This is a genomic window from Massilia sp. (genome assembly GCF_031995545.1).
In the GTDB taxonomy this organism is placed as follows: Bacteria; Pseudomonadota; Gammaproteobacteria; order Burkholderiales; family Burkholderiaceae_D; genus Telluria.
In genome coordinates this window covers 222,298-279,607 of record NZ_DAMAGA010000001.1, presented here as the reverse complement: position 1 = coordinate 279,607, position 57,310 = coordinate 222,298, and the positions used below count along the sequence as shown (strand labels likewise).

Below are 57,310 nucleotides of genomic sequence, written 5' to 3'. Positions count from 1 at the left end.
GCTGCTCCCGCCGCGTCCGGATCGCTGCGCATCCTGGTGGTCGACGACAACGTCGACGCCGCCGAGATCCTGCAGGCGCTGCTCGAGATGAATGGCCATGCGGTTATGCTGGCCGCCGACGGCGCCTCGGCGCTGCGCCAGGCCGCGGCCCACCTGCCGCAGGTGGTGTTCCTCGACATCGGCCTGCCCGACATGAGCGGCTACGAAGCGGCGGCCGAGATGCGCCTGATCGACGGCATGGCGCATGCCACCCTGGTGGCGCTGACCGGCTGGGGCGCCGAGCAGGACCGCCAGCGCTCGCGCCGCGCCGGGTTCAATCATCACCTGACCAAGCCGGCCGACTTCGATACCGTCGAGCGTTTGATTGCCGACGTGGCGGCGAAGTAGAGCTCTTCAGCAGAGCACGATGGGTCACACGATGGGGTCAGATCCGAAAGTGAGACACGGGCTCGACGCTGGTGGCGAGATCTTTGCAGCTATCTGGCCATACGTTCGGGTGCTGACCCGTGTTCTTGCTGAGGCCGTGTCCGCTTTTCGGACCTGACCCCGGCTAGGCTTGAGTAATTCCGGATTGCAAACGATTTTCCACAGCTAGCGGCCAAGGCCTGGCAGCTTCAGCAAGTGGAAAGCAGGGCATGTTCAATCACGCGGCTCTACGGAAACTGAATGCAAGCAGGGTCACTCATGGGCGCCAATGAACGGTGGCGACGTGCGAGCGAAGGGAAAGACAAGAGGGGAAATAACGACGACAGGTGGCAGGCCTGGAGGGAAGTGCGGCCCGACGCGATGCGCCGGGCGCGCTGTTTGCCCCCGAACGTGCCTGCAGGCAGGCGGCGTCGGGTGATGCTGGCAACCGATTAGCGGCCGGTGGTGCCGGTGCCGGTGGTGCCGGTGGTGCTTTGCGGGTCGGTGCTCTGGGTGCCGGTGGCGCCTTCTGCAGTGCCGGCGCCGGTGGTGCCGGTGGTGCCGGTGGTGCCCGAAGTGCCGGTGCCGGTGCCGGTCGCGCCGGTGCCCATGTCGCCGGTGGTGCCGGTTGCGCCGGTGTTGGTGCCGCCGGTTGCGCCGCCCATGTCGCTGGTGGTGCCGGTGGTGCCGGTGCCGGTCATGCCGGTGCCGGTGTCACCGGTGGTGCCGGTGGCGCCCGAAGTGCTGCTCGGGGTCGTCGCCGAGGTGTCGGCCGGGACGGTGGTCTCGGTGGTTTCGTTCTTCTTGCAGGCGCCGAGCAGCGAAGCCATGAAGGCGGCGGTCAGCAGGATTTTTGGTGCCTTGGTCAGTGCTTTCATTTTTAACTCCTCGTTTACGTCACGTCTATCTTGTGCCGAAGTCTCCAGGTGAGGCGCTGGAGGGTCAACGGCGCCAGTGCGGTTCCCCGATCGACCTGACTCCAGGCCGGCGGTGGAACTTCCAGGGTACCGACGCAACGCGCGGTCCCGTTTGGTGCATCGATCCAACGGTGCTGATTAGACCGCAACTAAAATCAGCGGTTCGTTAGTTGGCGCACCTCTAACTACTATTTCACGAAAAAACTTAGTGAAATTGCTACATGTAAAGCACGCTGCGCCGGACGCGAACGCCCGGTTATTGCTCCCCCGGCACGGGCCGGATGGTCGTTGCCTCGCCGCCGTCCGGGCCGGCGAGCTGTTCGAGTAGAGCGGGAATCTCCCCCGGGAGTTCCCGCGCCAGGTAACCAAGTGTTCCCATGCGTGCGGCCAGGCGGTCGCCGGCGCGCGCATGCAATGCCACGCCCCAGCACGCGGCCTGGGCCGGCGGTGCGCCGCGCGCAGCCAGGCCGGCGATGATGCCGGCCAGGACGTCGCCCGAGCCGGATGCCGCCAGGCCGACGTTGCCGGCGCCCTGGTGCTGCCACAGCATGCCGTCCGGCGCCGCGATCACGGTGCGGCGGCCCTTGAGCGCCACCACCGCGTTCCACGCCTGCGCCGCCTCCTGCGCCGGGCCGTCGGGCGCATCGACCAGCGTGTCCTTCTCGCGCCCGGTCAGGTGCGCCATCTCGCCGCAGTGCGGGGTCAGGATCACGGGACGCTCGAAGCGCAGCGGCCGGCCTTCGGGCCAGTCGTGCGGCGGATGCAGCAGTGCGTCCATGCCGCAGGCGTCCAGCACCAGGTTGACTTCGGCTTCGTAGATGCCCGGCAGCAGCGCATGCACCAGGCGCGCGGTGGAGGCCGGGTCGCGCATGCCGGGACCGACCAGCATGGCGTTGACGCGGTCGGTGAGCGGATCGAGCGCGGACAGCGCATCGAGCTTGAAGCCGTCGGTTTCATGTTCTTCGAGGCCGATCACGCGCGCTTCGGGAATCGCCATCGCCACCAGCTGCGCCACGCTGGCGCCGGTGGCGATCGTCAGCTTGCCGGCGCCAGCGCGCATGGCGGCGGTGGCGGCCAGGATCACGGCGCCCGGCATCTCGCGCGAGCCGCCCAGGATCAGGACGTGGCCGCGCAATTCCTTGTCGCCGCCGGCGTTCGGTTGCGGCAGCGGCCAGCCGGCCAGGAACGCGGCGTCGATATCGTGCAGGCCGGCGGACATGCCGTCTTGCACGCGGGATTGCACCTGAGCGGTGCGCTGGTTGGCATCCATGGATGGTGGGCCTCAGGCGTTGGGCGCGACGGGCAGGTCCTTGGCGGCGGTGACCGGGGTGCCGCTCGCTTCCAGCGGCGCCACGAAGTTGACCAGGCGCAGCGCCAGGTCGCCGTGCTTGCCCAGGTCGGGATCGTATTCGTAGGACGTGACCGAGCAGTTCGGCACGTCGCCGGCGCGGTCGAAATCGAGGATCTGGGCTTCGGTCAGGTGCTCAAACAGGTAGCGGAAGCAATTGACGGTGACCTGATGCGCCACGATCAGCACGCGCTCGTGGCAGAACTCGCGCTCGAGCGTGTCCATCACGCTGCGCAGGCGCAGGATGACGTCGCACCAGCTCTCGCCGCCGGGTGGGCGGAAGTAGAACTTGCCCACGTGGTGGCGCTGTTCGTACAGGTCGGGGAACAGATGCGCGATGCCGTGCGTGGTGAGGCGGTCGAGCACACCGAATTCCTTTTCGCGCAGGCGCTCGTCGACCCGCACCGTGAGCTGCTCGCGGTCGAGCTGCCGCATCAGGATGTTGGCGGTCTCGGCAGCGCGGACGTAGGGCGAGTGCAGCACCACGGTCGGGCGCTGCTCGGGGGACAGGGCGGCGAACCAGGCGCCGAGCGCCTCGGACTGGCGCATGCCGAGCTCGGACAGCGGCACGTCGACGTCGCGTTCGGCGATATCGATGCGGTGACCGTTGGCGGCCTCCGCCAGGTCGCGCGCGACATTGCCCGCGCTTTGCCCATGCCGGACCACCCAGATTTCATGCGGCCACTTCTGTTCCGTTGTCATCGCCGAGTTTGTCAAATTTGTTAACTTGGCGACATCATAGACGGATTTGCCACAGCGTCAGCGCACGATTGCAGCTCGGCGCTAATGCCCGCTGCTGCCCGCTGGCGCCGTCGCAAACGGCTTACGGCATGCTTTATACCGCCTGTTCTTCGCTGTCCAGATTGACTTCGGCATCGCTGTCGAACACGCGCATATCGGTCTCGCCCAGCACCCGGCTGGTGACCGAACCGGCGGCGATCGAGCCGCTCACATTCAGTGCGGTGCGGCCCATGTCGATCAGCGGTTCGACCGAGATCAAGAGGCCGGCCAGCGCCACCGGCAAGTCCAGCGCCGACAGCACGATCAGCGCCGCGAAGGTGGCGCCGCCGCCCACGCCGGCCACGCCGATCGAGCCGAAGGCGACGATCGCCAACAGGGGCAACAGGAAACTGGCCGTGAACGGATCGATGCCGACCGTGGGCGCGATCATCACCGCCAGCATGGCCGGGTAGATACCGGCGCAGCCGTTCTGGCCGATGGTGGCGCCGAACGAGGCGGCGAAGTTGGCGATGCCTTCCGGCGTGCCCAGGCGCGAGGTTTGCGTCGCCACGCTCATCGGGATCGAGCCGGCGCTGGTGCGCGAGGTGAAGGCGAAGGCCAGCACCGGGAAGATCTTCTTCACGTAGCGCCATGGATTCAGGCCGGCGCCGCTGACCATCGCCAGGTGCACGCAGAACATCAGGGCCAGCGCGCAGTACGAAGCCACCACAAAGCTCAGCAGCGACAGGATGTCGTGGATGCTCGAACCGGCCACCACCTTGGCCATCAGCGCGAACACGCCGAACGGGGTCAGGCGCAGCACCAGGGTCACCATGCGCATCACGATCACGTGCGCCACGTGCACGAAGCTGCTGAACTGCTGGAACACGTCCGGCTTCTTGGCGGCGATGCCGACCGCCGAAATGCCGATGAAGATCGCGAACACCACCACCGCGATGGTCGAGGTCTTGCGCGCGCCGGTCATGTCGAGGAAGGGGTTGGCCGGGATGAACGAGAGCAGCATCGACGGCAGCGTGATTTCCTGCGCCGTCGCCTGGTTGCCCTGCAGGTAGACGCCGCGCGCCGCTTCGGCCGCGTCCGGCACCAGGCCGACCGCGGACAGGCCGAACAGCTTGGCCATGGCGATGCCGATCGTGGCCGCGACGATGGTGGTGGCGATCAGGATGCCGATGGTCAGGGTGCTGATCTTGCCGAGCGAGGCGGCGTCGCGCAGTTTGAGGATGGCCTGCACGATCGAGACCATGATCAGGGGGATCACGATCATCTGCAGCAGCTTGACGTAGCCGCTGCCGACCACGTCCAGCCAGGCGTTGGTGGCCGCGACTTCGGGCGAGGTGGCGCCGTACATTGCCTGCAGGCCGGCGCCCAGCACCACGCCCAGGCCGAGGCCGGCGAACACGCGCTTGGTGAACGACATGTGGCTGGCCTGCATGCGGTACAGCAGGATGCAGACGGCCAGCGCGATGGCCAGATTAACGATTACGGGAAAGGTCATAGGGTCTGTGGTGGCGGCAGGGCCTTGGCAGCATTGCGACACACTATTGGGCAAACAAGGGATCACGCCATTCTATAGGCAATGTGACATTGCCGCTGAGCCATCATTAGATTTTAAAGTTGTCTAGATATATTGTTGGCTTCATAAAAAGCTGTTGCTTCACGGCGACGGAATGGCCGGATAGCGCAAAGGGCTTGTCCAATATTTCCCACACAGCGAGTATTGTTTCTATAATCCAATAAAACCTCCTTCATTACTTCGGCCTTCGGCCAGCGGACCATGTTCAAACACCTCAGCATCAAGTCACGCCTCGTCTTCGTCATCGCCTTCCTCGCCGTCGAACTGGTCGCCGGCGCGGTCATCGGCATCTACAACCTCGGTGTCGCCAACGCCGAACTCAAGCAAATGTACGACCACCGCCTGGTGGGCCTGAACCAGGTGGGCCAGGTGACCCAGCTGATCACGGCCAACCAGCTGGCCGTGGCCAAGGCGGTGAGCTTGGAAGATGCGGGCCAGCGCGGTGCCGCGATGATGGCGATCGACACCAATATCGCGGCCATCGACAAGCTGTGGGCCGACTACAAGGCGATGGACCTGAACGACAACGAGCGCGCGCTGGTGGAACAGTTCACCGCCGCCCGCAAGGCCTTCCTCGATCAGGGCCTGGCGCCGGCCGTGGCCGCGATCCGCGCCAACGACAATGCCGCCGCGGTGGTGCTGCTGAACGGTCCGATGACGCGCCTGTATGCGCCGCTCAACGACCTGGGCGGTAAGCTGATCAAGGAGCAGCAGGACGCCGCGCTGCAGGAATACCAGCATTCGCAGTCCACCTTCGAGACCGTGCGCGCGGTGTGCCTGGCCGGCCTGGTGTTCGGCCTGGCGATGGCGGCCTTCGTGGGCTGGGTGCTGGTGCGCGCCATCGTGCGTCCGCTGGAAAAAGCCGTGGCAGTGGCCGGCGCCGTGGCCAAGGGCGACCTGACCCAGACCATCGACGTCACCTCGCACGACGAGACCGGCCGCCTGCTGCAGGCGCTGAAGGACATGAACGATTCGCTGGTGCGCATCGTCAGCCAGGTGCGGACCGGCACCGACAACATCGCCACCGCCTCGAGCGAAATCGCGGCCGGCAACCTCGACCTGTCGTCGCGCACCGAGCAGCAGGCCGGCTCGCTGGAAGAAACCGCGTCGTCGATGGAAGAACTGACCTCGACCGTCAAGCAGAACGCGGACAACGCACGCCAGGCCAACGCCCTGGCCACCTCGGCTTCGGAAGTGGCGGGCAAGGGCGGCGACGTGGTGGCGCAGGTGGTGCAGACCATGGGCGCGATCAACGCCTCGGCCACCCGCATCGTGGACATCATCGGCGTGATCGACGGCATCGCCTTCCAGACCAACATCCTGGCGCTGAATGCGGCGGTGGAAGCGGCCCGTGCGGGCGAGCAGGGTCGCGGCTTCGCGGTGGTGGCCGGCGAAGTGCGCAGCCTGGCACAGCGTTCGGCGGCGGCAGCGAAAGAGATCAAGCTCCTGATCGACGACTCGGTCGAGAAGGTGCACCACGGCTCGGAACTGGTGGACCGCGCCGGTTCGACCATGGCCGAGATCGTGCAAAGCGTGAACCGCGTGACCGATATCATGGCCGAGATCACCGCCGCCAGCCAGGAACAGACCGCCGGCATCGAGCAGATCAACGGCGCGGTGGCGCAGATGGACCAGGTGACGCAGCAGAATGCGGCGCTGGTGGAAGAGGCGTCGGCAGCAGCGGCCTCGCTGCAGGACGAGGCGTCGGCGCTGGCGCATACGGTTGGCGCGTTCAAGCTGAATGTGGCGGTTGGCGCGCGGGCGGCGGTTGCCGCGCCGCGTGTGACGACCACGCTGCCGGCGATGGTGGCCAAGGCGCCTGTGAAGGCGGCTGCGGCCGAGCCGGTCAAGCCGGCGGCGCAGCCGAAGGCGGAGAGTGCGCCGGCGGCAGCGAAGTCGAAGAAGGCCGAGACGGCCGATGTGGGCGAGGGCTGGGAAGAGTTCTGATCGATCGAGCAGCCATTTGCCCGACCAAATTAGTTAGCTTTTGAACGTCATCCCCGCGCAGGCGGGGACGCAAGTCCGTTCATTCCTCAAGTGCACGCAGGCTGGCACGATACTGTGCCACATCGCCCGCCACCGCATGGTAGCCCGCCTGGTGCATCCGACGCCGTGGCAGTGACGTAATCGGGTGGCGGGTTGGCCAGGTCATGGCCGGAATAGCTTATTCGAAAGCGATCAGCAGCGCGGTCAGGCCGATGCACAGGCCGGCGACCACGCCGATGCGCTGGCGCAGGCGGCGACCATTGGCCACGATGTGCTTGGCAATGCTGCGGCGTGGCGCACGCGGATTGCTGCGGTCGAGCGCGGTGGCGGCGTGGATCGAGGAGTGGTGGCGCTGGGTATGTTCGGTGTTCATGATGGATTCTCCGTGCCGTCTCCGCCGGAGACTGGCTAAAAATGATATAGAAATGACTGGGGTAGAGCGGGCAAGCGAGCGGTTGGTTCGCTCAGCTGCACAATTCGTGTCGTGTGTCGCTGGCATGGCGCCGGCAACAGGCAAGCGCAGCCATGGCAAACGGCGGGCATTGGTAGTGCAAACGGTGAATACGTGACATGCGGGCGCCAGTTCGAGCTTCGACATCGAAGATCCGCGACTACAGCAGGCCGGGGGCGGCGGCTGTGTCCGGTGCATTATTTATTTTACATCTACACCAGCCCTGAACAAGGCGCGCACGATTGCCGTAATGCGAGTTTATCCAAGGCAACACATTTATCGTAGCACGCCGTTAGGCTGGCGATAACGAATTTTCTCGCATAAGCGAGAGACAAATGGTTGTAAAGGCGCGAAACGCTGGAGAAGTGTTACGAAGAGGGCAGCGGAAAACAAAAAAGGCACCATGATTTCTCATGATGCCTTCATTGCTACAACAAATTCTTGGTAGGCCGTGCGGGATTCGAACCTGCGACCAACGGATTAAAAGTCCGCTGCTCTACCAGCTGAGCTAACGACCCGAAGAAGCAAGATTATAGGGTGCGACCGCACCCTTGTCAATTGTCACGCCGATCCAGCGCAACGCGACGATGGTTTACTTCAGCGACGCCAACCGGTCGCGCGCAGTCTGCGCTGCGCTCGAGCTCGGATACTTGGACACCAGCTGCTGCAGCGCCTTCTTGGCGTTCTTGTTGTCCTTCAGCAGGGCGTAGCTGCTGGCGATGTTCAGCATCGCGTCCGGCGCCTTGGCGCTGGAGTTATAGGTGCTGGTGACCACTTCCTGGGCCGCGATGGCCTTCTTGTAGTCGCCCAGCGCGTAATAGGTGTTGCCCAGCCAGTATTGCGCATTCGAGGCGTAGGCCGAATCCGGGTAGCGGCGCACGAATTCCTGCAGCGCGCCGGCGGCGCCCTTGTAGTCGCCCGACTGGAACAGGGCGGTGGCGGCCTCATAGGCGGTCTTTTCGGTCGGCAGCACGGCGGCGGTCTGGCCGTCGATGGTTTCCTGCTGCGGCTCGACCTTCTTCAGGCGCGCGTCGAGGTCAGCGTACAGCTGCTTCTGGCTGTTCTGCGCCTTGGCCACTTCGTTGGCCAGCACCTCGATCTGGCCGCGCAGGCGCGCCAGTTCCTGCATGGTCTGCTCGTGCTGGTTCAGCATGTCGATGGTGACCGACTTGTCCGCCTTGGCGTCGACGCGTCCGTTCAGGTCGCGGGCGATGTTGTCGACCTTCGTGCGCAGATCGAGAATCGCGCGGCGCGCTTCCTCATCGTCGAGCAGGCCGGCCGATGCCTGCAGCGGCATCCAGGCCGCCAGGAACAGGCAGGCGAGGCGGGACGGGGACAGTTTGATCATGGTTGCTCTTTCGTTACTAAACCGTTGCAGAGATAAAAAACAGGGCGGGTAGCAGTCTGCACTGCGTCCCGCCCCGTGTCAATCGGCCGAATCGGCCGATTGGTGTCAGCAATGGATTACTGATAGACGATGTCGGCGCGGCGGTTTTCTGCCCAGGCAGCTTCGTCGCTACCGGTTGCCTTCGGCTTTTCTTCGCCCAGCGAGACGGCTTCCATCTGGCCTTCCGACACGCCCAGCGACGCCATCGAGCGACGGACGGCTTCGGCACGCTTCTGGCCCAGGGCCAGGTTGTACTCGGTGCCGCCGCGTTCGTCGGTGTTGCCCTGGATCAGGACTTTACGCGAGGTGTTCTTGGTCAGGTAACCCGAGTGGTTCTGCACCACTGGCTGGCCGTCGGCGCGGACCACGAAGCTGTCGTAGTCGAAGTAGACGCTACGGTTGGCCAGCACGCCTTTTGGATCGTTCAGCGGATCGACGCTGCCGGTTTCGACCGGACGGATGTCACGGGTGTCGGCCGGTGCGGCGGCTGCCGGTTCAGGCGACTTTTCGACGACTGGGGTCTCGTTCAGCTTGGTCGGCGACGAGCAAGCGGCGAGCAGGGTTGCTGCGGAAGCGATGAAAGCGACACTCTTGAAGTTGCGCATGGATTTTCTCCTGTTCTGGTTAAGGTTTTACTTCTTACTTCATGAAGGGACCCCAGCTGGGCTCCCGAATGTTTCCCGCTTTGGTCGTCAAGCGTTGCTTGACGCGTCCATCTACAGATACCACTGCAAGCGAGACACGCCCGCCGCCCTTGGTCGCATACATGATGTACTTGCCGTTAGGCGAAAAACTCGGTTCGGTGGCCCCATCGGCCAGGCGAAGTTCCTGGCCGCTCGCCAGGTCCATCGCGTATAAGGAGAAAGCGCCGCCGCGCTGCGAAATCCAGGCCAGCGTCTTGCCGTCGGATGACACGCGCGGGCTGATGTTGTAGTTGCCGTTGAACGTCACGCGGGTGGCATTGCCGCCCGAAGCGCTCATCTTGTAGATCTGCGGGCCGCCGCTGCGGTCGCTGGTGAAGTAAATGGTCTTGCCGTCGCTTGAAAACTGCGGCTCGGTGTCGATCGCCGGGCTGTTGGTCAGGCGGCGGTGGCCGCTGCCGTCCGAGCGCACCGAGTAGATCTCGGTATTGCCGTCCTTCGACAGGGCCACGGCCAGGGTGCTGCCGTCAGGCGACCACGACGGGGCCGAGTTGTTGCCCTTTTCGTTCGAGATCACGTTGCGGCGACCGGTCATCAGGTCTTGCAGGTAGACCACCGGCTTGCGGTTTTCCATCGAGACGTAGGCGACCTTGCTGCCGTCCGGCGACCAGGATGGCGAGATGATCGGTTCCTTGCCCTGGGTGGCGATGATTTCGTTTTCGCCGTCGGCGTCGGCCACGGCCAGTGCGTAGCGGTTGGCGGCGCGGTCTTCTTTCACGTAGGCGATGCGGGTCGAGAAGATGCCGCGGATGCCGGTCAGCTTTTCGTAGACGTCGTCGGCGATGCGGTGTGCCTGCAGACGGGTGTAGCGCGGCTGCACTTCGCCGCCGAGCTGCGAGATCTCGCCGCCCTTGACGGTGTCCATCAGTTTATAACGCACGGCGAAACGGCCGTCCGGTTGGCGCGCCACGCTGCCGATCACCAGCGCATCGGCGCCGCTCGACTTGAAGGCGGCAAGGTTGATGGCGCCGGCGTCGCGGTCGCTGATCGCCTGGCCGGCATCGATCACCTTGAACACGCCGCTGCGCTGCAGGTCGGCGCGGATGATTTCCGACACCTTGTCCGGTGCCACCGATTCGTCGGCGAAGGCCGCGACCGCGACCGGGATCTGGCTGCTGCCGACACCGGCGATTTCGATCTGGAGCTGTGCATTGGCTGCCGTTCCCATGGCCAGGGAAACACTGAACAGCAAGAGATGGAGTTTTTTCATGGTTCTAGTCTGTCTAAATTAATTCACAGGAATCAATCGTAGTCTTTCATCGAGAAATTCACGTCAAGCGTTCGTTCCACCGTACCGTCCTTCTTCTTGGGCAGTGGCGATGCTTTCTTGATACCATTTTCCACTGCTCTGTCAAATTCCGGCACACCGCTGGACTTCACCAGGCGCACCGACATGATTTCGCCGGTCGGCAACTGCTCTACGCGGAATACCGCCTTCGGATTGCCCGGCACGTCGGTGTTGCCCGGATACGCGGTATTGCTCTTGATCGCGGCCGTGATCGCGGCGATGTAGCCGCCGTCGGATTTCGGTCCGGTCGATTTGGCGGCGGTGCCGCTGCTGCCCATGGCGCCGGCCATGCGTTTCAGTTCGTCCTGGCGGAATTTCTCCAGCTTGGCGGCTTCGGCTGCGGCTGCTTTTGCCTTGGCGGCGTCGGCCTTTTTCTTCTCGGCGGCGGCGAGCTTGTCGGCTTCCTTCTTCTCGGCTTCCTTCTTCTTCGCCTCGGCCAGCTTCTCGGCTTCTTTCTTCTTGGCGTCTTCGGCCTTTTTGTCCGCCAGTTCCTTCTGCTTGCGTTCGGCTTCGTCGCGCTTTTTCTGCTCGGCCAGCTCGCGCTTGCGCTCTTCCTCGCGCTCGCGTTTCTCGGCCTCGCGCTTCTCTGCGAGTTTCTTGGCTTCCTCTTCCTTGCGCTGCTTTTCGCGCTGCAGGGCGATGTCCGGCGGCGTCGGTGCAGGACGCTCTACCTCGGGCTCCGGCGCCGGTGGCGGGGGAGGAGGCGGAGCAGGCGCCGGTTCAGGTTCCGGCTCGGGCTCAGGCGCCGGCTCCGGCGGCAATTCCGGCGCGGCGGCGCTCTGCACCGACATGTCCCATACTTCGGCCTCGACCGCGACCGGAGTCTTGGTCTGCCAGCTGATGCCGATCCACAGGAAGCCCAGCAGAACGGCGTGCACGGCTACTGCCAGCAGGAAAGCTGGCAGGCGGCTCGGTTCGGGCGGCACACGGTAGGGCGCGCCGGCAGGGGCTTGCTTCATGGCTGACATTGCTGGGTTTGCAGGATGGTCTCGTGGATCACTTGGTGGCCAGGCCGACGCGGTTGATGCCCATCTTCTTGGCTTCCGAAATCAGGAGGATCACGTCTTCGTACTTGCTGTCGCGGTCGCCCGCGATCAGGACCGGATACTCCGGATTCTCGTCGTGCAGGGCCTGCAGGCGCTGCAGCAGGGCCGAGCGATCGGCCACGTCGTCCATGCCGGTGCGGTTCTTGCCGTGCACGCCGATCGACAGGCGGTTCTCGGGCTGGACCGAAATCTGGATGTAGCTGTCCGGCGGCAGCGCGGACTTTTCGGCGCGCGGCAGGTTGACCACGCTCGGCGCTTCATTGGCCGGCACCGCCATGAAGATGATGAGCAGCACCAGCATCACGTCGATGTAAGGCACGACGTTGATCTCGGACTTGAACTTGCGGCGGCGTCCGCCGCGCATGCTGCTGGAAAAGGCCATGCCGGTCTCCCTTGTCGTTCCGGATCAGCGCGACTGGCGCTGCAGGATGTTCGAGAATTCTTCGACGAAGCTCTCGAAGCGGTTGGCCAGGCGGTCGATGTCGTGGGTGAAGCGGTTGTAGGCGACCACGGCAGGGATTGCGGCGAACAGGCCGATCGCGGTGGCGATCAGCGCTTCGGCGATGCCGGGTGCGACGATCGCCAGCGTGGCTTGCTCGACGCTGGCCAGGCCGCGGAAGGCGTTCATGATGCCCCACACGGTGCCCAGCAGGCCGATGTACGGCGAAACCGAGCCGACCGAGGCCAGGAAGTTCAGGTGGGTGTCGAGGGCGTCCAGTTCGCGCTGGAACGAAGCGCGCATTGCGCGACGGGCGCCGTCCAGCACCGAGTTCATGTCGAGCGCGTCGCGTGAAGCCTGCTTGCCCTTGATGAATTCACCCATGCCGGCTTCGAAGATGCGGGCCAGAGCGCCGCTCTGGTCGCGCTGGCTGCTGGCGCTCTGATGCAGCGTGTGCAGGTTGCCGCCGGCCCAGAAGCTGCGCTCGAACTGCTCGGTCTGCGCGCGCGCGGCGCGGATCGCGAACACCTTGCGGAAGATGTAGGTCCAGCTCACGATCGACAGCAGCAGCAGCAAGGCCATGATCAGCTGCACGAGCACGTGGGCATTGCTGATCAGGGAGATAAACGAAAGGTCTTGGGTCGCGGTCATCGTGATGGACGGTGAGGTTGGCAGTAAGTGGTTGCGTAAACTTAAGATTGCTCAGGCGGCACGCATTTTAGCAGCGACATGCTCGGGCAGGGAACGGGGACGCATGGTGGCGACGTCGACGCAGCCGACCTTGACGCTGGCACTGTTGAGCAGCGTGTCGCCGCGCCAGGCTTCCTGGGCGAACTGGACCGATGCACGGCCGAGCTTGTCGACGCGGGTGCGGATGGTCAGCTCGTCGTCAAGGCGGGCGGCGCCGTGATAATCCAGGGTGACATTCTTGACGACGAAGGCAGCGCCTTCGCCGTCGAGCAGGGCTTGCTGCTGCACACCCAGTGCGCGCAGCCATTCGGTGCGGGCACGCTCGAAAAACTTCAGGTAATTCGCATAGAAAACAATGCCGCCGGCGTCGGTATCCTCGTAATACACCCTGACTGGCCAGTTGAAAACGGAAGGCATGTTTGCTGCTTTTAAGTGAAAACGGGAAACATTCTACGCGAATTCGCCTGCGTATATGTACGCTGACGAACACTAATGATGCAAATTTCTACACAGATGGTGCATAAAGACATGCTGATCCATTGTAGTAGACGTGAAATGCTGTCAAAACGCCAATCACTGTAACACTTTCTCACAAATGGGTGGCGTTGCCGCTAGGTATGTGGGACATGTTTCGTGGAAACAGACTAAACGATCACGACGTAGGCTTGGCGGGTTCCCCGCCGACGCGTTCAATCACACGTTGTGTGTGCGAACCGCGTGATTTGAACGCGTCGGCAGCGAAGCTGCCAACCCTATGTTGAGGCGATTGATCAGGATGCGCGCTTGATACTGAATGGCGAGAAGCCCTGGCACGTCGGCATCAGCTCGATGCTGTTGACGTTGACATGCGGCGGCAGGCTGGCGATCCAGAACGCGGTGTCGGCGATGTCCTTGGCGGTGAGTGGGGTGGTGCCTTCATACACCTTGGCCGCGGCCGCGTCGTCACCTTTCAGGCGCACGTTCGAGAACTCGGTGCCGCCGCACAGGCCCGGCGCGATATTGGTGGCGCGCACGCCGGTGCCGATCAGGTCGGCGCGCAGATTGAGCGTGAACTGTTCGACGAAGGCCTTGGTGGCGCCGTATACATTGCCGCCCGGGTAAGGGTAGTGGCCGGCAACCGAGCCGATATTGATCACCAGGCCGCTGCCGCGCTTGACCATCTCTGGCAGCACGGCGTGGGTCATGCTGACCAGGCCCTGGCAGTTGGTGGCGATCATGGTGTGCCAGTCGGCCAGCGGCACTTGTTGTGCCGGCAGCGTGTTCAGGGCCAGGCCGGCGTTATTGATCAGCACGTCGATCGGGCGCCACTCCGGCGGCAGGCCGGCCAGGGCGGCGTCGATCGAGGCCTGGCTGGTGACGTCCAGCGTGACTGCCAGCGCGGACTCGCCCAATTCCTGCGCCAGGCCTTCGAGGCGGTCGGTGCGGCGCGCGGCCAGGATGACGCGGTGGCCGTTGGCGGCGAAGGTGCGCGCCATTTCGGCGCCGAAGCCGGCCGAGGCGCCGGTGATGAAAACGATCATGAAGCTATCCTTGATGGTGCGGTTGGGTTACGAAACTGCGTCGACTTTGCGTAGCGTTGAAACTGAGGCTGACACTGAGGCCGAAACGGAAAATTGTAGCCGAAACGATCACGGTCCCGCTGGCGCCCCGCCGCGACCCCGCTGGCGGGTGCCGGCCTGGTGCGGTGTCAGCAGTTTCCTTGCCCTAAAATGGGGACTTCGTTACAATCTGGCGTCCCTAAGTCTCACGTGACTGGCGAAACACCGTGCGCGCTTTCTGAACGATGGCGGCGCGGTTGAAGGTGGACACCCACCGGGGAACGTGAGATGCCATTACGCCGTTCGCCTGGGCAGCCATCAACCGGTTTGCGTTGACTCGCGTTGGATCGCGCTTGCCCGCGGTCGCCTCCTGGCGACTGTCCGCCGAGCGCTCCGCGCATGATTCGAACCCGTTGCCTGGATTTCATTCGATTGGAGTTTTACATGTTTGCAAAAGACCATACGCTCGCCAATGTCGACCCGGAACTGTGGAGTGCCATCCAGAAGGAAAACGTTCGCCAGCAGGATCACATCGAGCTGATCGCGTCTGAAAACTACACCTCGCCGGCCGTGATGCAGGCGCAGGGTTCGCAGCTGACCAACAAGTACGCCGAAGGCTATCCAGGCAAGCGCTACTACGGCGGCTGCGAATACGTCGACATCGCCGAGCAGCTGGCGATCGACCGCGTCAAACAACTGTTCGGCGCCGAAGCCGCCAACGTCCAGCCGAACTCGGGCTCGCAAGCCAACCAGGGCGTGTTCTTCGCCATGCTCAAACCAGGCGACACCATCATGGGCATGTCGCTGGCCGAAGGCGGCCACCTGACCCACGGCATGGCACTGAACATGTCGGGCAAATGGTTCAACGTCGTCTCGTACGGCCTGACCGCCGAAGAAGACATCGACTACGACGCGCTGGAAAAGCAGGCGCACGAGCACAAGCCTAAGATGATCATCGCCGGCGCATCGGCATTCGCCCTGCGCATCGACTTCGAGCGCATCGCCAGGGTCGCCAAGGATGTCGGCGCCTGGTTCATGGTCGATATGGCCCACTACGCCGGCCTGATCGCCGCAGGCGAATACCCGAACCCGGTGCCGTTCGCCGACTTCGTCACCTCGACCACCCACAAATCGCTGCGCGGCCCGCGCGGCGGCATCATCCTCATGAAGGCCGAGCACGAAAAGGCCATCAATTCGGCGATCTTCCCTGGCATCCAGGGCGGTCCGCTGATGCACGTGATCGCCGGCAAGGCCGTCGCCTTCAAGGAAGCGCTGTCGCCGGAGTTCAAGACGTACCAGAAGCAGGTCGTCAAGAACGCCAAGGCACTGGCCGAGACCCTGATTGCACGTGGTCTGCGCATCGTCTCGGGCCGTACCGAATCGCACGTGATGCTGGTCGACCTGCGCTCGAAAAACCTGACCGGCAAGGAAGCGGAAGCGATCCTGGGCCAGGCGCACATGACCTGCAACAAGAACGGCATCCCGAACGACCCACAGAAGCCGTTCGTGACCTCGGGCATCCGCCTGGGTAGCCCGGCCTTCACCACCCGTGGCTTCAAGGAAGAAGACGCGGTCAAGGTCGGCCACCTGATCGCCGACGTGCTGGACAATCCACACGATGCAGCGACCATCGAACGCGTCAAGGCTGAAGTCAAGGTCCTGACCGACAAGTATCCGGTCTACGCGGCTTGATGTCCCGGGCCGGTTCGCCGGCCCATTGTTTTTAGTTCCAACCGCCCGGCGCCATGAAATGTCCCTTCTGTCAGTGTGAAGAAACCCAGGTCCTCGATACCCGCGTATCCGAGGAAGGGGACGCCATCCGGCGCCGGCGCCGTTGCGGCAAGTGCGACAAGCGTTTCACGACGTACGAGCGCATCGAACTGTCGATGCCGATCATCGTCAAGAAGAACGGCAGCCGTACCGAATTCGCGTCTTCCAAATTGCGCGGCAGCCTGATGCTGGCGTTGAGGAAGCGGCCCGTTGCGGCCGAGGCGATCGACCGCGCGGTGGCGTCGATCGAAGAGAAGCTGCTTACCAGCGGCCGCCGCGAAGTCGAGTCCGGCTACGTGGGCGAGCTGGTGATGGCCGAGCTCAAGCGGCTGGACAAGATCGCGTACATCCGCTTCGCATCGGTCTACAAGAATTTCGAAGACCTGGACGAGTTCCAGAAAGCGCTGGCCGAAGTCGGGCATCAGCGACAGTCAGGCGAGTAATTTGCTCCAGTGAGCCGGCCGTTCGACACGGCCAATCGGCTCGACCATTTTCCCCTTCAGCAGTTCCCGTTTCCTGCTTGCGCACGCTTGCGCCGACGCACGGAGGCATGACACCCGCCTGATAACTTCACAGCTCGCCGCAGGGCGGCGCATTGTCATCGTTATCGGGAGAGGCGTGTGCGGATGCATCGACATGGCGGTTTCACGCTCATCGAAGTGCTGGTGGCGCTGTTCGTGCTCGCGGTCGGCGTTGTGGGTGCCGGTGCGGCGCAGCTGGCGGCTCAGCGTACGCGCCAGCATGCAGCGCTGGCGTCGGAGGCGGCCCAGCTCGCGGCGTCAATAGCGGCGCGCATGCAGGCCAATGCGTCGGTCAGCACGCTGCCGGCAGGTGGCAATCCCTACATTGGATTCGACTATGCCGCGGACGGGGCGGGACCTCCTGCGGGCGGCACTTCCTGCTTCGGCGCCGGTGCGTGCGATCCACAGGGACTGGCAGCGTTCGATCTACATGAAACGCGGTTGGCGGTGCTCGGCCGCTTTCCCGGTGGGCGCATCGCTGTGTGCCGCGATGGCGCGCCATGGGATGCAGCCGGCCAGCGCTATCGCTGGGAATGCAGCGACGATCCGCAAGCGCCGGTGGCGATCAAGATCGGCTGGCATGGTGGCGGTGACGGTCCGGCCTTCGTGTCGATGGTGGCGCGATGAAGCCTCGTGTTCTCGGTGTGGGTTCGAGGCAGCGCGGCCTGACTGTCATCGAGCTGATGGTGGCGATAGCGCTCGGGCTGATGGTGTTGCTGGCCACCGGTTCGCTCCTGATCAGCAGCACCCGCGCACATGCGGCGCTGGTCGAGGCATCCGAAATGGACGACAGCGGTCGCTACGCCATGGACGCGCTGGCACGTGCGGTGCGCATGGCGGCGCACGTTGACTGGGAACGCCATCCCGAACCCGATCCGGAAGCGCCGGCGCGCATCGCCGGCTTCGACGCGACATCGTTGTCGCGCACCGACCCCGGCATCGACATGCTGTTGCCGGATGCCGCCAACGGCAGTGACGTGCTGGCGCTGCGCTTTCCCGGTAGCGGCAATGCACCCGACGGCGACGGCGCCACGCTCGACTGTGCCGGCTTTCCGGTCAACCGGGACGAGGAAGGCTGGAGCATTTTCTATGTCGCGCGCAATGCGCAAGGTGCGGTCGAATTGCGTTGCAAGTACCGCGGCCACACCAACTGGTCGTCGGATGCGGTGGCCGGCGGCGTGGATAGCTTCCAGGTGCTGTACGGACTCGACACCGACGATGACGGCACGCCGAACCGGTATGTGAACGCAAGCGCGCTGCAGGCGCTCGACGCCGGCTTGCTGTTGAGCGGTGCCACGCCGGACGAGCGCGCGGCCGAGCTACGCAGGCGGACGCACTGGAAGCGGGTGGCGACGGTGCGGGTCGCACTGCTGCTGCATGGTCCGAAGGCGGAGGTAGGGCTTGGCCGGAACATCGTGCATGACCTGTTCGGGTCGGACTACGGCGCGGCGTTTTCGAATGCCGATCATGGCACGCGCCTGACCGAAATGGAACTTGCGGGAAGGGCCAGGTACGTCCGCATGCGCAAGGTGTACGAGGTCACTGTTGCGCTGCCGGCGATGTTGCCGCCGCCGGCGCCCCCTGGCACGCCGGAAGTGCCGGAGCCCTCGGAACCGGGGGAGCCTGCGGATCCGCCGGCGACATCGGAACGACCTCAACAACCGCAGCCGCGAGTTCAACCGCTGCGCGTTCCCCGCGAAACGCCGTGGCGGACATCCCCGGAAGCATCGTCGAAATCGATGCTCGCAACACGATGAGGTCATCCATGCGACAACGATTCTTCACGCGATGGCGCAGGCGCGAGCGCGGCGCCGCGCTGTTGACAGCGCTGATCCTGATGCTGGCCGTCTTGATGACCGGCATCGCATCGACCCGCAGCGCACTGCAGAACGCGCGCGCGGCCGAGTACGAGCGCGACCGCGTGCTGGCGGTCCAGATGGCCGACGCCGCCTTGACCGATGCCGAGCGCGATATCGAGGGTGGTAATGCGCCCGGATCGGCGCGCGCAGCGGCTTTCGCAGGGGGCCAGCCGGGTGCGTTCGACAACGGATGCCGTGGCGGCACACCGTACAACGGTCTGTGCGCGCACGATCCCGATCCGCAGCATCAGATGTCGATCCTGGCCGAAGACGAAGGCCCGGCAGTGGTATTCGGCACGTTCACCGGCAACGTCATGCCGGAGGGCGAGGCCGGCTTGCCGTCGGAAGCGCCGCGTTACCTGATTGAATTGATGCCGGCCGGCGCCGACGGTCATCTGTACCGGATTACCACGCGTGGCGCCGGCACTATGCCGCACACCCATGCAGCACTGCAGGCCTACTACCTCAAGCCGCCCGATGGCACCCCCGGCCGGCGCATCGGATGGCGCGAACTGGGCAACTGGAGCGAACTGTATGCATCCGAGTGAAAGGAGGGCAGGGGCAATGCGGCGACGTCGCGCCGGATTCACGCTGATTGAAATGCTGATGGTGCTGGCGGTGCTCGGCATCCTGGCTGCGGTGGCGTATCCATCGTACCAGCGCCAGATGGTCAAAACGCGGCGGACGGAAGCCCAGCTGGCGCTGTTGGAAACGATGCAGCGCCAGGAGCAATATCGCGCCTTGCATCATTCGTATGCGGCCTTCTCGAGCGCGTCCGCCGCCGCGCCCGATGGCCGCTTCCGGTGGTGGGTCGGCGCCAGTCCATCCTCCAGCGCATATGAGCTCGACGCTTATACCTGCCCTGGTCAGGACATCGCCCAATGCGTCGTGGTGCGCGCCCGGCCGGGTACGGCAAGGGTTGACCCTCGCTTTCGCGATCCCAATTGCGGCGCGCTCACGTTCAGCAGCAACGGCGAGCAGGCGGCCAGCGGTCCATCGGAGAAATGCTGGCCATGATACGAGCACCAAGCGGCGCTCCAGGCCGGCGCGGCAAGCGCGTCATGGCTTGCCGGTATCGCGCCGGCATGTCGCTTACCGAGCTCGTCGTCGTACTCGGCATCGTCGCGGTGACGACAGCAACGGCGGCCCCGAACCTGCGCGACCTGATCCGCATCCAGCAATTGCGCACCGCATCGGGCGAGCTGTACGGAGCGATCCAGCTGACCCGCTCGCAGGCCATCGCGCGCAACGAGCGCGTGATGCTGTCGCCGAACGATCCCGCCGGCTTCGACTGGTCGCGCGGCTGGGCCGTATTCGTCGATCGCAACGACAACCGCCGGCCGGACGGCGGCGACGCCATCCTTGCCGTGCGTCCGCCACTGCCCACTGGGCTGCAGGTCGGCTATTCCTTCACCAGCCCAGCGCCGCCGCAATACATCGCCTACAATGGCGCGGGACGCAGTTGCAGCGACACCAACAGCGCCGCGTCGCGGCTGGGTACGCTGTCGCTGTTTCACGGCGGCCAGATCCGCCGCATTAAAATCAATATGCTCGGGCGTGCACGCCTGTGCAACCCCGCGCGCGAGCGCGGATGCGACGGCGTCGATGCGCCGTCCTGAAGGAAAGGTCAACGTGACGAAGGACAGTCGAACAGTTCTCAACGATACCGAAGGCATGACGCTCGCCCTCGAATGGGCGGCGCGCGGCATGTATATCACGGCCCCGAACCCGCGCGTCGGCTGCGTGATCGTCAAGGATGGCGTGGTGATCGGCGCCGGCCATACCCAACCGGCGGGGCAGGCCCACGCCGAGATCCAGGCACTGCGCGACGCGCTTGAACGCGGCAACGACGTGCGTGGCGCCACTGCCTATGTGACGCTGGAGCCGTGCAGCCACTACGGCCGTACGCCGCCATGCTCGAACGCGCTGATAGAGGCCGGCCTGGGCCGTGTGGTGGCCGCGATGGGCGATCCGAACCCGCTGGTCGCCGGACGTGGCATGGCGCAGCTGGAAGCGGCCGGCATCGCCGTCAGTTCCGGCTTGCTGGCTGATGCGGCGCACGAACTGAACATCGGCTTCCTGTCACGCATGCGGCGCGGTTTGCCTTGGGTGCGGCTGAAAGTCGCAGCCAGCCTGGACGGCGCCACCGCGCTGGAGAATGGCGAAAGCCAGTGGATTACCGGCCCCGCAGCACGTGCCGACGGCCACGCCTGGCGCGCACGTACGCAAGTGATCCTGACCGGCATCGGCACGGTCAAGGCCGACAACCCACAGCTGACGGTACGCGGCATCGACACGCCGCTGCCGCCGCGACGCGTGATCGTCGACAGCCGCCTGGACATCGACCTCGACGCGCGTATCCTGCAGGGCGAACCATGCTGGATCGTGGCCGCCGGCGCGCACGAAGAGAAAGCGGCCGCACTGCGCGCCGCCGGGCATGAAGTGCTGTACCTGCCGAACGCCCACGGCAAAGTCGACCTGCCGGCGCTGATGCGCGAGCTCGGCCGGCGCGAAATCAACGAAGTGCACGTCGAAGCCGGCGCCAAGCTGAACGCGTCGCTGGTGCGCGAAGGCTGTGTCGACGAGCTGCTGGTGTACCTGGCGCCGAGCCTGATCGGACCAGGGCAGGGCATGTTCGACCTGCCGCCGCTGGCGCAGCTGGCCGAGCGCCGTCAACTGCGCTTCCACGACGTGGCGCGCGTCGGCGACGACCTGCGCATCCTGGCCAGATTTACCGAAACCGAAACCGAAACCAAACCCGAGGAATAAAGCCGTATGTTTACTGGAATCGTCGCCGCAGTCGGCAACATCACTTCCGTCACCCCACTGGCAGGCGGCCTGGACGCCGGCGTGCGCCTGGCAATCGACGCCGGCCCGCTGCCACTGGGCGACGTCGGCCTGGGCGACTCGATCGCCATCAACGGCGCCTGCATGACCGTGGTCGAAAAGACCGGACAAAGCTTCACCGTCGACGTCTCGCGCGAAAGCCTGAACAAGACCGTGGGTCTGGAGACGACGGGCGAAGTCAACCTGGAAAAAGCACTGACCCTGGCCGAGCGCCTGGGCGGCCACCTGGTGTCGGGCCACGTGGATGGCCTGGGCACCGTGCACAGCTTCGAGCCGGTGGGCGAATCGCGCGAGCTGATCGTCGACGCGCCTCACGAGCTGGGCAAGTTCCTGGCGTATAAAGGTTCGGTGGTGGTCAATGGCGTGTCGCTGACCGTCAATCGGGTCGAGGACATCGAAGCCAATGGCCAGAAGGTGTGCCGCTTCTCGATCAACCTGATCCCGCATACGATCGAGGTCACCACGCTCAAGCATCTGCGGGCGGGTTCGCGCGTGAACCTGGAAATCGACCTGATCGCGCGCTACGTCGAGCGCATGCTGTCGGCCGCGCGTTAAGCGCCGCAATAACAGAAAGTAGAAGAGGCCGGTTTCCCGGCCTCTTTTCTATCTCAGATTCACCAACGCCGCATACCCTGGTCCGGGCGTATGACGCGGATGCGGTGCAGCCAGCCTCTTTCAGCTCCCGGGCGCTGCAGCCGGCGCCGCCGCCGCCGCCTTGGCAACACTGGCCGCAGCAGCCTGCACCTCGGGATTGAGCACCACCTGCACATAGTTGCGGGTGTCGAAATACCGTTTCGCCGCGGCCTGCACGTCCTGCGCCGTCAGGGCCTGCACCTGCTGCTCGACCTTCAGGATCGACGTCGGATCGGTGCCTTCGGTCAGCGCCGACTGCAGGTTGGCGACCCAGTAGCCGTTTTCGCGCAGCGAGCGGCGGTGGTTCTGGATCCAGTTGGTCTTGACCTTGTCCAGCTCGGCCGCATCAGGGCCTTGCTCCTGCAGGCGCGCGATCTCGGCGAAGGTCGCGGCGATCACCTTGTCCACGTTCTCGGGGCCGGTCGGCAGGTTGATGCCGATCGCATAATTCCCGTATGGGATCTTGCTCAGCGAGCCGCTGGCGCCGCCGCCATAAATCATCGCCATCTTCTCGCGCAGGGTTTCGATGATGCGCAGGTTGGTGACTTCGATCAGCGCCGACAGGCGCAGCTGCTCGGCTTCGGAGAACTCGGCCGGGCCGGTGAAGTTGAGCGAGATCGTGCTTTTCGGTTCGGTGCCGCCGCGTACTTCGCGCTTGACCACGCCGGTCACCGGACGCAGGCCGACGTCGCGGTAGGCCACCGGAATGTCCGGCGTCGGCAGGCTGCCGAGGTAGGTCGCCAGCAGCGGCCGGATCGCTTTTTCGTCGAAACTGCCGGCCAGGATGAAGGTCAGGTCCTTGGCGCTCGAGAAGCGCTGGCGGAAGATGTCGATGCTGCGGTCGAGCTCGATCTTGCCGAACTCTTCCGGCTGCAGCGCGCGCGGCGCACGCGGGTGGCCGTTGTACAGCGCCGCGATCACGGCGTCGCCGAAGCGTCGACCAGGCAGGGTGAGCTGGTTGCGTGCCACCTCGGTCTGCTTGTCGACGTAGGCGCGGAACAGGTCTTCGTCGCGGCGCACGCCGGCGAACTTCAGCCACAGCAGTTGCAGCATGGTCTCGACATCCGACGCGCCCGAGGCACCGCCGACCACGTCGGTGTAGGCGCCCAGGCCCACCGTCACGCCGGCCGCCTTGCCGGCCAAAATCTTGTTCAGGTCGAGCGGGCTGAAATCCTTGGTACCCATGCTGGCCACGATGGCGTTCGAATAGCGCGCATTCAGGATGTCGCGGTCGCTGAACAGGCTCTGGCCGCCGAAGCGCGCCGCGCTCAGCACCACCTGGTCGTTGCGGAAGTCGGTCGGCTTCAGGATCACCTTGACGCCGTTCGACAGCGTCAGATTGGTCAGCCCGAGTGCCTTGTCATGGCTTTCGGCGACAATCTTGCCCGGCTGCGGCGGCTTGTCCATCAGGCGCGCCGCCAGCGTCTTCTCGTCGTGCGGGGTAACCGGCGCACGCGCCGCCTCGGCCACCGCCGCCAGCAATTGCTCGCCGCTCGGCGCATCCGGCTTGTCGACGCCGGTGTACAGCACCAGCTTGCCCGAGTCCGCCGGGATGGTGCGGCGCGCGTAGGCGTTCATCTCGTCGAGCGTGATGCCGGGCACCAGCTCCTGTACGTACTTGTATTCGGTATCGATGCCGGGGATCGCTTCATCCTGCAGGAAGTTGCGGATGTACTCGGCGGCGTAGGTGCTCGAATCGCTCTTGGCGCGCTCGTTCCAGGCCTGCTCGTAGCTGCGCATCAGGTTTTTCTTGGCCCGTTCCAGTTCCTGGGCACCGAAGCCGTGCTGGCGTGCGCGTTCGTTTTCCTGCACCAGGGCGGCGATCGCCGGCGCGGCGCCGCGCGGACCGAGCGCGGCCGAGGCGTTGTACGAATGATAGCGCGGGGTCAGCTTGCCGAGCGAGCTGCTCGCGCCCAGGTAGGGTGCATCCGGCAACTGCGCCAGTTCGGCCAGGCGCTGGCTGAGCATGGCGCCGAACAGTCCCTGCACCAGGTCTTCGCGGTAGGCGCGCACGGTGCCGGCTTCGCGCACCGGCTGCACCGGATAGCGGATCAGCACCGCGTTGCCGCTGGCTTCAGGATCGGTGACCACCATGGCTTCGGTATTGGTGCGCGCGGGAATCGCAGCGTACTCGCGCGGACGCGGCCTGGCTGGATTCTTCAGGCGCGAAAAGTGCTGCTTGACCAATTGTTCGGCGCGGGCCGGATCGACATCGCCGACCACCACCACGGCCATCAGGTCAGGGCGGTACCAGTCGCGGTAGAAGCGGCGCAGGGCGTCCGGCTTGAAGTTGCGCAGCACGTCTTCCTGGCCGATCGGCAGCCGCTCGGCATATTTGGAACCGTTGAAGATCTTGGGATAGATCTGCTTGCCCATGCGGTCCGAGGCGCCTTTGCCCAGCCGCAGTTCTTCCAGGATGATGCCGCGTTCCTTGTCGATCGCATCGGCATCGAAACGCACGCCGTGGGCCCAGTCTTCCAGCACCTGGAACGCCTTGCTCACGTTCTGCGGCTTGTCGGTCGGGATCGGCAGGATGTACACGGTCTCGTCGAACGAGGTATAGGCGTTGAGGTCGGCGCCGAAGCCGACGCCGATCGACTGCAGGTAGGAGACCAGCTCGTGCTTGCGGAAATTGGTGGTGCCGTTGAAGGCCATGTGCTCCACGAAGTGCGCCAGGCCGCGCTGGTCTTCGTCTTCCAGGATCGAGCCGGCCTTGACCACCAGGCGCAGCTCGAGCTTGCGGTCCGGGCGCGCATTGCGCTGGATGTAATAGGTGAGGCCGTTCGGCAGCTTGCCGACCTTGACTTGCGGACCGACCGGGATCGGGGCGTCCAGCTGCAGCGCGGCGTGCGCCGGCATCTGGATCAGCGACTGCATGCACAGCGCCGCGGCCAGGCACAGGCCGCGTACGAAATTGTTGCTCATTGGGGCGATGTCCGTTGATATGCTCAGCAGCATTCTACTCCGTTGGCGGCCGCGTCACCGGCGTCGCACGGTTGAGCAAACGGGTCGTTTTGCGGTCGCTCAGGACGACCAGCGCGGTGGTTGACCGACCGCGGTCGGGACTGGGCCCCGGGCAAGGTTCACAGCGTCACCTTGCCGCGCGCCAGCAGCTGTGCTATTTCGAACGCCGGCACCGGCCGTCCATACAGATAGCCCTGCAGCACGTCGCAACCGAGGCTGCCCAGAAAGTCGCGCTGGCCCACCGTTTCCACCCCTTCGGCCACCACCGCCAGCGACAGGCCCTGGGCCAGCGCGATGGTGGCCTGGGCAATGGCGGCGCTGCGCTGCTCGGTGGCGATATTGCGCACGAAGGTCTGGTCGATCTTGAGTTTATCCAGCGGGAAGCGCGACAGGTAGCCGAGCGAGGAGTAGCCGGTGCCAAAGTCGTCCAGCGACAGCGAGACGCCCATCGCGCGCAGTTCGGCCAGCTGCGCTTCGGCGGCGCTGCTGTCGCCCAGCATCACGCTTTCGGTGATCTCGACTTCGAGCCAGTGCGGCGCCAGGCCGCTGTCTTCCAGCGCCGCGCGCACCACGCGCGGTACGCTGCCGGCCTTGAACTGGCTGGCCGAAACGTTCACCGCCACCCGCACCGGCGCCAGGCCGGCATGCTGCCAGGCCTTGTTCTGGAAACACGCCTGGCGGATGACCCATTCGCCGATCGGATGGATCAGGCCGGTGTCTTCGGCCAGCGGGATGAAGTCGCCCGGCGACACCATGCCGACCTCGTCGCTACGCCAGCGCAGCAGCGCTTCCATGCCGACCAGGCGGCCGTCGATGCGCGAGACCTGCGGCTGGTAGTGCAGGGCCAGCTCGTCGCGCTCGATGGCGCGCCGCAGCCGGGTTTCCAGCGCCAGCCAGCGCAGCGCCTCGGCATTCATCTCGCCCTTGAAGAAGCGGAAACCGTTGCGCCCGGCTTCCTTCATGTGGGTCAGGGCGGCGTCGGCCGCCTTGAGCAGGTCGCCGGCGGCGTCGCCGTCGCGCGGGTAGATGCTGATGCCGACGCTGCCGGTGACCACCAGGTCGTGCCCGCCGACCGAGTGCGGCTGGGCCACGGCATCGATCAGGCGCTGGGCGCGGTAGATGACGTCGTCGGTGTCTTCGAAATCGGTCAACAGCATGACGAATTCGTCGCCCGACAGGCGCGCCACGGTGTCGGTCGGGCCGGCCACCTCGCCGGCGCGGCGCGCCACTTCGCGCAGCACGGCGTCGCCGGCGCCGTGGCCGAGGCTGTCGTTGATGCGCGACAGGCGGTCGACGTTAAATAAAAGCAGCGCCAGCTGGCTGGCATCCTGGCGCGCCGCCGCCAGCGCCTGCTGCATGCGGTCGTTGAACAGCGAGCGGTTCGGCAGCTGGGTCAGGACGTCGTGGTTCGACAAAAAGTCGAGCTTGTAGTGCGCCGCCTTCAGCGCCGACAGGTCGGTCGCCACGCCGACATAGGCGGTCAATTCGCCGCGCTCGTCGCGCACCGCGCTGATGCTCATGCTGGCCGGATAGATCTCGCCATTTTTACGGCGGTTCCAGATCTCGCCGCGCCATTTGCCGTCCTTTTCCAGGCAATTCCACATGCCGGCATAGAAGCAGGCGTCGTGCTGGCCGGACTTCATCATGCTCGGATTCAGGCCCATCACCTCGGCTTCGCGGTAGCCGGTGATCTCTTCGAAGGCCGGGTTGACGGCGACGATGGTGGCGTCGGCATCGGTCATGACGATCGCTTCCTGGGTGCTGTCGAACACCTGGCGCGCCAGCTGCAGACGGTGTTCGCTGCTCTTCAATGCGGCGTCGGCATCGGCGCGCGCCAGCGCTTCCAGCTGCAATTGGGCGGCATGGCGCTGCACCACGTCGTACAGGTTCTGGTTTTCGTGGGCCACCGCCAGCTGCGCCGCCAGCGCGGTCGCCCAGCGTTCTTCTTCGTCCGAGAACGGCGCGGCGTCCGGGCTGCGCGCGCAATACAGCCAGCCGTGCGGATGGTGCAGGTCGTGCACCTGCAGACCGAGCAGGTAGCCGACCGGCGGATGGCCGGCGGGCAGGGTGGCCAGCAGGGCGTCGTCGCCGGACAGGCGTACCGGCGCACGCGCCTGCAGCAGCATGGCCGGCAGGTCGTCGCCGGTCAGCGCGTAATCGTTCAGCAGGGCGCCGTCGACACCCCAGGCGCTCAGGTGGCAGACCTTGCGTTCGGTGCTGTCGAGCAGGCACAGGGCGACGCAATCGGCGCTCAGCACGCGCCGCGCGGCGTCGACGAAGGCATCGGCCAGGGCCTCGACCCGGCGTTCGCCCACCAGCGCCAGGCACATGCGTTCGAGCTCGGACAGACGCGCGCACAGGTCGAACGGCAGTGCGCGTTCGCTGTCGTGTTCATTGTCTTGCGCGTCGTCGGCACCGGTCAGCCGGCGCCGCTCGGGCAGGGTCGGCGCCGGGCCGCCGCGGGCCGCGGCCAGCTCGGCGTTGACGGCACCCAGCACCTGGCTGGCGTCGGCCGGCTTTCCAAGTACCGTGGTCACGCCGCAGCGCGCCGCCATGGCGATGGTTTCGCGTTCAGAATAGACCGCCGACATGAAGATCACGCGCGTAGCGTGCAGCTGCGGGTCGGCGCGTACTTGCTGGACGAACTCGTAGCCGTCCATGGTCGGCATCAGGATGTCGGTGATGATCAGGTCGGGATGCTCGGCGCGGGTCACGGCCAGCGCCTCGGCGCCGTCGGCGGCCTGCAGCAGGCGGTGCTCGGTATAGCCGAGCAGGGCGGTGAGATAGGTGCGGTTGCTCGGCCGGTCGTCGACGATCAGGATGGTAGCCATCAGCACCGCCTGTTCCGGGAGGCGGAGTGCTTGCAATGAATATCGAGAACTACCGGCATGGCAACTCCGAAAAATAAAGACCTCCGCACGTTTCGGATGGGTGCGGCGACGATGTTTTAATCATAATCGACTCCGGCCTCGGCACGGTAGGATGTTGCATCGTAAGAAGCTTTCACTTAACAATTAACGGTTTTTCGCGAGAACGGTTGCGCGATGGCAACGGCTCGCTACCGATCGGGTCTGGTTGAGCCCGTGGTTTTGGCGGCGGCGGGCCTCCCGATGCGGTTGAAAGCCTGCAAATCCTTTAAAATAGCGGATTACGCACAACCCCCGTATCAAGGAATCGTATGTCTATCTCCAGCACCGAGGAAATCGTTGCCGAACTTCGCGCAGGCCGCATGGTCATTCTGGTCGACGAAGAAGATCGCGAGAACGAAGGCGACCTCGTGCTTGCAGCCGACTTCGTCACCCCCGAGGCGATCAACTTCATGATCCGCCACGCGCGCGGCCTGGTGTGCCTGACCCTGTCCGAAGAAATCTGCGACCAGCTGGCACTGCCGATGATGACTTCGCGTAACGGCACCTCGTTCGGCACCAATTTCACCGTCTCGATCGAAGCGGCCGAAGGCGTCACCACCGGCATCTCGGCGGCCGACCGCGCGCGCACCATCCAGGTGGCGGTGGCCAAGGGCGCTTCGCCCGACGACCTGGTGCAGCCGGGCCACATCTTCCCGCTGCGCGCCCAGAAGGGCGGCGTGCTGATGCGCGCGGGCCATACCGAAGCCGGCTGCGACCTGACCCAGATGGCGGGCCTGACCCCGGCCTCGGTGATCTGCGAGATCATCAAGGAAGACGGCACCATGGCGCGCCTGCCGGACCTGATCGAGTTCGCGAAAGAACACAATTTGAAGATCGGCACCATCGCCGACCTGATCCATTACCGCAGCCAGAACGAATGCCTGGTCGAGCGCGTGGCCGAGCGCCAGCTGTCGACCGAGCACGGCGAATTCAAGCTGGTCGCCTTCCGCGACGGTCCGAGCGGCGCGGCGCACCTGGCGCTGGTGCATGGCCAATTGTCGCCCGAGAAGGAAGCGCTGGTGCGCGTGCACCAGCCGGTCTCGATCCTCGACCTGCTGGAAAACCGTGCCACCACCCACTCGTGGGACATGGCCTCGGCGATGCGCACCATCAAAGCCAGCGACGCCGGCGTGATCGTGCTGCTCAACTGCGGCGAAAGCGCCGACGAACTGTTCGCGCAGTTCGCCCCGAACGACGGCAAGGCCGCCAAGGCCGGCGCACGCGCCGCCTCGATGGACCTGCGCACCTACGGCATCGGCGCCCAGATCCTGCGCGCGCTGGGCGTGGGCAAGATGCAGCTGCTGGCCAATCCGCGCAAGATGCCGTCGATGACCGGGTTTGATCTGGAAGTCACCGGTTACGTGCCGCGCCCGGAAGCCTGAAACACATTCATTTAATACACATCAGACAAAGAAGAGGTCAGCCATGACGGTAGGAACTTTCGAAAGCAATCTGCAGGGCGAAGGCCTGCGTATCGGTATCGTGCAGGCCCGTTTCAACGCCGACGTCGGCCATGGCCTGCTGTCGTCCTGCCTGGCCGAGCTCAAGCGCCTGGGCGTGGCTGACGAAGACATCCTGCACGTGACCGTGCCGGGCGCGCTGGAAGTGCCGCTGGCGCTGCAGCGCATGGCCGTCACCGAGCAGTTCGACGCGCTGATCGCGCTGGGCGCGGTGATCCGCGGCGAAACTTACCACTTCGAGCTGGTCTCGAACGAGTCGGGCGCCGGCATCACCCGCATTGGCCTGGACTACGGCATGCCGATCGCCAACGCGATCCTGACCACCGAAAACGACGAGCAGGCCGAAGCCCGCATGGCAGAAAAGGGTGCCGACGCGGCGCGCGTGGCGGTCGAGATGTCGAACCTGCTGATCGCGCTCGACGAGCTGGTGCCTGAAGACGAGTAAACAGAAAAGGCAAGAGAACAATGACTGACAAGAGCACGCACGCCAACCCGAGCAAGAACCGCACCCCGCGCCACCGCGCGCGCGAGTTCGCGCTCCAGGGCCTGTACCAGTGGCTGCTGAACAATGAATCGGCACGCACGGTGTCCACCAACATCCGCGGCGCCCATGGTTTCGACAAGGCCGACGGCGAATTCTTTTCGGCGCTGCTGAACGGCACCATCAGCACCTCGGTCGAGCTGCGCGAAGCCATCGCGCCGCTGATCGACCGTGCGCTGACCGAACTGTCGCCGATCGAACACGCCGTGCTGCTGCTGGGCGCGTATGAACTGAAGAACCATCCGGAGATTCCGTATCGAGTAGTGATCAACGAGGCGGTCGAGCTGACCAAGTCGTTCGGCGGTATCGATGGCCACAAGTACGTCAATGGCGTGCTGGACAAGCTGGCGTCAAAGATGCGGCCGGATGAAGTGACGGCGGACGGTCGTCGCTGATCCGTTCTGTATGAGTGAGAAAGCCACCTTCGGGTGGCTTTTTTTTTATTCGCGTATTTACAACGAGTTGCGCAGATGGGCTGGCTACGGATCTTGAGAAATTGACAGTGAGCTTAGCGCGGCAATAGATTGACTCTGCTGTACACCATCAAAATCGATCAATGGCTGTCAATCACTGGGAGAGCAAATATGCGTCGTTCCGTGGCACCGTTTCGTATCAGGACAGCAGCCGGGCGCGGAGCGCTCATCGCCATCTTCGCCACTCTCGCCGGATGCTCGGCGCCGCTGGTAAAGAGCGCGCTCACCTCGAATGTGGTGCAGGAGGACGCACACAACGCTTACCTGCTGTTGAATATCGTGCGCGCGCAGGAGCGCATGCCGATGCATTTTACGCAGGTGAACGTGGTGCGCGCCGCGCCGGGTGGACTCGGCATCGGCAAGCCGTCAGTGGCGCTGGCACTGCCGTTCGGAGGCGCCGCCACGCCGGCCTATACGCTGTCACCCTCGGTCGAGATGGCGTCCAGCGTCGACACTGCCAGCCTGGTGTCCCAGGAATTCATGCGCGGGATCACGACTCCGGTCGATTCACGCCTGATGGTGTACTTTGCCAACCAGGGATGGCCGCAGGCCATGGTGCTGCACCTGTTCATTGGCAGCATGGAAGTGATCGACGGCAGCGGGCGCGTCATCTACAGCGTGCATAACAGCCCTTTTTCGGAAACCTTCCCCATATTTAAAGAGGTGGTGGAGGCGCTGGCAACATGCCGGCCGACTTTGCAGGAAGAATCCGATTACACCTTTCACACGCCAGTCTTATCCGAGAGCGCCGGCAGGACCGGTCTGGACGACGTGGCCGCGCTGAAAAGCGTCGGTCTGGTCCCGGTGCAGGTCAATCAGGCCGGTGCGGCTCTCGGTGCCAAGGAAGCGAAGACCGGGTTGATCCGCTATGCCTCGATCTCCAGGGAATCGGCCTTGTTATTCACCGGCGCCACGCCGAAGCTGGTCGCGCAAGAGTTGACGGCGGCACCGTGCGACGTCGGCATCGACGCCGAGAAATGGCCGGTGGTGCAGGCGCTGATGGGCGCATTTCGCACGCAGAATACACAGCGGCTGGAAAAGTCGCAGGGCAGGCCGGTCAAGCCAGCCGGACCGGACAAGCCCGAGATGCAGGTCCGCTTCGTGATGCGCTCGACGCAGTCGATGCTGTACTTCCTCGGTGAACTCAGCCGGGACTACGCGGAAAACCAGCGCTTGCTGACCATTCCCGTGCGCGCCAGTCCCGCCGCCACGCTGTTCGTGGCGAAATGCTGCGAGCAGGCGCCGGACGCCGCGGTGTCGGTGGCGTACCGGTCGAAGCACTACCGCATCGATCCGGTGCGGCCGAAGGATAACGAAGGTTCGGGCGAAGACCGCAGCCTGCAAACGCTGGCGCTGGTATCGCTGGTGTACGGGTTGCAGAATCACAGCGGCGAAGCGCCCGGTATCCGCAATGTGCGCGTGATTCCCTGAGCAATTCAGTTACCAAAGCAAAAAAGCCACCGCGCAAGGCGGTGGCATCCAAGGGCAACTTCAATCGTTACTTACAGACCAGCCAGCTCAGGGGTCGAAGCGTGGGTTTCAGCGGTGTTCGCTGCCGGCGCCGGCTTGGCTTCCGGCTTGGTCGCCTGCGGCTCGGCCGGCTTGCTGGCGACCACGGTCGCCGGCGTTGGACGGGTGAAGGTCGGCACGTTCTGGCCTTTGGCCACTTGCTTCAGGCGACGGTACTCGGCCAGCACTTTCGAGCCGTAGCCCGAATCGGTTTCCAGGTCGGCGGCGCCGACGTAGGTCTTCAGGCCGCCTTCGACCGAACCGGTACGCTTGACGTAATCCTTCAGGATCAGGGCGCCGACACGGATGTTGGCGACCGGATTCAGGGCAGCCTGCTGGCCGCCGACTTCCGCGAACTTGTCGTGGTGGACCTTGGCCATGACCTGCATCAGGCCCTTGGCGCCCATCGGGCTTTCGGCGAACGGGTTCAGGCCCGATTCGATCGCCATCACCGCCAGGATCAGGAGCGGATCGAGCTTGACCTCGTGCGCCGTGATGTAGGCGGTGGACACCAGCATGTTGGCGGCATCGCTGGCGACGCGATAACGCTTCGACAGCCAGTTGGTGACCCATTGCTGCTGCTTGGCATTGCCCAGCGTCGGATGCGGCTCGGTGGCATGCATGACGCTCGTGGTTTCTTCGGCCACGGCTTCGGCGTTGATCGCCGCGACCGGGGTAGCAACTGCGGGAGCGCTGGCCACGATGGCCGGCTTCGGATGCAGCATTTCGGAGACGCGCTTGGCGAAACCTTCGTTTGTATAAAGCATCGCGAGCATCGCGATGGCGGTGAGACCGAATACGGTCACGGTATAACGTGCGGTGTTCATCACACCGCGTGCCGCTTTCATCACGGAAGACCACGTGATTGGCTGGCTGGCCATGGATTGCATGAGCCTTGCGCTCATGATGAAACGATGAAACATCGAATTCCCCTTTGTCGCGGCAAAAGCGATCCCGGCGGCACGCTCTAAGCATGTCGTTGGGCGGACTATTGCCGTGCATCAGAAATATCGTCTGTCGCCGTCACGCGGCCGACTAACGCCGTCATTGCTTTGCTTCAGCTGGCTGCCGACCGTAAGTCGGGGACCAGTGGCTCAACAACTGTCTCGGGGGAGTGGGCAGACGCCCGTTGAAAAAACACTCCTTAAAATGTCATGTGGGGCCCCGACCCCGTGAATGCATGAGAACAGCTAAAATCATGTCAAAAAGACTTGCCTGTCTCATCAAGTAGGACGGATTGTATGGGCGAGCTTATATCAAGTCAACCCTAGCACGTCCGCGCCTTATTACTTTTAGTTCTGATAGGCTTGGTCTGCGAACGGAATCACTTGACGAATCAATCACTTGGAGTTGACTTTTAACTAACTTCCAAGACTAGAAGAAATGATCAAAACTTGATGAAATATACAGATTTGCGAGATTTCCTGGCCCAACTCGACCGTATGGGCGACCTCAAACGTATCGACATTCCAGTATCGCCCAACTTGGAAATGACCGAAATTGCCGACCGTACCCTGCGCGCAGGCGGTCCGGCGCTGCTGTTCAACAAACCGACCGGTCACACGATCCCGGTGCTGGCCAACCTGTTCGGCACGCCGAAACGGGTGGCGCTGGGCATGGGCGCGGACGACGTGGGCGAATTGCGCCGCATCGGCCACGTGCTGGCCCGCCTCAAGGAACCGGAGCCGCCCAAGGGTGTCAAGGACATCATGGGCATGGGCTCGCTCGTGAAAGCGGTGTGGGACATGGCGCCGAAGGAAGTGAAGGGCGCACCGTGCCAGGAAATCGTGTGGGAGGGCGCCGATGTCGACCTCGGCCGCCTGCCGATCCAGCATTGCTGGCCGGGCGACATCGCGCCCCTCATTACCTGGGGCCTGGTGATCACCAAGGGACCGAACAAGAAGCGCCAGAATCTGGGCATCTACCGCCAGCAGGTACTGGGGCCGAACAAGGTCATCATGCGCTGGCTGGCGCACCGCGGCGGCGCGCTCGATTTCCGCGAGCATGCACTGGCCAATCCGGGCAAGCCGTACCCGATCGCGGTGGCACTGGGCGCCGACCCGGCCACCATCCTGGGCGCGGTGACGCCGGTGCCGGACAGCCTGTCCGAATACCAGTTCGCCGGCCTGCTGCGCGGCAGCCGCACCGCGCTGACCAAGGCCATCGGCAGTGAACTGCGGGTGCCGGCTTCCGCCGAGATCGTGCTGGAAGGGCATATCTACCCGGATGTGAACCACCCGTCCGGCTTCGAGCACGCGCTCGAAGGGCCGTATGGCGACCACACCGGCTATTACAATGAGCAGGACAGCTTCCCGGTGTTCACCATCGACCGCATCACCATGCGGCGCGACCCGATCTATCACTCGACCTACACCGGCAAACCGCCGGACGAGCCGGCGGTGCTGGGCGTGGCGTTGAACGAGGTCTTCATTCCGCTGCTGCAGAAGCAGTTCAGCGAGATCACCGATTTCTATCTGCCGCCCGAGGGCTGCAGCTACCGCATGGCGGTGGTGCAGATGAAGAAGCAGTATGCCGGCCATGCCAAGCGCGTGATGTTCGGGGTGTGGAGCTTCCTGCGCCAGTTCATGTATACCAAGTTCATCGTGGTGGTGGACGAGGACGTCAATGTGCGCGACTGGAAAGAGGTGATCTGGGCCATCACGACCCGGGTCGATCCGACCCGCGACACGGTCATGGTGGACAACACGCCGATCGATTATCTCGACTTCGCCTCGCCGATCAGCGGGCTGGGCAGCAAGATGGGGATCGATGCCACTAATAAATGGCCGGGCGAGACCAATCGTGAGTGGGGGACGCCGATCGTGATGGAGCCGGGGGTGAAAGCGAAGATCGATTCGATCTGGGATCAGTTGGGGATCTGAGAAAGCAGGAAATGGCCGGCAGACGCCGGCCACGAAATGTGCGCCTTCCAGGGGATTGGCCGATAACGCAGGTCCGTGAAGCAGCCGCTGGCGGCCAATTTCCCCAAACTTCACACCGTCAGGTATAATTCACCTCGGCGGGCCCCTGCGCATTGTGGCATGGTTTACCTGGTCAGGTCGGGAACGAAGCAGCCAAAGCCGTTAACCGCAAGTGCCGCAGATCAGGCTCGCCTCTTCCTTTCGCTTCCAGCGTCGCAGTTCAGTTGCACATTCCCGGCTTCACAGTCCCAGCTCTTCCTTAGTCGTACCATTCCAACACTGTCCCAGCGTCGGCGCCCATGTCGCGACGAAGCGTGTCCGATTACGCCTGCCGCACCCGAGGTCGCCTGCGGATTGTTCGCGGCTGACGCCAACTGCGGTAAAATCGCTGTATGTCCTATCAAGTCCTCGCCCGCAAATACCGTCCCAAGAACTTCGAAACGCTGGTCGGCCAGGAGCACGTGGTTCGTGCGCTGACCCATGCGCTTCGCACCGGACGGCTGCACCACGCCTATCTGTTCACGGGCACGCGCGGGGTCGGCAAGACCACGCTGTCGCGTATCCTGGCCAAGTCCCTGAATTGCACCGGCCCGGACGGGCAGGGCGATATCACGGCCGAGCCGTGCGGCGTGTGCGAGGCCTGCCGTGCGATCGATGCCGGCCGCTTCGTCGACTACATCGAGATGGATGCGGCCTCGAACCGCGGCGTCGACGAGATGGCCCAGCTGCTTGAGCAAGCCGTGTACGCGCCGAGCAATGCGCGCTTCAAGGTCTACATGATCGACGAGGTGCACATGCTCACCAACCACGCGTTCAACGCGATGCTCAAGACGCTGGAAGAGCCGCCGCCGCACGTCAAGTTCATCCTGGCGACCACCGACCCGCAAAAGATTCCCGTGACGGTCCTGTCGCGCTGCCTGCAGTTCAACCTCAAGCAGATGCCGCCGGGCCATATCGTCGGCCACCTCGAGAACATCCTGGGCCAGGAAGGCGTAACCTTCGAGCAGCCCGCCCTGCGCCTGCTGGCGCAGGGCGCGCACGGCTCGATGCGCGACGCGCTGTCGCTCACCGACCAGGCGATCGCCTATGCCGCCGGCCAGGTGACGCTGGACGCGGTGCAGGGCATGCTCGGCGCGCTCGACCAGTCCTACCTGGTGCGCCTGCTCGACGCGCTCGCCAAGCAGGACGGCGCCGACCTGATGGCAGTGGCCGACGAAATGGCCAGCCGCAGCCTGTCGTACAACGGCGCGCTGCAAGACCTGGGCACGCTGCTGCACCGCGTGGCGCTGGCGCAGTCGGTGCCGGGTGCGGTGCCGCAAGACCTGCCGGAACTGGCCGACATCATGCGCCTGGCCACGCTGTTCGATCCGCAGGAAGTGCAGCTGTATTACCAGATCGCGGTGCACGGCCGCAACGAGATCGGCCTGGCGCCGGACGAATACGCGGGCTTCACCATGACGCTGCTGCGCATGCTGGCATTCCGTCCGGGGCAGGGCGGGGCCGAAGCATCCGCTGCGCCGCCGGCCGCCGCGCCGATGGCGGCGCCGGGTGCGCGCGCCGCTGCGGCGGCGAGCGCCAGCCACGCCGCGGTGACGCCGCGTCCGTCCGCGGCAGCTCCCGCTGCGGCGCCGGCCCGCCCGGCATCGGGCGCTGCACCGAATCCATCCGCGCAAGGTGGATCGGCGCCGACCGCCGCTGCGGCACCGGGCGCACCGGCAATGACCTCGGCCCGCGCCGCGATCAATGCCGCGCTGGAAGCGGCGCGCGCCGCCTCGGGCATGCGCCAGGCGCCGAAGCGTCCGGGCGCGGATGCGTCCGCCGCCGCGGCACCGGCACTGATGCCGAGCGCGCCGCCGCCTCCACCACCAGCTGCTCCCGGCCCGTCCGCATCGATGCCGTCGGCGCCGCAGATGCGCCAAGCGGCACCGGCTGTTGGTCCCGCCGTCGGTCCAACAGGCACGCCGCCGTGGGACAACGGGCAGCCGCAGGCGATGGCGCGTCCGCAGCCGGCCATGCGTGCCCAGCCGGCGGACGACGAACCGCCGTCGTGGGTCACTGAATTTTCCGACGACACCGCTGTCGCCTCCGAGGCGCCGGCCGTGGTGGCGCCGGTGCCGGCGGCGCCCGTGCGCGCACCGGCCAGGGCGCCGCATGCCTACGTCGTCACGCCGGTGCCGGAAATCGGCTGGGACGGCAACTGGCCGGCCTTGGCCGGCAGCCTGCCGCTGCGCGGCGTGGCCCAGCAGCTGGCGCTGCAGACTGAACTGATCGGCTGCGTGGCGCAGGATCGCGCCGTCACCTTCCGCCTGCGCGTGCCGGTCGATACGCTGCGCGCGAGCGGCAACACCGAGAAACTGACGGCCGCGCTGCAGGAACATTTCCCCGAACTGCGCGTCAGCGTCGAATCCGAGATCGGTCCGGTGTGGTACACCGCCAGTGCCGAGCAGAAGGCGGCGCGCGAAGAGCGCCAGCGCCTGGCCGAATCGATCGTGGCGGCCGACCCCTTCGTGCAGGAACTCGAGCGGCGCTTCGACGCCTTCGTCGTGCCTGGCTCGGTGAAGGTCGCCTGACGCTGGCACCCGACGCAATCCGCTAGATTATCAACTCATTCGACTATTGGAGAATCGCACCATGATGAAAAACCAGCTCGCAGGCCTGATGAAGCAAGCCCAGGCCATGCAGGACAATATGAAGAAGGCGCAGGAGCAGCTGGCTTCGATCGAGGTCGAAGGCCAGTCCGGCGCCGGCCTGGTGAAGGTCGTCATGACCTGCAAGAACGACGTCAAGCGCGTCACCATCGATCCGTCGCTGCTGGGCGACGACCGCGACATGCTGGAAGACCTGGTCGCCGCAGCGTTCAACGACGCCGTGCGCAAGGCCGAAGCCACCGCCGCCGAAAAAATGAGCGGCCTGACCGCCGGCATGCCTGGCCTGCCGCCAGGCTTCAAGATGCCTTTCTAACCGAGGCCACGGTCCCGCCGCTGCGTGTGGCGGGACGCCCCTTATGTCGACATCGCTCGAATTTCTCATCGAATCGCTGCGGCGCCTGCCGGGCATCGGCCCCAAGTCGGCCCAGCGCATGGCATTTCACCTGCTGCAGCACGACCGCGAAGGCGCCGCGCAACTGTCGCGCGCGCTCTACCAGGCGGTCGACACGGTGCACCACTGCGCCAGGTGCAACACCTTCTCGGATACCGAAGTCTGCGACCTGTGCGCGGACCAGGAGCGCGACCACACGCTGCTGTGCGTGGTCGAGACGCCGGCCGACCAGATCATGATCGAGCAGACCCTGACCTGGCGCGGACTCTACTTCGTGCTGATGGGACGGCTGTCCCCGCTGGACGGGATCGGTCCACGCGACCTGCATCTCGACAAGCTGACCGCGCGCGCCACCGATGGCGTGGTGGGCGAGGTGGTACTGGCGACCAATTTCACCAACGAAGGCGAAGCCACTGCGCACTACATCAGCGAAATGCTGAAGGCGCGCGGGCTGAAGGTCAGCCGGTTGGCGCGCGGCGTGCCGGTTGGTGGCGAGCTCGAGTATGTGGATGCGGGCACGATCGCGCGTGCGATGCTGGATCGGCGTACGGCCTGAGAAAGCTGTTGCGCCGCGGTGCCGCGCCGTAGTTCGTGGTGGCACGCGCGACAGTCGTGTGCAAACGATCTAATGCTTTACCGTGCGCGACACGTCCCGCATCCGGTCCGTCGCTGCCGGCGCTTCGCCTTCCCTTCACACACGCACTAGCACACTCGCGCCGGGTCGCCTACCGCGATGCTGTGCGTGCGCTCAATCCCCATCCATATCGCGCTGCTATCGTGGTTTTTTCAGCGGACCGCGTGGCCATGCATCTCGTCGACCTCACGATGTTCTACGCCGCCGAAGGAGGCGGCGTCAGCACCTACCTGAACGCCAAGTCGCGCTGGCTGGCGCGCCAGGGCCGCATGCGGCACACCATCCTCAGTCCCAACGTCGACCGCGGCGAAGCACCGGCGCGCCTGCGCGTGCCCGGCCTGGCGCTGCCCGGCATCCACGGCTACCGCATGCCGCTCTCGGTGAGTGCGATCGCGCGTCGCCTGCGTGCCCTGCGACCGGATCTGATCGAGGTCGGCGACGCGGGGCATTGCGCCTGGGCCGCGCTGCGCGCGCGCGACCGGCTAGACGTGCCGGCCGTCGCCTTCTACCATTCCGACCTGCCGCGCCTGCTGCAAAACCGCTTCGGTGACGCCGCCGCCGGCGTGAGCGCGCGTTACCTAACGCGATTGTACGCGCGCTTCGACCTGGTGCTGGCGCCGAGCCGGCGCATGGTTGAACAGCTGCAGGCGATGGGCGTGCACGGCGCGCTGCACCAGCCGCTGGGCATCGACAGCGCCGTGTTCCATCCAGGCCGGCGCGACCCTGATTTCAAGGCGAGGCTCGGGCTGAAGTCCGACGTGCGCCTGCTGGTGTACGCCGGGCGCTTCACCGCTGACAAGAAGCTGGACGTCCTGCTGGATGCGCTTGGCCGACTCGGCCCCGGCTACCACCTGCTGCTGGTGGGCGCCGGCGAACCGCTGCCGATGATGCCGAACACTACGCTGATGCCATTCCAGCGCGACCAGCGCGCACTGGCGCGCATGCTGGCCAGCTGCGACCTGCTGGTGCATCCGGGCGACTGCGAAACCTTCGGCCTGATCGTGCTCGAAGCGATGGGCTGCGGCTTGCCGGTGGTGGTCACTACCGGTGGCGGCGTCTCGGAACTGGTCGACGATGACTGCGGTGTACTGGCGCGGCCGAACTGCGCCGACAGCCTGGCCGGTGCGATACGCGACGCCTGCGCGCGTGACCTGGCGGCACTCGGTGCGCAGGCCCGGCGCAAGGTCGAACGCTGTTTCGACTGGAACCAGGTGTTCGTGCATCTGATGGGGCGCTATGAGCACCTGCTCGCAAACCATGTAGGCAGCGGGCACAGCGCGGCGCATGGAGTGGGACTCACAGCGGGGCAAGAAACGGGAAGAAATGGGGCACGAACATTGGCAAGCATAGCGGCACAAACAGCGTCACGAATAGCGGCACGAAACGCGGAGCGGGGCGACCCGGTGCTCTCCGCCGATGCCCCGATTATTGGTGCCGCTTCATCCATCAACGACGACCGCGCGAAGATACGCTGTCGCAGTTGATGTCGGCAGCGCCGTCCTTTCAACAGCCGCCGGCATGACCGGCTAGGACCGGCGCGCCACCGGCGCGCCACCGGGCTCGATATCGGGCTCGATGCAGGCTCACCAGTACGGCCCCCAATACCCGCCGCCACGCCAGCCGCCCGGTCCCCAGCCTCCGTAATAACTGCTCGCATTGCCCATGCGCTGCAGTTCTTCGCGCGTGCTCAGGTGCAGTACGCACTGGCGCCATGGATCGCTGTTGGCTGCATAACCGAGCTGAGCGCAGGCCGGACCATAGATGGCGATCAATTGCGTCATCTCTGCCTGCATGCGCGCTGCGCGTTCCTGCGGCGTCGTGCAGGCCGTCGCCAGCAAGGCCAGGGCCAGCACGCCGATGATGTGGATGACGTTGCGCATGATCTCCTCCCGTCGCTGTGCACGACGCTGAGCCAGCATAGGCCCGAGGGCAGGCTCGAATCTGCGCTAGATCAATCGTGCGCCCGGCGTGTCCCCGCAGGTCGGCTCGCCACAAAATAAGGTTTCTCTGGCAAGATACGCCCCCAAGACCAAGAGGAGGCACGATGCGCAAGCGTGGATGGAGGACATGGACCGTACGCGGCTTGGCGAGCCTATTAGCGCTGCTCGTGCTGGCGGCCCTGAGTGCTTGGCTCTACCTGCGCGCCAGCCTGGCCCAGCTCGACGGCGAACACCAGACGGCGGGGGTAGCGGCCGAAGTGAAGGTCGAGCGCGACGCCGACGGCGTCCCCTTGATCAGCGGCTCTAGCCGGCTCGACGTGGCCTACGCCACCGGCTTCGTCCACGCCCAGGAGCGCTTCTTCCAGATGGACCTGCTGCGCCGCACGGCGGCCGGCGAGCTGGCCGAGCTGTTCGGCGCCAAGGCGCTCCCGCTCGACCGCGCCAACCGCCTGCACCGCTTCCGTGCCCGCGCCGAGGCCGCCTTCCTGCGCTTGCCGGCGCCCGAGCGGGCGCTGCTCGACCGCTACGCCGCCGGCGCCAACGAAGGCGTGAATGCGCTGCGCGCGCGTCCCTTCGAATACGCGCTCACCGGTACCATGCCGCGGCCGTGGCGCGGCCCCGATTCGCTGCTGGTGATCTGGGCCATGTACATCGACCTGCAGGGCGCGCAGGCGCCGCGCGAACTGGCGCGCGGCTGGCTGCGCGAACACAGCGACGCCGCCCAGCTGGCCTTCCTGCTGCCCGAAGCGACCGCCATCGACCTCACGCTCGATGGCGGCGCCGCGCCAACCACCGCGCCACTGCCCGAACGTGCGCCTGCATGGTGGGGTGCGCAGCCCGCCGCGCCGCTCAAGCTGGCCGGCGCCGACTTCGCCGATTCGGTCGGCAGCAACAACTACGCGCTGGCCGGCAGCCGCAGCGCCAGTGGCGCGGCGATCGTCTCGGACGACATGCACCTCGGCCTGCAGCTGCCGAACATCTGGTACCGGCTGGCGCTGCGCTTCCCCGACCCCGCCGCGCCCGGCGGCCAGCGGCACCTGGCCGGCGTGACCTTGCCGGGCGCGCCGCCGTCGGTCATCGCCGGCAGCAACGGACAAGTCGCCTGGGCCTTCACCAACAGCTACGCCGACCTGCTCGACCTGGTGGAACTGGGCGCCGACCCGGCGCGCCCGGGCCAGGTGCGCACGCCGGCCGGCTGGGAGACGCCGCGCGAGCACCTCGAACTGGTCGCGGTGAAGGGCGCTGCGGCCGAGCGCATGACGGTGCGCGAGACCTCGCTCGGCCCGATCCGCACCGTGGGTGCGCGCAGCTACGCGGTGCGCTGGATCGCGCACGACGAGGCCGCGCTCAACCTCGATCACATGAAACTGGAAACCGTGGCCACCACCGAACAGGCGCTGGCGGCGGCCGCCTCGGACGGCATCCCGGCGCAGAACTTCGTCGCCGGCGACACGGCCGGCAACATCGGCTGGACGATTGCCGGCCTGCTGCCGCGACGCGCCACGGCGCCGCTCGCGGCCAGCTTCCCGCTGGCGCTCGACGGCGGCGTGCCGACCTGGAGCGGCGCGCTGCCGTACGCGGACCATCCGCGCGTGCTCAATCCAAGCGCCGGCCAGATCACCACCGCCAACAGCCGCCAGCTGATGGGCGCCGACTACGCCCTGCTGGGCGACGGCGGCTATGACCTCGGCATGCGCAACCGCCAGCTGCACGAGGGCTTGCTGGCCTTGGGCGGCAAGGCCGGCGTGCGCCAGGTGTTCGACGCCGCGCTCGACAACCGCGCGCTCTTCATCGGAACCTGGCGCGCACGCGCGCTGGCGGCGCTCGATGCACAAGCGTTAAATGGTCACCCGCGCCGCGCCGAATTCCGGCGCCTGCTGGACACCAGCTGGGACGGCCGCGCCAGCGTCGACGCAGTCGGCTATCGCCTGGCACGCGACTTCATGTGGGCCGTCCATGAGCTGCTGTACGGCCGCGCCAACGAGGCAATGAAGGAACTCGATCCGAAAGCCAGTGCGGTCGCCGCCAGCCCACGCTGGCCGGCGGTCGTGGCGCGCCTGCTGGACGAGCAGCCGCAGGGCTGGCTGCCGGCCGGTCACGCCGACTGGAAGGCGCTGCAGGTGGCGGCGGTCGATCGCGTGATCGCGGCGCTGGACGAAGAGGGCATTGCGCTGGCCGACGCCAGCTGGGGGCGCAGGAACACGGCCAATGTCGCGCATCCGATCAGCATGGCGGTGCCGGCACTGCGCCCCTTCCTGGCCGCGCCAAACGATCCGCTGCCGGGTGACGCCCACATGCCGCGCGTGGCGGGGCCGAAGTTCGGCCAATCGGAGCGCCTGACCGTGTCGCCGGGGCGTGAGGAAGAGGGGCTGTACAACATGCCGGGTGGGCAGAGCGGACACCCGCTGTCGCCGTTCTTCCTGGGCGACCACGCGGCCTGGGTCGAGGGCAGGCCGGTGCCTTTATTGCCGGGGAAGGCGGCGCACACCCTGCGCTTCGTGCCGTGAAGCGGGCGCCGGGCGGCGGCGCCCGGCGCGCTCACTTCGCCGGCAACGCCAGCTGCGCATTGTGCAGCATCTCGGTGATCGCTTCCGCGCTCGATGGCCGCCCCAGGTAGTAGCCCTGCACCATATCGCAGCCATACTCTTCGAGCATCAGCAGCTGCTCGCCGGTCTCGACGCCTTCCGCCACCACCACCATCTTCAGGCCGTGCGCCATGGCGATGATCGCACGCGTGATCGCCGCGTTCTCGGAATCCTGCGGCAGCCCGGAGATGAAGCTGCGGTCGATCTTCAGCGCGCGCACGTCGAACCGCTTCAGATAGTTCATCGACGAATAGCCGGTGCCGAAATCGTCGATCGACAGGTGTACGCCGATACCGCGCAGCTGTTCCAGCGTGGCCAGCGTGGCGCGGGCGTCGTCCATCAGCGTGCCCTCGGTCAGTTCCAGCTCCAGCAGGCGCGGTTCCAGGCCGGTGTCGTGCAGCGCCGAGAGCACGATCTGCGACAGGTTCTCGTCCTTGAACTGCTTGGCCGACAGGTTGACCGCGACGCGCAGCATGCGCCGCGTCAGGCGCTGCCAGGTGCGGGCCTGGCGGCAGGCGGTGCGCAGCACCCACTCGCCGATCGGGACGATCAGGCCGGTCTCCTCGGCCAGCGGAATGAATTCGGTCGGCGGCACCAGTCCGCGCTCGGGATGGCGCCAGCGCACCAGCGCTTCGACACCGACGATTTCGGCACTGGCCACGTCGCGCTGCGGCTGATACACCAGATACAGCTCGTCGTTCTGCAGCGCCTTGCGCAACCCGACCTCGAGCTTCACGTGGCTCATGATCTGCATGGTCAGCGAAGAGCTGTACAACTTGGCGTTGTTCTTGCCGCAGTTCTTGGCGTGGTACATCGCGGTGTCGGCGAACTTGAGCAGCGAGCCGCAGTCGTCGCCGTCCTCGGGGAACAGCGAAATGCCGATGCTGGCGGTCACAAAAATCTCGTTGCCCTCGATGATGAACGAACGCCGCATCGCTTCCTTGACCCGGGTGGCGACATTCAGCGCATGCTCGACCCGTTCCAGGTCCGGGATCAGGATCGTGAATTCGTCGCCACCCAGACGTGCGAGGTTGCTGGCGCCGCCATCGCCGGGAGCGTCGCCGCGCGACACCAGGTCGCTCGGGCGCGTGGTCTCGCGCAGGCGTTCCGACACCATCTTCAGCAACTGGTCGCCGGCGTTGTGGCCGAGCGTGTCGTTGATGCGCTTGAACGCGTCGAGGTCCATGAACAGCACCGCGAATTTCTTGTTGCCGATCTTCGCGCGCTGCAGTTCGCGTTCGAGCGTCTCGAGAAAGGCCTGGCGGTTCGGAATGCCGGTCAGGCTGTCGCAATAGGCCAGGCGCCGGATCTGTTCTTCCGCGCGTTTGCGCTCGCTGATGTCGCGCACCAGACCGAGCACCTGCGAGGCGCCGGTGGCCACCAGGCGCGCCTCGAAATGCTGGACTTCGCCGCAGTCGAGCAGTTCGTACTCGACCGAGCGCACCTGCTGGGTCGCCAGCACGGTGCGCATCTGCTCCAGCATGCGGGTGGCGATGTCGGGCGGCAGCACGTCCGCGATGTGCTTGCCGATGTAGTCGTTGCCGCTGCCGGCGGCGCCGGCGTGTGCGGTCGGGCAGCCCGGCCCCGGGCGGTCCTGGCCCGGTTCGTAGTCGAGATAGAAGCCGTCGGCATCGAGCCGGAAGAAGGTGTCGGGGATCGCTTCCAGCACCGCGCGGTTCTGGGCGTCGGCGATGCGCAGGCGCGCGATGGCGTCGCTGGCGCGCAGCACGTACAGCACGCGGTGGCCCAGGATCGGCCAGTTGATCGGCTTCGAGACGAAGTCGGTGGCGCCCACCTCATAGGCGTGGGTGACGGCTTCGATGTCGTCGCCGCCCGTGACCATCACGATCGGCACGCAGGCGCCGTCGCGTTCGGCCTTGCGGATCGCGCCGCAGGCGGCGAAGCCGTCCATGCGCGGCATGTCGACGTCCATCAGCACCAGGTCGGGCTTGCGCGTGCCGGCCAGGGCCACGGCTTCGATGCCGTCGACCGCCTCGATGGCGTCGAGGCCGACCTGGCCGAGCATCTCGAGCATCAGGAGCCGCATCACCGGATCGTCGTCCGCGACCAGGACCGTGCCGCGCCGCGGCGGCGTCTGGGTGAACAAAGGAGCTGGCATTTCAGGTTTCCTTTTCAAGCAGGGCATGCAGCGACTGGCGCACCGAGACGAATTCGCGTTCCATGTCGTAGAGGAGGGGAGCGGCGCCGTCGACGCTGCCGGCGCGCCCGAGCTGTTCGAGCTCGCGGCACAAGGTGGCCAGGCGCGCCGCGCCGATGTTGGCGCTGCTCGACTTGAGGCTGTGCGCGACCCGGCGCACGCTCTCGGGGTCCATGCCGCCCAGCGCCTGGCGCAGCGCATGCAGGTGGCGCGGGGTGTCGCCCATGTAGGCAGTGACGACCTTGTGCACCAGGGCGTCGCCGCTGTCGCGGCTCAGGGCGCGGATGTTGTCGAGGGCGTTGCGGTTGACGGGGTCTAGCTGCACGGCTTGCGTGGCCGACGGTGGCGCAGGCTGGGGACGCGCCGCCGCGACTGGGGAGGAAGACACCGGCATCGCCGGCGCCACCTCGACCGCAATCTCGTCGATCGGGCTCCTGGCCGGCGCTGCCGCCGGCAGCGGCAAGGCCACCCAGCGCCGCATCACCGCCGCCAGCTGCTGCTGGGTAAACGGCTTGGACAGATAATCGTTCATCCCTGCCGCCAGGCAGGCTTCGCGGTCGCCCTGCAGGGCGTTGGCGGTGATCGCGATCACCGGCAGCGTGCGTGCGCGGCCCATCTCGCGTTCGTGGCGGCGGATTTCGGAGGTGGCCGCGAAGCCGTCCATCACCGGCATCTGGCAATCCATCAGCACCGCGTCCCAGCCGCCGTCCTGCACCGCGCTCAAGGCTTCGCGGCCGTTGCGTGCGCAGTGCGTCTCCAGGCCCAGGCTTTCGAGCATGGCGCGTGCCACTTCGACGTTGACCGGGTTGTCCTCGGCCAGCAGCACGCGCCGCGCGCGCCGTTTGGGCGCCGGGGCCTCCGGCGCGCGATAGCCGGCCGGGCTGGCGGTGAGTGGCGCCGCTGCGGTTCCATGCAGGCGCGCCGCGCGCACCGCCAGGCAGGCATACAGGTCGGCCGCACGCGCCGGCTTGACCAGCTGGTAGGCCACGCCGGCTTCGCGCCGCTGTACCGGATCGGCCGCCAGGCGTTCGGGGCTGAGCAGGATCAGGTGAGTGGAGCGCGCCAGCGGTTCGGCGCGGATCGCCGCCGCCAGCGCCAGGCCGCTGGTCTGGTTCAATTCCATGTCGAGCAGGGCGGCGTCGTACGGCTTGCCGATGCGCGCGGCGCCGACGATGCGCTCGAAGGCGCTGCCGGCGCTGGCCACGCCGTCGCAGGCAGCGCTCCAGGCTTCCAGCTGGTGCACCAGGTCGTCGCGGCTGGCGTCCTGTTCTTCGACCACCAGCACGCGCAGGCCTTGCAGGCTGTGCTCCTGGTGACCGGGCGCGTCGGGATCGACGCGGCGCTTGTCGAAAGCCAGGGTAAACCAGAAGATCGAGCCGCGCTGCGGCGCGTTCTCGACCCCGATCGTGCCCTTCATGAGTTCCACCAGCTGCTTCGAGATCGCCAGCCCCAGGCCGGTGCCGCCGAACTTGCGGGTGGTCGAATCGTCGGCCTGCGAGAACGCGTCGAAAATACGCGCCCTGGCCTCGCGCGAGATGCCGATGCCGGTGTCGTGCACCTCGAAGCGCAGCTCGACCTTTTGCGCGTCTTCGCCTGCCACGCGCACGCGCGCCATGATGCGTCCCTGCTCCGTGAACTTGATCGCGTTGCCGAGCAGGTTGGCCAGGATCTGGCGCAGGCGGTTCGGGTCGCCGCAGATCGCCACCGGGATGTCGTTGGCGATGTCGAAGTCGAAGCCCAGGCCCTTGCCGGCGGCCTGCGGGGTGTAGACGTTGTGGATGTCGTCCAGCAGGTCCCACAGGTTGAAGTTGATGTACTCGATGGTCAGCTTGCCGGCCTCGATCTTGGAAAAATCGAGGATGTCGTTGATGATCACCAGGAGGTGCTCGCCCGAGCGCTTGACCAGCGTTGTGTAGTTGCGCTGCGCTTCGGAGAGGTCGGTGGCGAGCAGCATCTCGGTCATTCCCAGCACGCCGTTCATCGGGGTGCGGATCTCGTGGCTCATGGTGGCCAGGAAGCCGCTCTTGGCGCGGCTGGCCGCTTCGGCCGCGTTCTTGGCCTTTTCCAGCTGCTCGGTGCGCACGCCGACCTGGCGTTCCAGCTCGTCGCGGTGGTGCAGCAGAGCGGCGCCGCGGTCTTCGATCTGGGCCAGCATGGTGTTGAAGCTGTCGATCAGCACGCCCAGTTCGTCGCTGCGCTGGTGCGGCACGCGCAGGCCGTAGTTCTGGCTGGCCGACACCTTCTGCGCGGCCTGGATCAGGCGCGCCACCGGTTCGGTGATGCTGCGTTTCAGGCTTCCCGCCAGGCCGAGCGATACCAGGAGTGACGCCCCCATCGCCAGCCCGATCACGCACAGGCTGGCGAGGATGTCGATCCACATCGGCAGCGAATCGGCTTCGATCATCACCACGCCCACCGCGATGTCGCCGTGGCGCACCTCCTGCACCACGCGCATGTAGCGCTTCAGCAGCTTGGCGCCGTCGCGGTTGATGCGCGCCAGCGCGTCCGGCTCCACACTCTCGAGCGCCTGCAGCGCGGCGTCGGCGCGCGCCTGCGAGCCGTAGGCTGCCAGCGGCCGGCCGAAGCGGTCATACAGCACCGCCGCCGAGATGCAGCGCTGGGTGCCGAGCGCGGCCAGCGTGCTCGAGGCCTTGTCGCGGTCGACCAGCATCAGGTCGGCCGCGCTGGCGGCGCCGATCACGCGCGCGAACGAGGCCAGCTGCATGGCCTCGGCCTGGCGCCCGTTGACCACCGAGGTGACGGCAAAGGCCACGAACACGAACAGCAAGGTGGTCGCCGTGGTGAGCAGCGAGATGAGGGTGAGTTTCTGGTTCAGGCTCGAGCGCTCGAAGTTCGGCATCGCGGTTCCGGCTGGGGGATACGGCGGGGCTGCGGAGCGGACCGGCAACGGCGCGGGTCCTCCTTGCGGGCAACTTCCCGCAGGAAAAAAATATACGGCCGAGGGGGAGGAGGAACTTTGCGGCACCGCAAAAGTGGCAGGCAATACAACAGTAGGGTTGGTGGCAGTGTGGGATTGACGGATATCCCATTCACCTCACGAAAAAAAAGGGACGCCGCAGCGTCCCCTTCATTCAATCATCAAACCCCATCAACAGCACGAGGCCCGGCTCCCGCCGTACCGTGCCTCCTGGCGCTCGCGGAAGAACTCTTCGTAGCTCATCGGCGTCTGGTCCGGATGGTTTTTCTCCATGTGCGCCAGATACGTGTCGTACTCGGGCAGGCCGACCATCAGCCGCAGGCTTTGCCCGAGGTACTTGCCGGCCTGGGCGAGGGTGCCGAACATCAGTGCACCTGCGCCTGGGCCGACACGCCCGGCATCGCCACGTACGGCGACTCCTTGGCAGTCGGCTTGGCCTGCTCGCGCGCGGCCAGCACGGTGCGGATACCGTACAGCAGCACCGCCAGCACCACGAAGATGAAGAAGCCCGCCAGCGTGGCGTTGACGTAGTCGTTGAAGATGATGCGCTCCATGTCGCCGATCGACTTGGCCGGGGCCAGGATGGTGCCGGCGTCGTGCGCCGCCTGGTACTTCTGGGCGTGCGCCACGAAGCCGACCTTCGGATCGCTGTGGAAGATCTTCTGCCAGCCGGCGGTGAGGGTACAGGCCAGCAGCCACACGGTCGGCAGCGCGGTGACCCAGGCATACTGCGAGCGCTTCATCTTGAACAGCACACAGGTGCCCAGCATCAGCGCGATACCGGCCAGCATCTGGTTGGCGATGCCGAACAGCGGCCACAAGGTGTTGATGCCGCCCAGCGGATCGACCACGCCCTGGTACAGGAAGTAGCCCCAGGCCGCCACGCACAGGGCGGTGGCGAGGAGGTTGGCCGGCAGCGAGTCGGTTTTCTTCAGCGATGGGGCAAACGCGCCCAGCAGATCCTGCAGCATGAAGCGGCCGGCGCGGGTACCCGCATCGACCGCGGTCAGGATGAACAGTGCCTCGAACAGGATCGCGAAGTGGTACCAGAACGCCATCATGGCCGGGCCACCCACCACGTTGGACAGGATGTGGGCCATGCCGACGGCCAGGGTCGGGGCGCCGCCGGCGCGCGAGATGATGGTGTGCTCGCCGACGTCGCGCGCCATCTGTTCCAACGCTTCCGGCGTGATCACGAAGCCCATCTTCGACACCGCTTCGGCGGCGCTCTGCGCGGTGGTGCCGAGCAGCGCGGCCGGGCTGTTCATGGCGAAGTAGACGCCCGGGTCGATGGTCGATGCCGCCACCAGCGCCATGATCGCCACGAACGATTCCATCAGCATGCCGCCGTAGCCGATGAAGCGCGCGTGCGATTCGTTCTCGATCATCTTCGGCGTGGTGCCCGACGAGATCAGCGCGTGGAAGCCGGACACGGCGCCGCAGGCGATGGTGATGAACAGGAACGGGAACACATTACCCGACCACACCGGGCCGCTGCCGTCGATGAACTTGGTCACGGCCGGCATCTGCAGGGTCGGCGCGACCACGATGATGCCGACGGCGAGGGCCACGATGGTGCCGATCTTGAGGAAGGTGGACAGGTAGTCGCGCGGCGCCAGCAGCAGCCAAACGGGAATGGTGGCGGCAACGAAGCCGTAGCCGATCAGCATCCAGGTCAGTTCGGTGCCGGTGAAGGTGAACATCGGGCCGAAGGTCGGCGAATCGTGGACCCACTGGCCGCCGACGATGGCCAGCATCAGCAGCACGAAGCCGATCATCGAGATTTCGCCGATGCGCCCAACGCGCACGTAGCGCGAATACAGGCCCATGAACAGCGCGATCGGAATCGTCGCCATCACGGTGAAGGTGCCCCATGGCGAGCCGGTCAGGGCCTTCACCACGATCAGCGCCAGCACTGCCAGGATGATCACCATGATCATGAAGGTGCCGAGCAGGGCGATCATGCCGGGGATCTCGCCCATCTCGGACTTGATCAGGTCGCCCAGCGAGCGGCCGTCGCGGCGCGTCGACATGAACAGCACCATGAAGTCCTGCACCGCGCCGGCGAACACGACGCCGGCCAGGATCCACATCATGCCCGGCAGGTAGCCCATCTGGGCCGCCAGCACCGGGCCGACCAGGGGACCGGCGCCGGCGATCGCGGCGAAGTGGTGGCCGAACAGCACGTACTTGTTGGTGGGGACGTAGTCGAGGCCGTCGTTGTACTTGTAGGCCGGGGTCTGGCGTGTGGCGTCGAGGCCCATCACCTTGGTGGCGATGTAGAGCGAATAGAAGCGGTACGCGATCAGGTAGACGCAGACCGCGGCCATGACGATCCAGATGGCATTGATGGTTTCGCCGCGCTTGACCGCGATGAATCCGAGCGAGAACGCGCCCAGGATGGACAGCGCGATCCATCCGAGCATGCCGGATAAACGTTTCATTGTGACTCCTCCGATGTGGATTGGTGCTTGTGCGCCCCGGTGTGTCCGGTGCATTTATTAATAACGTGCAGCTTGAGTATCTTGCACAATTGTCAGTACCGCAAGCGCAAGATTACGCAGTGCCTACGTAGTAGTACGCAGGCCGCTGGCGGCGCGCGGACGTAGAATGCAGGGTTGCAATTTATTTTCATGCGGACGGCATATGCGCCTCAGACAAAAAGTGATCGTGCTGGCGGTAGCGCCCCTGATCGTGGCCCTGTGCGCGATCGCGCTCTACGTGCGCCAGGGCGCGGTGACGCTGGCCCAGCAGCAGCGCGCCACCATCGAGCGTGCTTACCTGGCCAGCAAGGAGGCCGAGCTGCGCCACTACGTGCAGCTGGCCACCCATTCGATCGCGCACCTGACCGGTTCCGGGCGCAGCGACCCGGCCACGCTGGAAGAAGCCAAGCGCATCCTGTCGACGCTGAGCTACGGCGGCGACGGCTACTTCTTCCTGTACGACATGAAGGGCCACAACCTGATGCATCCGCGCCAGCCGGAACTGGTTGGCGTCGACATGTGGAACTGGGTCGACGCGGCGGGTGCGAAATCGATCCAGGCATTGATCGGGCGCGCGAAGGAAGGTGGCGGCTTCCAGCGCTATCACTGGGTCAAGCCCTCGACCAACCGCGCCGCGCCCAAGCTGGGCTACGTGGTGCCGGTGGCGAACTGGGGCTGGGTGATGGGCACCGGCATCTACCTCGACGATGTCGAGGCCGCGCTGGCCCAGGTGGCCGACCAGCAGTCGCGCAACATCCAGGACACGCTGCTGTGGATCGCCGGCCTGGCGATCCTGGCCGCCACTGGGGTCGCGGTGGGCGGGCTGGCGCTGAACATCAGCGAGCACCGGGTGGCCGACGCCAAGCTCAAAGTGCTGGCCCAGCGCGTGGTGGAATCGCAGGAAGAAGAGCGGGCGCGCCTGTCGCGCGACCTGCACGACGGCATCAGCCAGGCGCTGGTGTCGGTCAAGCTGCAGCTGGAGGCCGGCATCATCCGCCTCGACGGCGACGAGGCACGGCGGCAGCAGGCGCGTGCCGGCCTGGAGCGTACGGTGGAGCAGATCAAGACCGTGCTGGGCGACGTGCGCCGCATCTCGCACGACCTGCGTCCGACCCTGCTGGACGACCTGGGCCTGGCGCCGGCGCTGGACCACCTGGCCAGCGAATTCGGCGAGCATGCCGGCACCCCGGTACGCTTTCGCGCCGTGGGCGCGGTCGATGTGCTGAGCGAAGTGGCGGCCACGGTGTTGTTTCGCATTGCCCAGGAAGCGCTGACCAATGCCGAGCGCCACGCCGGCGCGCGCAGCATCGAGATGCTGCTCGAGCGCATGGGCGGCGCGGTGGTCCTGACGATCGTCGATGATGGCGTCGGCTTCGATGCTGACAGCGTCGCCGTGCATCCCAAGCGCGGAATCGGATTGCGCAATATGATGGAACGGATGGAAGCGATCGGCGGCCGGCTGGCGATCGTCTCGTCCGCCGCCGGCACCCGCGTGGTGGCCAGCATCGATGTCAAGGAGTAGAAGATTAATACGATGAACGAAGAACCCAAGGTGGTCAGGATCCTGCTGGTGGACGACCACCCGCTGGTGCGCGACGGCCTGCGCGCGCGCCTGGAAGCGTCGCCGCACCTGCACGTGGTGGCCGAGGCAGGATCGAGCGAGGAAGCGATCGAGCAGGCCGGCGAGTGCCAGCCCGACCTGGTGCTGATGGACGTGAACATGCGCGGCGGCAGCGGCATCGAAGCCACCGCGCGCCTGACCGCCCTGCATCCGGGTGTGAACGTGCTGATCCTGTCGATGCACGACAAGCCGGAATACGTCAGCCAGGCGATGCAGGCCGGCGCGCGCGGCTACGTGCTCAAGGACGCGCCGGGCAAGGACATCGTGCTGGCCATCGAAACCGTGATGGGCGGCGGCATCTACTACAGCGCCGCGCTGGCGCGCCAGCTGGCCAGTCCGGCCGCGCCGAGCGACCAGTTGACCGCGCGCGAGCACGAAGTGCTCAAGCACATCGCGGCCGGCCAGTCGAACAAGCAGATCGCGCGCGACCTCGACCTGTCGGTGCGTACGGTCGAAACCCATCGCCTGAACATCAAGCGCAAACTGGGTATCGAAGGGCAGGCCGAACTGATCCGTTTCGCAGTGCAGCGCGCCGGCGCCGACTGAGGAAGTAACCGCTGGTTTAACGGTGATATCCACTAGGAAACATTGTGGTTGCTTTAAAACAATCCGTGCAATAAGATTGTTTGAATATCACTGAAAGCACCTCCATGGCAGCGCAGGACATTTATCCGTTGGTAGCAATCGATCCGGTCGCCAACGCGCAGAACGAATGGGTGGCCTTGCGCCTGCGTCTGGCGCCCGGCGGGGACCTGGCGCTGCGCTTGCAGGCAGTGTTCGGCGAGCCGGATCTGCTGGCGGCGATCGCCCCGATCGACGGCCTGCTGGCGCTCGCGGGCGTGGAAGCGCTGACGCCGCCGGTACTGGCGCTGCTGCCGCCCAACCGCATCGGCCTGCTGCTCCCGGCCACCGCGCTGACGCAGGAAGACGCACCAAGCCGGTTGAGCGCGTTGCAAACCGCTGGCTACCGCATCTGGCTCGACGGCGACATCCCGCCTGGCGTCAACGCGCCGCCCGCACTGCGCTGCGTGGCGCGCGACTGCACGCGCGACGCGCCGCCGCCCGGCCGCCTGCTGGCCCTGTTCGGGCCGCATCTGGCGCACGGCGTCGACAGCACCCGGCGCTTTTCCGAGTGCGAGATCGCCGGTTTCGACTGGTTCTGCGGCGACTATGCGTACGACCCGTATTCCGATCCGCATCCGGACGACGACGGCAGTTCGCGCCGCCGCATCCTGACCCTGCTCGGCCTGCTGGCGCGCGACGCCGATGCGCATGAACTGGAACAGCAGATCCGGCAAGACCCGGCGCTGGCCTACCACCTCCTGAAACTCGTGAACTCGGCCGCGTTCACCGTCAGCGCCCCGATCACCAGCTTCGCCCAGGCGATCGCGGTGCTCGGCCGGCGCCAGCTGCAGCGCTGGCTGCAACTGCTGCTGTACGCGCGCCAGCAGCCGGACGGCTTGCCGAACCTGCTGCTGCCGCTGGCCGCGCGCCGCGGCGCCCAGCTCGAAGCGCTGTGCCGCCAGCACGGCGGCGAGCGCGACGCGCAAGACCTGGCCTTCATGACCGGCGTGTTTTCGCTGCTCGACCGCCTGCTGCGCATGCCGATGGCGGAGATCGCACAGGAACTGCAGCTGCCGTCGGACGTCGCCGCGGCGCTGGTGCAGCGCGCCGGCCAGCTCGGAAGCTGGCTGCGGCTGACCGAAACCGATCCGGGCGAGGACGATCTGGCGGCGGCGCAGGTCACCGCGCACGACTGGTGGCGCAGCCAGCTGGCCGCCTACCACTGGGCGATCCAGGTGGGCCGCAATGTCTGACCTGGACCACCTGATGCCGCCCGACCTGCCGCTGCATCCTGCACATCCTGCACATCCTGCGCCTGATTTGCCGGTCGACTTCGTCGGCGGCACCACCGCCGTCTGCGACGCCGTGCTGCGCCTGCGCGGCGAGGCGCTGGCGCTGGAACTGGGCCGCCTGGCGCGCGAGCTGCTGGGCAGTCCCGAAGGGCGCTACGTGCCCGGCCCCGGCCTGGTGGAGCCGGGCCTGTCGCCGGCCGGCGTGCTGCGTCACGCGGTGATGGCCGGCGTCGAGCAGTTCGGCTGGTACGAGGTCAGCGGCTGCGCGACGTACGACGCCGACGCCCAGCGCCGCCTGTCCGCGCTGGCGCACCTGACGGCCAGCCTGATGCAGATGCACTCGCTGGCGCAGCGCTCCACCCATGCATATGCGCAGATGGAAGCGCAGCTGGCGCAGCAATCGCAGATCCTGGACCAGATCCACGAATCGGTGCTGACCATGGACCAGATGGGCTACATCACCAGCTGGAACCGCGGCGCCGAAGCGCTGTTCGGCTACAGCGCGCTGGAAGCGGTTGGGCGCAACATCCTGTTCCTGTACGCCGACGAAGACGAGTCGATGAGCGACTCGTTCGCGGAGCAGGGCGGCCGCATGATGGAAGTCCGGCGCCGCAAGAAGTCGGGCGACGTGTTCTGGGCCAGCCTGTCGCTGTCACCGCTGCGCGACCTGGCCGACCGACCGACCGGGCTGATTGCCTATCTCACCGATATCACCGAGCGCAAACAGGCCGAGGAACAGCTGCACCACCTGGCTTATTACGACGAGCTGACCGGCCTGCCGAACCGCACGCTGTTCTCGCGTCTGGTGGATCAAGGGCTGACGGTCGCCCAGCGCAACGATGGCGCGGGCGCGGTGCTGTTCGTCGACCTGAATCGGTTCAAGCGAATCAACGACACGCTGGGCCGGCGCATCGGCGACGAGCTGCTGCGCCAGGCCGCGCAGCGCTTCCGCGACACGCTGCGCGAAGAAGACGTGGTGGCGCGGCTCTCCGGCGACGAATTCGCGGTCGGCCTGTTCGACATCCGCCAGCACTTCGAAGCCACCACGGTGGCGCAGAAGCTGCAGGCGGCGCTCGACGCGCCGTTCATGATCGGCGGCCACGATCTGCGCGTGGGCGCCAGCATCGGCATCAGCGTGTTTCCGCAGGACGGCGGCGACGCCGAGACCCTGCTCGGGCTGGCCGATATCGCGATGGAGCGGGCCAAGACGGCGGACGCCAATCCGGACCGCGCGGTGGCGTTCTACAGCCAGGACATGAACCAGGGGATGCAGGAGCGCATGCGCATCGAGTCGGGGCTGCGGCATGCGCTCGGCAACGGTGAGCTGATGTTGTATTACCAGCCCAAGTTCGAGATCGCCAGCGGGCGCCTGGTCGGCACCGAGGCGCTGGTGCGCTGGGTGCATCCGCAGCGCGGGATCGTGCCGCCGGGCGAATTCATTCCGCTGGCCGAGAGCACCGGCTTGATCGTGCAGGTGGGCGAGTGGGTGCTGGAGCAGGCGTGCGCGCAGGCGGCGATCTGGCAGCGGGCGGGGCTGGCGCCGTTCCGGCTGGCGGTGAACGTGTCGGCGCGCGAGTTCACGGCGTCGCTGCCTTCGCGGGTGGCCGATACGCTGCAGCGTTACGGGCTCGATCCGTCGTGGCTGGAGCTGGAGATCACCGAGAGCACGCTGATGCACGACTTCGAGCGGGTGACCGGGATCATGGACCGGATCACGGCACTGGGCGTGGCGCTGTCGCTGGACGACTTCGGGACCGGGTATTCGAGCCTGTCGTACCTGAAGCGGTTCCCGATTCATACGCTCAAGATCGACCGCTCGTTCACGACCGGGATTCCGCGTGATGCCAGCGATTGCGCGATCGCGGGGACGATCATCAGCATGGCGCGGCAGCTGTGTCTGCGCGTGATTGCGGAAGGGGTGGAGACGTTGGATCAGCTGGAGTTCCTGCGCCAGGCGGGGTGTGACGAGGTGCAAGGGTACTTGTATGCGGCGCCGTTGCCGGCGTATGAGTTCGAGCAGAGTTTGCGGGAGAATTGGTTGTTGATCGGGTGATGGCGCTTCGTCGGTCTGCGGGCCTGCAGCCGCCTGCCGGTCTACGCCGAGCCAAAACACCCTCACCGGCACAGATGATTTATGTATAATGCCGGTTCCTCCAAGGAAGCGTGGCCGAGTGGTTGAAGGCAGCAGTCTTGAAAACTGCCGACGGGTGAAACCGTTCGTGAGTTCGAATCTCACCGCTTCCGCCAGAATAACCCCATAAATCGTTGATTATTAAGGGGTTTTTCTGAATTGCTGTTGTGCTACCTACGTTCCTACCCACAAGTGCGTGCGAGCTTCAAGCTATCGGCGAAGGAGTTCACCTCGTTCAGTGACCATCGGGTGCATTTCTTTGACAAGCGCATGGGTGCAGGAAACCCCGCCTTTGTTGTGCACCAGAGCCAAGCGGTGCTTACCCCGATCCCGAGAATGTTAGCTACCTTGGTAACTGGGATGAGATGGTCGTTGTGAGTCATTGTGAATCCTCCTTCTAAGTTCGTTAAAGCCGAAGCCTCCTATGTGTGTGTTTGCAATGGGCGTGCAGAATCGCCAGTAGTTCGCTACCATTCGCGAATTATGGCAGGGCTGTTGATTTCCTGCAAGTGCAAAATCGCTAAATGTCCAGCGGCTGGCTTAGCACATTGCCATCCGGTGTATTGACAATGTTGCCAAAAATGAAATATCCATAGGCCTTGTCGGGGTATCCGCTGCCGTTTCAGCGATGACGAGCTATCATCTGGCCTGTTGCCTTGATAAGTGAAACGAAATGCAGAGATACGACAGTACGCTTTCAGTCCCGAAGATGGACTGCCCATCGGAGGAGCGGTTAATCAGGATGGCGCTTGATGGCAAGCCTGATGTGCAGTCGCTTTCCTTCGACTTGTCTAGTCGTGAACTCCGAGTTGTGCACACGGGTGAGGCTGCTTCGGTCGTTGCTCTGCTGGAGCCATTGAGGCTTGGGGCCAGGATCAAGGATTCAGTCCCGATGGAGTCCGATGCTGGTGGCGTTACGTACCGAAGCATGTTCTCCGTGCCTAAGATGGATTGCCCATCGGAAGAGCGTTTAATCAGGATGGCATTGCAGGATCGTGGGGATGTTCG

47 protein-coding genes, 2 tRNA genes, 1 other RNA gene and 1 riboswitch (2 of these 51 running past the window's edge) are annotated in these 57,310 nt (G+C 65.6%); of the genes, 28 read left to right on the top strand and 22 right to left on the bottom strand.

The window, feature by feature from the left end:
- On the top strand, positions 1–387 hold the final stretch of the coding sequence (locus RTQ83_RS01320; RefSeq protein WP_312510737.1) for an ATP-binding protein. 3,819 nt of this gene lie to the left of the window's left edge; 387 of the gene's 4,206 nt are visible here — the last part of the coding sequence; the start codon falls outside the window, past its left edge; it ends in the stop codon at positions 385–387.
- A 470-nt stretch (positions 388–857) separates the two neighbouring features.
- Here the strand turns inward: RTQ83_RS01320 and RTQ83_RS01315 are convergent, their stop codons facing one another.
- From RTQ83_RS01315 to RTQ83_RS01300, 4 genes are all read right to left on the bottom strand, one after another.
- On the bottom strand, positions 858–1,283 hold the full coding sequence (locus RTQ83_RS01315) for a hypothetical protein (protein ID WP_312510736.1): 426 nt from the start codon (positions 1,281–1,283) through the stop codon (positions 858–860).
- 295 nt (positions 1,284–1,578) lie between these two features.
- Positions 1,579–2,592: an NAD(P)H-hydrate dehydratase gene (locus RTQ83_RS01310; RefSeq protein WP_312510735.1), complete on the bottom strand. Its 1,014-nt coding sequence runs from the start codon at positions 2,590–2,592 to the stop codon at positions 1,579–1,581.
- Between the two features lie 12 nt (positions 2,593–2,604).
- Positions 2,605–3,372: a histidine phosphatase family protein gene (locus RTQ83_RS01305; RefSeq protein WP_312510734.1), complete on the bottom strand. Its 768-nt coding sequence runs from the start codon at positions 3,370–3,372 to the stop codon at positions 2,605–2,607.
- 133 nt (positions 3,373–3,505) lie between these two features.
- Positions 3,506–4,906, bottom strand: a complete 1,401-nt coding sequence (locus RTQ83_RS01300; protein ID WP_312510732.1) for a cation:dicarboxylate symporter family transporter — start codon at positions 4,904–4,906, stop codon at positions 3,506–3,508.
- A 279-nt stretch (positions 4,907–5,185) separates the two neighbouring features.
- Here RTQ83_RS01300 and RTQ83_RS01295 point away from each other — a divergent pair, with 279 nt between their 5' ends.
- Positions 5,186–6,931, top strand: a complete 1,746-nt coding sequence (locus tag RTQ83_RS01295; protein ID WP_312510731.1) for a methyl-accepting chemotaxis protein — start codon at positions 5,186–5,188, stop codon at positions 6,929–6,931.
- A 217-nt stretch (positions 6,932–7,148) separates the two neighbouring features.
- Here the strand turns inward: RTQ83_RS01295 and RTQ83_RS01290 are convergent, their stop codons facing one another.
- From RTQ83_RS01290 to RTQ83_RS01245, 10 genes are all read right to left on the bottom strand, one after another.
- Complete coding sequence (locus tag RTQ83_RS01290; protein ID WP_312510730.1) at positions 7,149–7,343, bottom strand: hypothetical protein; 195 nt, start codon at positions 7,341–7,343, stop codon at positions 7,149–7,151.
- A gap of 520 nt (positions 7,344–7,863) precedes the next feature.
- A tRNA-Lys gene (locus RTQ83_RS01285) sits at positions 7,864–7,939 on the bottom strand.
- Positions 7,940–8,013: 74 nt separating this feature from the next.
- Positions 8,014–8,769 carry a tol-pal system protein YbgF gene (ybgF, locus tag RTQ83_RS01280; protein ID WP_312510729.1) on the bottom strand — a complete coding sequence of 252 codons (756 nt, stop codon included), beginning with the start codon at positions 8,767–8,769 and terminating at the stop codon, positions 8,014–8,016.
- Between the two features lie 116 nt (positions 8,770–8,885).
- A complete protein-coding gene (gene pal / locus RTQ83_RS01275; RefSeq protein WP_312510728.1) occupies positions 8,886–9,413 on the bottom strand; it encodes a peptidoglycan-associated lipoprotein Pal in 528 nt (175 codons plus the stop codon).
- Positions 9,414–9,447: 34 nt separating this feature from the next.
- Positions 9,448–10,719 carry a Tol-Pal system beta propeller repeat protein TolB gene (gene tolB, locus RTQ83_RS01270; protein WP_312510727.1) on the bottom strand — a complete coding sequence of 424 codons (1,272 nt, stop codon included), beginning with the start codon at positions 10,717–10,719 and terminating at the stop codon, positions 9,448–9,450.
- Positions 10,720–10,751: 32 nt separating this feature from the next.
- Entirely contained in the window at positions 10,752–11,756 is a 1,005-nt protein-coding gene (gene tolA / locus RTQ83_RS01265) for a cell envelope integrity protein TolA (RefSeq protein WP_312510726.1), read from the bottom strand.
- A 37-nt stretch (positions 11,757–11,793) separates the two neighbouring features.
- Positions 11,794–12,225, bottom strand: coding sequence for a biopolymer transporter ExbD (locus RTQ83_RS01260; RefSeq protein WP_312510725.1), 432 nt, complete (start codon positions 12,223–12,225; stop codon positions 11,794–11,796).
- 24 nt (positions 12,226–12,249) lie between these two features.
- On the bottom strand, positions 12,250–12,933 hold the full coding sequence (tolQ, locus tag RTQ83_RS01255; RefSeq protein WP_290419427.1) for a protein TolQ: 684 nt from the start codon (positions 12,931–12,933) through the stop codon (positions 12,250–12,252).
- 51 nt (positions 12,934–12,984) lie between these two features.
- On the bottom strand, positions 12,985–13,389 hold the full coding sequence (gene ybgC, locus RTQ83_RS01250) for a tol-pal system-associated acyl-CoA thioesterase (protein WP_312510723.1): 405 nt from the start codon (positions 13,387–13,389) through the stop codon (positions 12,985–12,987).
- Between the two features lie 353 nt (positions 13,390–13,742).
- Positions 13,743–14,492: an SDR family NAD(P)-dependent oxidoreductase gene (locus tag RTQ83_RS01245; RefSeq protein ID WP_312510721.1), complete on the bottom strand. Its 750-nt coding sequence runs from the start codon at positions 14,490–14,492 to the stop codon at positions 13,743–13,745.
- 218 nt (positions 14,493–14,710) lie between these two features.
- Positions 14,711–14,830, top strand: a riboswitch (ZMP/ZTP riboswitch).
- 124 nt (positions 14,831–14,954) lie between these two features.
- Here RTQ83_RS01245 and glyA point away from each other — a divergent pair.
- The 9 genes from glyA (at position 14,955) to RTQ83_RS01200 (ending at position 22,062) form a co-directional block, all read left to right on the top strand.
- Entirely contained in the window at positions 14,955–16,202 is a 1,248-nt protein-coding gene (gene glyA, locus RTQ83_RS01240; RefSeq protein WP_312510720.1) for a serine hydroxymethyltransferase, read from the top strand.
- Positions 16,203–16,255: 53 nt separating this feature from the next.
- A complete protein-coding gene (gene nrdR / locus RTQ83_RS01235; RefSeq protein WP_312510719.1) occupies positions 16,256–16,723 on the top strand; it encodes a transcriptional regulator NrdR in 468 nt (155 codons plus the stop codon).
- Positions 16,724–16,906: 183 nt separating this feature from the next.
- Positions 16,907–17,428, top strand: a complete 522-nt coding sequence (gene pilV / locus RTQ83_RS01230) for a type IV pilus modification protein PilV (RefSeq protein WP_312510718.1) — start codon at positions 16,907–16,909, stop codon at positions 17,426–17,428.
- Positions 17,425–18,558 (top strand): PilW family protein, encoded by a 1,134-nt coding sequence (locus RTQ83_RS01225; RefSeq protein ID WP_312510717.1) that lies wholly within the window; start codon positions 17,425–17,427, stop codon positions 18,556–18,558. The genes pilV and RTQ83_RS01225 overlap by 4 nt, the downstream gene beginning before the upstream one ends.
- An 8-nt stretch (positions 18,559–18,566) precedes the next feature.
- Positions 18,567–19,208, top strand: coding sequence for a PilX N-terminal domain-containing pilus assembly protein (locus RTQ83_RS01220; RefSeq protein ID WP_312510716.1), 642 nt, complete (start codon positions 18,567–18,569; stop codon positions 19,206–19,208).
- Positions 19,209–19,224: 16 nt separating this feature from the next.
- Entirely contained in the window at positions 19,225–19,677 is a 453-nt protein-coding gene (locus RTQ83_RS01215) for a type IV pilin protein (RefSeq protein WP_312510715.1), read from the top strand.
- Positions 19,674–20,279 (top strand): GspH/FimT family pseudopilin, encoded by a 606-nt coding sequence (locus tag RTQ83_RS01210; RefSeq protein WP_312510714.1) that lies wholly within the window; start codon positions 19,674–19,676, stop codon positions 20,277–20,279. The genes RTQ83_RS01215 and RTQ83_RS01210 overlap by 4 nt, the downstream gene beginning before the upstream one ends.
- A 55-nt stretch (positions 20,280–20,334) precedes the next feature.
- Positions 20,335–21,429, top strand: coding sequence for a bifunctional diaminohydroxyphosphoribosylaminopyrimidine deaminase/5-amino-6-(5-phosphoribosylamino)uracil reductase RibD (gene ribD, locus RTQ83_RS01205; protein WP_312510713.1), 1,095 nt, complete (start codon positions 20,335–20,337; stop codon positions 21,427–21,429).
- Between the two features lie 6 nt (positions 21,430–21,435).
- Entirely contained in the window at positions 21,436–22,062 is a 627-nt protein-coding gene (locus tag RTQ83_RS01200; protein WP_312510712.1) for a riboflavin synthase, read from the top strand.
- 120 nt (positions 22,063–22,182) lie between these two features.
- Here RTQ83_RS01200 and RTQ83_RS01195 read toward each other — a convergent pair whose 3' ends face one another.
- Positions 22,183–25,065, bottom strand: coding sequence for an insulinase family protein (locus tag RTQ83_RS01195; RefSeq protein WP_312510711.1), 2,883 nt, complete (start codon positions 25,063–25,065; stop codon positions 22,183–22,185).
- A gap of 158 nt (positions 25,066–25,223) precedes the next feature.
- Positions 25,224–27,935, bottom strand: a complete 2,712-nt coding sequence (locus RTQ83_RS01190; RefSeq protein ID WP_312510710.1) for an EAL domain-containing protein — start codon at positions 27,933–27,935, stop codon at positions 25,224–25,226.
- Between the two features lie 347 nt (positions 27,936–28,282).
- Here RTQ83_RS01190 and ribBA point away from each other — a divergent pair, with 347 nt between their 5' ends.
- The 4 genes from ribBA to RTQ83_RS01170 all read left to right on the top strand — a co-directional run bounded on the left by ribBA (position 28,283) and on the right by RTQ83_RS01170 (position 31,918).
- Positions 28,283–29,395: a bifunctional 3,4-dihydroxy-2-butanone-4-phosphate synthase/GTP cyclohydrolase II gene (gene ribBA, locus RTQ83_RS01185; protein WP_312510708.1), complete on the top strand. Its 1,113-nt coding sequence runs from the start codon at positions 28,283–28,285 to the stop codon at positions 29,393–29,395.
- Between the two features lie 43 nt (positions 29,396–29,438).
- On the top strand, positions 29,439–29,918 hold the full coding sequence (gene ribH / locus RTQ83_RS01180) for a 6,7-dimethyl-8-ribityllumazine synthase (RefSeq protein WP_312510706.1): 480 nt from the start codon (positions 29,439–29,441) through the stop codon (positions 29,916–29,918).
- Positions 29,919–29,938: 20 nt separating this feature from the next.
- Complete coding sequence (gene nusB / locus RTQ83_RS01175; protein WP_312510705.1) at positions 29,939–30,409, top strand: transcription antitermination factor NusB; 471 nt, start codon at positions 29,939–29,941, stop codon at positions 30,407–30,409.
- A gap of 129 nt (positions 30,410–30,538) precedes the next feature.
- Entirely contained in the window at positions 30,539–31,918 is a 1,380-nt protein-coding gene (locus tag RTQ83_RS01170; RefSeq protein ID WP_312510704.1) for a hypothetical protein, read from the top strand.
- A gap of 71 nt (positions 31,919–31,989) precedes the next feature.
- Here RTQ83_RS01170 and RTQ83_RS01165 read toward each other — a convergent pair whose 3' ends face one another.
- Positions 31,990–32,823, bottom strand: coding sequence for a transglycosylase SLT domain-containing protein (locus RTQ83_RS01165; RefSeq protein ID WP_312510703.1), 834 nt, complete (start codon positions 32,821–32,823; stop codon positions 31,990–31,992).
- Positions 32,824–33,393: 570 nt separating this feature from the next.
- Here RTQ83_RS01165 and ubiD point away from each other — a divergent pair.
- From ubiD to RTQ83_RS01135, 6 genes are all read left to right on the top strand, one after another.
- Positions 33,394–34,878 (top strand): 4-hydroxy-3-polyprenylbenzoate decarboxylase, encoded by a 1,485-nt coding sequence (gene ubiD, locus RTQ83_RS01160; protein WP_312510702.1) that lies wholly within the window; start codon positions 33,394–33,396, stop codon positions 34,876–34,878.
- Positions 34,879–35,014: 136 nt separating this feature from the next.
- Positions 35,015–35,113, top strand: an RNA gene (gene ffs / locus RTQ83_RS01155) — signal recognition particle sRNA small type.
- Positions 35,114–35,309: 196 nt separating this feature from the next.
- Positions 35,310–37,487, top strand: a complete 2,178-nt coding sequence (locus tag RTQ83_RS01150) for a DNA polymerase III subunit gamma/tau (protein ID WP_312510701.1) — start codon at positions 35,310–35,312, stop codon at positions 37,485–37,487.
- A gap of 61 nt (positions 37,488–37,548) precedes the next feature.
- Positions 37,549–37,878 (top strand): YbaB/EbfC family nucleoid-associated protein, encoded by a 330-nt coding sequence (locus tag RTQ83_RS01145; protein WP_312510700.1) that lies wholly within the window; start codon positions 37,549–37,551, stop codon positions 37,876–37,878.
- A 43-nt stretch (positions 37,879–37,921) separates the two neighbouring features.
- Positions 37,922–38,512, top strand: a complete 591-nt coding sequence (gene recR / locus RTQ83_RS01140) for a recombination mediator RecR (protein WP_312510699.1) — start codon at positions 37,922–37,924, stop codon at positions 38,510–38,512.
- Positions 38,513–38,760: 248 nt separating this feature from the next.
- Positions 38,761–40,074, top strand: coding sequence for a glycosyltransferase (locus tag RTQ83_RS01135; protein ID WP_312510698.1), 1,314 nt, complete (start codon positions 38,761–38,763; stop codon positions 40,072–40,074).
- A gap of 99 nt (positions 40,075–40,173) precedes the next feature.
- Here RTQ83_RS01135 and RTQ83_RS01130 read toward each other — a convergent pair whose 3' ends face one another.
- Positions 40,174–40,470: a hypothetical protein gene (locus tag RTQ83_RS01130; RefSeq protein WP_312510697.1), complete on the bottom strand. Its 297-nt coding sequence runs from the start codon at positions 40,468–40,470 to the stop codon at positions 40,174–40,176.
- Positions 40,471–40,634: 164 nt separating this feature from the next.
- Here RTQ83_RS01130 and RTQ83_RS01125 point away from each other — a divergent pair, with 164 nt between their 5' ends.
- On the top strand, positions 40,635–43,037 hold the full coding sequence (locus RTQ83_RS01125; protein WP_312510696.1) for a penicillin acylase family protein: 2,403 nt from the start codon (positions 40,635–40,637) through the stop codon (positions 43,035–43,037).
- Between the two features lie 31 nt (positions 43,038–43,068).
- Here RTQ83_RS01125 and RTQ83_RS01120 read toward each other — a convergent pair whose 3' ends face one another.
- The 4 genes from RTQ83_RS01120 to RTQ83_RS01105 all read right to left on the bottom strand — a co-directional run bounded on the left by RTQ83_RS01120 (position 43,069) and on the right by RTQ83_RS01105 (position 50,655).
- Complete coding sequence (locus RTQ83_RS01120; RefSeq protein WP_312510695.1) at positions 43,069–45,234, bottom strand: EAL domain-containing protein; 2,166 nt, start codon at positions 45,232–45,234, stop codon at positions 43,069–43,071.
- A 1-nt stretch (position 45,235) separates the two neighbouring features.
- Complete coding sequence (locus RTQ83_RS01115; protein WP_312510693.1) at positions 45,236–48,133, bottom strand: response regulator; 2,898 nt, start codon at positions 48,131–48,133, stop codon at positions 45,236–45,238.
- A gap of 249 nt (positions 48,134–48,382) precedes the next feature.
- Positions 48,383–48,577 carry a YbdD/YjiX family protein gene (locus tag RTQ83_RS01110; RefSeq protein ID WP_312510691.1) on the bottom strand — a complete coding sequence of 65 codons (195 nt, stop codon included), beginning with the start codon at positions 48,575–48,577 and terminating at the stop codon, positions 48,383–48,385.
- Positions 48,577–50,655, bottom strand: coding sequence for a carbon starvation CstA family protein (locus RTQ83_RS01105; protein WP_312510690.1), 2,079 nt, complete (start codon positions 50,653–50,655; stop codon positions 48,577–48,579). The genes RTQ83_RS01110 and RTQ83_RS01105 overlap by 1 nt, the downstream gene beginning before the upstream one ends.
- A gap of 202 nt (positions 50,656–50,857) precedes the next feature.
- Here RTQ83_RS01105 and RTQ83_RS01100 point away from each other — a divergent pair, with 202 nt between their 5' ends.
- The 6 genes from RTQ83_RS01100 to RTQ83_RS01075 all read left to right on the top strand — a co-directional run.
- The gene (locus RTQ83_RS01100; protein WP_312510689.1) at positions 50,858–52,216 is read left to right on the top strand and encodes a cache domain-containing protein; all 1,359 of its coding nucleotides are present in this window, start codon (positions 50,858–50,860) and stop codon (positions 52,214–52,216) included.
- Positions 52,217–52,228: 12 nt separating this feature from the next.
- Positions 52,229–52,861, top strand: coding sequence for a response regulator transcription factor (locus RTQ83_RS01095; RefSeq protein WP_312510687.1), 633 nt, complete (start codon positions 52,229–52,231; stop codon positions 52,859–52,861).
- Positions 52,862–52,965: 104 nt separating this feature from the next.
- Positions 52,966–54,132 (top strand): HDOD domain-containing protein, encoded by a 1,167-nt coding sequence (locus tag RTQ83_RS01090; RefSeq protein WP_312510686.1) that lies wholly within the window; start codon positions 52,966–52,968, stop codon positions 54,130–54,132.
- Between the two features lie 13 nt (positions 54,133–54,145).
- Complete coding sequence (locus RTQ83_RS01085) at positions 54,146–56,224, top strand: putative bifunctional diguanylate cyclase/phosphodiesterase (protein ID WP_312510872.1); 2,079 nt, start codon at positions 54,146–54,148, stop codon at positions 56,222–56,224.
- A gap of 104 nt (positions 56,225–56,328) precedes the next feature.
- Positions 56,329–56,418 (top strand) — tRNA-Ser (locus tag RTQ83_RS01080).
- Between the two features lie 626 nt (positions 56,419–57,044).
- On the top strand, positions 57,045–57,310 hold the beginning of the coding sequence (locus RTQ83_RS01075; protein WP_312510685.1) for a cation transporter. It continues 709 nt past the right edge of the window; only the first 266 of its 975 coding nucleotides appear in the window; its start codon is at positions 57,045–57,047; its stop codon lies beyond the right edge, outside the window.

Excerpts from the sequence above, each read along its gene's own strand:
- RTQ83_RS01315 (WP_312510736.1), bottom strand. The coding sequence starts at position 1,283 with ATGAAAGCACTGACCAAGGCACCAAAAATCCTGCTGACCGCCGCCTTC.
- RTQ83_RS01310 (WP_312510735.1), bottom strand. The coding sequence starts at position 2,592 with ATGGATGCCAACCAGCGCACCGCTCAGGTGCAATCCCGCGTGCAAGAC.
- RTQ83_RS01305 (WP_312510734.1), bottom strand. The coding sequence starts at position 3,372 with ATGACAACGGAACAGAAGTGGCCGCATGAAATCTGGGTGGTCCGGCAT.
- RTQ83_RS01300 (WP_312510732.1), bottom strand. The coding sequence starts at position 4,906 with ATGACCTTTCCCGTAATCGTTAATCTGGCCATCGCGCTGGCCGTCTGC.
- RTQ83_RS01295 (WP_312510731.1), top strand. The coding sequence starts at position 5,186 with ATGTTCAAACACCTCAGCATCAAGTCACGCCTCGTCTTCGTCATCGCC.
- RTQ83_RS01290 (WP_312510730.1), bottom strand. The coding sequence starts at position 7,343 with ATGAACACCGAACATACCCAGCGCCACCACTCCTCGATCCACGCCGCC.
- ybgF (WP_312510729.1), bottom strand. The coding sequence starts at position 8,769 with ATGATCAAACTGTCCCCGTCCCGCCTCGCCTGCCTGTTCCTGGCGGCC.
- pal (WP_312510728.1), bottom strand. The coding sequence starts at position 9,413 with ATGCGCAACTTCAAGAGTGTCGCTTTCATCGCTTCCGCAGCAACCCTG.
- tolB (WP_312510727.1), bottom strand. The coding sequence starts at position 10,719 with ATGAAAAAACTCCATCTCTTGCTGTTCAGTGTTTCCCTGGCCATGGGA.
- tolA (WP_312510726.1), bottom strand. The coding sequence starts at position 11,756 with ATGAAGCAAGCCCCTGCCGGCGCGCCCTACCGTGTGCCGCCCGAACCG.
- RTQ83_RS01260 (WP_312510725.1), bottom strand. The coding sequence starts at position 12,225 with ATGGCCTTTTCCAGCAGCATGCGCGGCGGACGCCGCCGCAAGTTCAAG.
- tolQ (WP_290419427.1), bottom strand. The coding sequence starts at position 12,933 with ATGACCGCGACCCAAGACCTTTCGTTTATCTCCCTGATCAGCAATGCC.
- ybgC (WP_312510723.1), bottom strand. The coding sequence starts at position 13,389 with ATGCCTTCCGTTTTCAACTGGCCAGTCAGGGTGTATTACGAGGATACC.
- RTQ83_RS01245 (WP_312510721.1), bottom strand. The coding sequence starts at position 14,492 with ATGATCGTTTTCATCACCGGCGCCTCGGCCGGCTTCGGCGCCGAAATG.
- glyA (WP_312510720.1), top strand. The coding sequence starts at position 14,955 with ATGTTTGCAAAAGACCATACGCTCGCCAATGTCGACCCGGAACTGTGG.
- nrdR (WP_312510719.1), top strand. The coding sequence starts at position 16,256 with ATGAAATGTCCCTTCTGTCAGTGTGAAGAAACCCAGGTCCTCGATACC.
- pilV (WP_312510718.1), top strand. The coding sequence starts at position 16,907 with ATGCATCGACATGGCGGTTTCACGCTCATCGAAGTGCTGGTGGCGCTG.
- RTQ83_RS01225 (WP_312510717.1), top strand. The coding sequence starts at position 17,425 with ATGAAGCCTCGTGTTCTCGGTGTGGGTTCGAGGCAGCGCGGCCTGACT.
- RTQ83_RS01220 (WP_312510716.1), top strand. The coding sequence starts at position 18,567 with ATGCGACAACGATTCTTCACGCGATGGCGCAGGCGCGAGCGCGGCGCC.
- RTQ83_RS01215 (WP_312510715.1), top strand. The coding sequence starts at position 19,225 with ATGCGGCGACGTCGCGCCGGATTCACGCTGATTGAAATGCTGATGGTG.
- RTQ83_RS01210 (WP_312510714.1), top strand. The coding sequence starts at position 19,674 with ATGATACGAGCACCAAGCGGCGCTCCAGGCCGGCGCGGCAAGCGCGTC.
- ribD (WP_312510713.1), top strand. The coding sequence starts at position 20,335 with ATGACGCTCGCCCTCGAATGGGCGGCGCGCGGCATGTATATCACGGCC.
- RTQ83_RS01200 (WP_312510712.1), top strand. The coding sequence starts at position 21,436 with ATGTTTACTGGAATCGTCGCCGCAGTCGGCAACATCACTTCCGTCACC.
- RTQ83_RS01195 (WP_312510711.1), bottom strand. The coding sequence starts at position 25,065 with ATGAGCAACAATTTCGTACGCGGCCTGTGCCTGGCCGCGGCGCTGTGC.
- RTQ83_RS01190 (WP_312510710.1), bottom strand. The coding sequence starts at position 27,935 with ATGGCTACCATCCTGATCGTCGACGACCGGCCGAGCAACCGCACCTAT.
- ribBA (WP_312510708.1), top strand. The coding sequence starts at position 28,283 with ATGTCTATCTCCAGCACCGAGGAAATCGTTGCCGAACTTCGCGCAGGC.
- ribH (WP_312510706.1), top strand. The coding sequence starts at position 29,439 with ATGACGGTAGGAACTTTCGAAAGCAATCTGCAGGGCGAAGGCCTGCGT.
- nusB (WP_312510705.1), top strand. The coding sequence starts at position 29,939 with ATGACTGACAAGAGCACGCACGCCAACCCGAGCAAGAACCGCACCCCG.
- RTQ83_RS01165 (WP_312510703.1), bottom strand. The coding sequence starts at position 32,823 with ATGAACACCGCACGTTATACCGTGACCGTATTCGGTCTCACCGCCATC.
- ubiD (WP_312510702.1), top strand. The coding sequence starts at position 33,394 with ATGAAATATACAGATTTGCGAGATTTCCTGGCCCAACTCGACCGTATG.
- RTQ83_RS01150 (WP_312510701.1), top strand. The coding sequence starts at position 35,310 with ATGTCCTATCAAGTCCTCGCCCGCAAATACCGTCCCAAGAACTTCGAA.
- RTQ83_RS01145 (WP_312510700.1), top strand. The coding sequence starts at position 37,549 with ATGATGAAAAACCAGCTCGCAGGCCTGATGAAGCAAGCCCAGGCCATG.
- recR (WP_312510699.1), top strand. The coding sequence starts at position 37,922 with ATGTCGACATCGCTCGAATTTCTCATCGAATCGCTGCGGCGCCTGCCG.
- RTQ83_RS01135 (WP_312510698.1), top strand. The coding sequence starts at position 38,761 with ATGCATCTCGTCGACCTCACGATGTTCTACGCCGCCGAAGGAGGCGGC.
- RTQ83_RS01130 (WP_312510697.1), bottom strand. The coding sequence starts at position 40,470 with ATGCGCAACGTCATCCACATCATCGGCGTGCTGGCCCTGGCCTTGCTG.
- RTQ83_RS01125 (WP_312510696.1), top strand. The coding sequence starts at position 40,635 with ATGCGCAAGCGTGGATGGAGGACATGGACCGTACGCGGCTTGGCGAGC.
- RTQ83_RS01120 (WP_312510695.1), bottom strand. The coding sequence starts at position 45,234 with ATGCCAGCTCCTTTGTTCACCCAGACGCCGCCGCGGCGCGGCACGGTC.
- RTQ83_RS01115 (WP_312510693.1), bottom strand. The coding sequence starts at position 48,133 with ATGCCGAACTTCGAGCGCTCGAGCCTGAACCAGAAACTCACCCTCATC.
- RTQ83_RS01110 (WP_312510691.1), bottom strand. The coding sequence starts at position 48,577 with ATGTTCGGCACCCTCGCCCAGGCCGGCAAGTACCTCGGGCAAAGCCTG.
- RTQ83_RS01105 (WP_312510690.1), bottom strand. The coding sequence starts at position 50,655 with ATGAAACGTTTATCCGGCATGCTCGGATGGATCGCGCTGTCCATCCTG.
- RTQ83_RS01100 (WP_312510689.1), top strand. The coding sequence starts at position 50,858 with ATGCGCCTCAGACAAAAAGTGATCGTGCTGGCGGTAGCGCCCCTGATC.
- RTQ83_RS01095 (WP_312510687.1), top strand. The coding sequence starts at position 52,229 with ATGAACGAAGAACCCAAGGTGGTCAGGATCCTGCTGGTGGACGACCAC.
- RTQ83_RS01090 (WP_312510686.1), top strand. The coding sequence starts at position 52,966 with ATGGCAGCGCAGGACATTTATCCGTTGGTAGCAATCGATCCGGTCGCC.
- RTQ83_RS01085 (WP_312510872.1), top strand. The coding sequence starts at position 54,146 with ATGCCGCCCGACCTGCCGCTGCATCCTGCACATCCTGCACATCCTGCG.